Here is a 57671-nt window from a genome sequence, read left to right on the forward strand (position 1 = left end):
TTGCTGCTTGGTGGCGTTGGTCCATTGAGGTTGTACAGATGAACTGTACACGAAGTGGGAACCCGGCTCGTTCGTAGTCGAGTTCGGGGGCGTACGTTTTGATGACACCTGCATTTTCAAGAGCAGTGATCCGATTGCGGACCGTACTCTGTGAGACCTCAACTGTGGCACTGATCTGCTCGTGAGTGGTTTTCCGTGCATCTTGCTGTAATGCATAGAGGATCTCTCGATCGACGTCGTCTAACGTGACAGTGCCATCCTGTTCTTTGACCATACGGTCGACTGCACGGCTCAGGTAAAGTATGTTAGCGTTTTCCAGTCTTCCAGGCGCGAGAAATGAACGAGAAAACACGCGGATCGAGATCGTGAGTGAGTAGCCACTCCCGTCGAATCTCGGCGGTCACACATCACCAAGAGAGGGAAACAGGGAAAGAGAGGTTAGGTGTCCTTGCCGCTGTCTGTCGCGACTTCAGCGTTGATGAGCGCAGCCATCTCAGCAGCTGTGTCTGACGTGATCTTCTCCTGTTCGTCGCTGCCATCGTGCTCTTGGTCCCGGATCTAATCGTCCTGCTGGGCATGGTCGGAATCAGTCGATCGAGAAGCGTCTGTATCCGTGTCTGCTGGGTGGAATTCCCTGAGTTGCCAAGGGAATCCATAGTCTGAGAGCATGCTGTACTGTTTGTCTGAGTTCATGGTATCTGATCACTGTTGACTAGATTCACTCCCCATACCCCATATATACCGGCGTGCAATCACGCCTAATCGCCGGCGCCCGAGTACATGGGTGTCTGCGATTCTACTTCAGGACCTGCTGTATTTGATAGTCGTTCGTGCGTGCATTCGAGTATGATCGCTCGGAGACAATCGGATGGCCTGTCGCAACGTGATGGTCGATAGCTGCATGCCCTGAGTCAGTCTCCAGTAGTTCATCCGTCTGTGCTGTCCAATCGCACATTAGACAGTAATAGCGCATTTGCCTAGTCTACCAGCGCTCTCTAATCGACAAAAATGGTGACGGTGCTACGGCAAGCAGGTTATCTAACCATGTGCCGCCGCTTTACGATCGTGCTGGCGAAAGCTATGACGTCGGGGTCTCCCTGTACGGCAACCCTAGCGAAACCGTCAGTAGCTGATCAACGTCACTGAAGCGCAGTACGTCGAACAGTAACCGCTACCGGAACCGCCGGCCTGTCCGGAACGAGGCGGTGCTCACTCGCGTCCGCTCGCTGCGCGCCTGTCAGAAGATCATGGCTAGACGCGCCGCAGGTGCAACTAGGGTTAAATTCAATAGTATTTACTATCTGTTTGAATGTAAAACTGGTTGACCAAGCAGGTAATTGGTATGGGATAGGGTACATAGGGTAGATGGTCCGTCACACTGTGCGCTCATGGCGTGACGGGTTCCAAATTGGGGGAGGGCGATTGCGACTCAGACTGCCTCTGACATCACCCTGGGTCGCCTCTTGGATGAGCTCATCCTCCCTCTGCTGACAATCGCTTACTTATGAGAGGGATATCCGGGTCTCTGACACAGCCACCGGAGCGACACCGTCGCTCCACACGCCGCTCTCATCATTTCGTTGTCCCCGTAACTACGACCGCTCAGAGCCCTCGACGCTACATCTCCGGTGTCTCCGTTGTGGAAAACTGGACCGTATTCGAGACGAGTGTCACGATCGCCCGCCGAAGTCGCTCAGTGATCGCTTGATCCGATACCCCGAGTTCCTCCGCTAACTCGAGCGTCGTACACTGGCGTGGGATCTCGTAGTAGCCCCGCTCGATCGCCAGTAAGAGCGTCTCACGCTGGATCGGCGTCAGGCCGAACCACGGGCCACTGTCCGGGCGCGTTGGATTGTAGATGCGCGCGACGTTCAATGAAATCTGCGCTTGGTTACAGTAGCGCTGGAAATCCGACAGCGACTCGTGAGAGGGAAATCGGAGTTCGAACTCCCACTCGCGTGGGGTACCTGTCGCACTCAGGACTTGCGCTCCCTGTTGTTGGATCGCTTGAAAGAGCTGGTCCGTCTCACCGTTCCATTCCAGCGCGTACAACGTCTTGTTCTCGAGGGTGTCGATTTCCGAGATTTCGTTGACAACATCTTGATCGGTGAGATTGGCCGTGAACGTATCGCGGTGAGAGTTATGCACCCAGAAAAAGGGGATCGCAGTCTCGCCCATCGGGACCATACTCTCAAGCTCGATGGCGATCCCGGAGACGACGTCGAGAAACTGCCCTAACCCAAAGTCTTCCCCTGGCACTGAGAGTTCGGCAATGACACTCATGTAACGTCCTTGAGAACCGTATGTGGAGAACGCCTAAAAGTAGGCGACTTGGTATACCACCCTAGCATACTAGCACTTTATATGAGACATGGTATACCAAGTTAATGTAGGTTATTAGACCATAGTCATATAGGGACCGGGCTCGGAGGGAGTACACGGACCGGATGAGAAGGTCACACTGGTATCGAGAGGAGACACGCCCACGACACGGATAGGGCTCAATCAGCCTGGCCACTCAAACAGCCCACCCAGACCAGACCGCATCATGGACGATTTTGAAACAGTAGCTGAAACGGTCACCACAGAGGAAGCGTTCACTACCGCACTGCAGAAGCTCGTACAAGCAGCCCACGCAAACGGGGTCGACGTCGAGGGAGGGTGGGAGTGTCGGACCACGACGGACGATCCGGACTGGGAGATCATGATTCTCGAAGTGACGAAAAAAGACACCCAGAGGCTGGACGCTGCTGACGGGGTGGATAATGCATGAGTGTGATTGCTGAAATCCAGATCGAGGGCAATTTCGTCCTCAGTGAATTGCTCGCGGAGCTGCCCGACGTTCCGATCCAACTCGAACGAGTGATCCCGGCTGGGGAGCGAACGGTGCCCCTGATCTGGATCCATACGGACGAGCCCGAACCAGTCGAACAGCACCTTCGTGAACATCGGTTGATCGAGTCGATCACCCAACTGGATGTGTTTGAGGATCGAGCATTGTATCGCATCGAGTGGACTGAAGAGCCCGATAGTATCTTCAATGAGATCCAGTCAAAGCGAGCAGATCTCCTTGATGCAGTTGGGATGGGTGAGTCCTGGACATTTGAATTACGCTTTCCGACACACGACGCGCTCTCAGGGTTTCACGATCATTGTGAAGAGGCAGGCCTCCCGCTGTCAGTCAATCGTATTTATCGGCCGAGCAGTGCTGAGTCACCCACTCGCTATGGATTGACGGATATTCAGTACGATACACTCCTTTCAGCGCTTGAGCAGGGTTACTTTACGGTGCCGCGGGAGATAACGTCGAAGGAGTTAGGGGCGCAACTCGGGGTATCGGATCAGGCGATCACTGAACGAATTCGACGCGGGACCACAAATATACTAACGCATATCCTTGTGTCACCAGAGAACTGAACGAGTAGGTACGTCACCCGCGCGTTTTTGAGGTGACTGCGGCCCTAATGTCGCCGTGGTGTAACAAGTCAGGTATGGTATATCAAGGTGAGCTAATAAGTAGAACGGACTCTAGATAGGGACTGGATACGCCGAAAAGAGTGCGTATCTACAGAGAAAAGGAAGCCTCTGACACAATGACCCAGTATTCACCAGCCAAACGACGGCAGACACCGAGGGGTACCGATGAGTAGTAAATCGAACCAGTTGTCCCCTCCCCCTGAACAGGATGTCTTTGGTGGGACAACCGCTCATACGGCTGTCTTCAAGACACTATCATTCCAATCGTGCCGCTATCTCATCTACTATTTCTTAGTGGCATCTGACTCCAGTGTCCCGATCGAGGACGTAGTCACAGGAATTCAAACGCTTGCAGCCCACGAAAGTAAGCAACCGTCAGTGGTCGACGATGAGTGTCTCAAATCGCTCCTTATTGAGCGAGCGATCCCGCAGCTCGAGCAGCTTGATGTGGTCGAATACGATTCCCGAAATGGGAGTGTTCGATATCACCGACGGCCCTTCATCGAAGAGTACGCCGAACATGCGGCCTATCAAGAATTATCGTCGGATTTCGTTCAGGAGTCACTGTAGCAGCGTCCACAGTACTTCTGAGTGAACTTGGGGCTGCTTTCCCATTGAATCAGTGGCTACAGGTCTCACTGGTGGGAGACAGATCGCTTATTGTGTGGCGAGAAACAGAGCCTTGTGCACCAGTAGCCTGCGTAAGAGCGGGCGGCCATTGCACAAGGCTTGCTTATCAAAATTGTTGAGTAAGACAAATGCAGGAGATTACTCGACGAGATCAACGGGATCGAACGACGAGAGGACAGCGACCGGCCGCCTATCTACTATGAAGTGGTGCGGTCTATCGCGCTGGCGGTGCTATGCTGAGCGGGGCTGTGTTATCTTATTCTGCCAGAGCACCGCAGATACAGAAGTAATTTCGATGAACTGCAGACAGTCCGGCGATGTGGCTCTTGATTTATAGCATCTGAAAACGGGCGAAGTGTCAGTGCTGCCGCTCAAGAATGTGGAATGATCCCCGAGTGGGGTCTTCCCTAGTAGGGCCAAAGGCGCCCAATCCCACGTCGTCATTAGGAAAGAGGGCGTCGGTTAGTCTACTCGCTGAGTTTGGTATCGACGTCAATCGCCGAGCCGATATGCGGTAGCGTGAGGATGTGTCGCCGCTCTCCACTCCAATGACCTCACTGGTTCCGACACCCTACCGGTCCTAGGTTTATTTCAGAATAATACCTTGTTCAACGGTCTCTTCTAAGATGATTTGGCGGTGTTACAACAGATAGAAACGCACTGGGACCGACTACTCTGTATGAATGGATATCGTACCGATGCTCTTGCTGATCTAGGCTATGGCATATTGTTTGTTGTTGCGATCGGTCTCATGGTCATCCTGGGAATTCAAACAGGGATCACGTTCGGATTAGGTGTGTTCCTTGCGTATACGATCCACGTCGGATGGAAGATGAGCAGGCTCGATCCGCAGTGGATGACTGATGAAGTCGTCGAGGCCGTCGAAGAAACAGTGACTGAAAAAGTTACACAGGAAGTCACCGAATCGGTCGAAAAGCAGGTTGGAGAGACGGTTGCCGAATCAGTAAACAAAGAAATGAGTGAGACGGTCGCTAAGTCCATTGAGAATGAAGTCAGTAGAACAGTCGATAAAACGGTCGCAGAGACCGTCGAGGAGACGGTTTCCAACGAGGTTACCCAAGTCGCCGAAAAGGTCGACGAGGTAAACGAGCGTGTCGAGCGCCGGCCGCGAAAGGACGAGGTCGAGGAGTCCATCGACAAGACGAAAGAGGAACTCGAAGAGGCGATTGGCGAGACCAAAGAGAAGATTGAGGCGGATGACGATAAAACGGAGCCCGATTTTAAGTTGCCAGCTGACAGCGAGAAGTAGTCAGGTTCAGCACCGTGCGTCAGCGGATGACCATAACGGGTACCGGGGCGCGCTGGAATACCTGTTGAGCGACGTTTCCGACGAACAAACGATCAACAAGTGAGCCGCTGTGGCTTCCAATGACGACCGTGTCGAACGCCTCTGACTCCTTGATGATCGTCCGTGCTGGGTGGCCGACTGCCACTCTCGTGTTGATCTCCATGTCGTGCTCCTCTGCGATCTTTCGGGCGATATCGAACACCTCGTTGGCCTGTTCCTCAGCAGCTGTTTGAAAGTCGTCCTCAAGCGCAAGGCCAGTTATCTCTCCCATCATCGGTGTCGTTTTCCCGACGACGTGAAGAACCGTTATTTCCGCATCTCCGAAGGCTTCAAAAGCGTACTCTAATGCCTTTTGTGCCATCTCCGAGTCGTTCATTGGAACAAGTATACGGTTGATCATATCCAATTGTTAGTTCGAGTCGGTAAATAGGTAGTCGTGCTCATCAGTATCGATTGGCTTGTTCAACACCATCTAATAACTTATACAAATATTATATATCAACTGTAAATCACTCACTGATAGGATCGGAATGCTCTTCCCTTTCACATGTGAAGTATCACTTATATGGATCTTACTGTAGTACTGTTGGTCGGTATTGTCGCCTCAATCTTCGTGGGATTCAACATCGGTGGGTCATCCACCGGTATCGCTTGGGGGCCTGCGGTCGGTGCCGGTATTGTTTCGAAGACACTCGCAGCATTTCTTATGACTTTCTTCGTCTTTTTGGGAGGGTGGACGGTTGGGCGGAACGTCATGGATACGTTGGCCGGCGATATCATTGCGATCCCGATCACGTTGGAAGCTGGCGTGGGTGTTCTCTTCTTCATCGGAACCGGTATCTTCATCGCCAACGTGTTCAGTGTCCCAGTGCCAACATCGATGACAACAGTCGGATCGATCGCTGGCCTCGGACTAGCGACCGGGACGCTCAACTTCGATACGATCGGGCGGATTATGGCGTGGTGGATTGTCACACCGGTTATCGGCTTTTGGATCGGCGCAATTCTCGGTCGGTATTTCTACCCGGCGCTCAACGACCGCTTCGAGATCGTCTCGAGCGATGGCGCGCTGATTACAGTCGATAAAAGCGGGACTATCCCGTCACCAGTACTCGGTCCGAACACGACGCAACAGGAGTTGGTCGGTACGATCTTGGTTCTTATTATTGGCTGTTACATGGCGTTCAGTGCTGGTGCCAGTAATGTTCCGAACGCGGTCGCTCCCTTAGTGAGTAGTGGCGCGCTCGAAGTGAACACAGCAATCCTCATTGCGACTGTGGCAATCGGGATCGGTGGATTTACGATTGCACGTCGGACGATGGAGTCGGTCGGGACCGAACTAACTGATATACCACTGCTTGCGGCACTTCTCGTTATGACGACCGCTGCGACGATTACGACAGTTCTCTCGTATGCCGGGATTCCGATCAGTCTCGTGATGGCGATGGTGATGACGATTGTCGGTCTTGGCTGGGGGCGGGCAACCCGTCCGATTTCGGCACGTGATGTTGTCAGCGGCAAGACGGATGCAGAGATCCAGACGGGGGCGTTGACGGCTGACCCAGATGTTCCTGCTCCGGCTATCGGGGATCCAGAACCCCAGCAAGTGCTTGAAGTAGGAGACCTGTTCAATCCCCGAGCAATCGCAAAGTACATCTCGATGTGGATTATCGGTCCCACGGTCTCGCTAGCGCTTTCGTACGGGTTTTTCGTTATTGTACCTGTTCCGATAACCTGATGTTACTGAACTTATTTTCTAAGTCGGTTACAAATCTCTGACAATAGAATGTACGAACACTTTGCAAATCACTATGAGACCCCTCTATGATTGTGGGACCGACTATCAGGTGTATATGTCGTCTGCCGAGAATGTTTCGTTTGCCGGAGTTTCCGAAACACTCGATATCACCGTGCTAAACGCGGTTCCGCCGGGTAGAGATGGAAGTCGGGCAGCGCGAGGTTCGGTATTGTTCAAGACCTGCTTGCCTCACTCTCCTTCTAAGTATATCGCTATCATATAATACAGAATGAGTAGAGCCCAGCAACTCCACGAACTGCTTGCCGATGGCAGCGAGATCAACATCGTCTGTCACAATAACCCCGATCCGGATTGTCTTGCTAGTGCGCTCGCATTGGGTCGAATTGCGGCCGAAGCTGGTATTGACGCACATCACATCCTCTACAGTGGCGATATCTCGCATCAGCAAAACCGGGCATTCGTCAATCTGCTCGATATCGACCTCAACCGGTTTGAACCTGCGGCCGTCCAGGATCGACCTGCAGATTCATTGCTTGCATTCGTCGATCATGCCGTTCCAGGCGCGAACAACTATATTCCGCAGGGGACTCCCGTGGACATCGTAATCGACCATCATCCTGCCGAGGATATTGACGCCCAGTTCGTCGACCATCGGGGCCGCTGCGACCATTCTCACGGAGTACGTCCGTGCCCTTGACATCGAGCCTGATACCGCACTTGCGACTGCTCTCCTGTTTGCCATTCGTCGCGAGACTCTCAACTTCCTTCGTGGAGCGACCCGTGAAGAGTACGATGCAGCGAGATATCTTCATGAGTACGTGGACCGGATCTACTTCGACAGCTGTCAACCCCGTCGGTTACTGGCGCAACTCTCGATGCTATCGCGACTGCGATCAGTAATCGAATGATACGATCGTCGGTGCTTATCACGCATGTCGGCCGGACAACTGAGCGAGATGCACTCCCGCAGGCCGCCGATTACCTCGCAACGCTGGAAGGTGTCGAGACGGTCATTGTCTTCGGGATCGTCCACGATCCCATTCACCTCAGTGCACGATCGCCAGACCCGCGCATTCACGTCGGTGACGTGCTCAGGGAGGTGTTCGAGGACGTCGGAAGTGCCGATGGCCACCACGATTCGGCAGGCGGTGAAATTCCATTGGGTATCTTTGCTGATTACACGGCTGACAGTGAGCAGTTACTTGACATCGTTGAACCGGTTATTACCGAGCGTCTCATCGTAAAACTCGGTCTTGCTGATAGTTCCACGGGTTGACATAGATAAGGCACCACTAGCAGCTCAAGAAGAGCAATCTGAGGCCACATTCTCGATCATCGAGGAGTATTTCGATAAGAGACCCAAGATTCGGCCTGAGTTGCGCTATGGAACTGACGTTATTGAAGAAATTGTCGCAGCAGCCGATGAATTTGACATCTCTGCGATCGGTTTCATCCCCGATCGGGCGGACGAATACGCGAGTTCCTCGGGGGAAACCTAGCGTATCGATTGATCACTGAGGGCCATCACCCTGTCGTGGTATTTCTAACAACTGGGATGATCAAGGAGGATTCTCAGAATCGACGTAGAGTGTATCAAACGATGATCCGGGAGGAAGGACGTTTCTTACTCGACCTCAACGTCCACATCCTCTATAAAAACGAGTTCGTCTGTCTGCTCAAGCCAGTCGATGCCCCACTTGACAGTTGGTGGGACAAGTGTTGTCGTGAAGATTGCAGTAAAGACGAGAATTGAGAAGAGTTCCTGACCGATAATCCCTGCTGACAGGGCAATCGAGACGATGACGATCTCAACGGTCCCGCGTCCATTCATCCCTAACCCGATAACGAGTCCTTCCTTTGAGGAGAGCTTTGTCGGGAGGGTGAATAGCCAGCTTCCGGCGATTTTGCTGACAAAAGCAACCACTACGATGAGCACGAGCAGTCCCAAGCTTTGGGTAAACACCGTAAGTGTGAGCTCAAATGCGACGGTTACGAAGAAGATCGGCGCAAAAAAACCCATCGCTAAATCGTACATGACATTATACATATGGTCGTAGATGTCTGGATCGAGCTGGGCCTGTCGCAGGAACAGACCAGCGATGAATCCGCCGATGATCATGTGGAGATCCGCGAGTGCCGCGAGGAAGGCAAAGATGAGGGCAACAACAAGCGCAACCGTGAATGCGGATGTCTTGTCGACGAACTCGTGGCGTGTCATCCAGCCTTCTAACTGCTCCCAAATATATGGAAGGAGTTTATCGCCGATTACGAGGGCTACCGCAAAGAACAAGAGTGCCTTTCCTGCAACCAATCCAAGACCCAGAGCGGTCACTTCGCCGGTTTCGACGAAGCCCATAATCCCAGTGAATACGACCATCACCCCAACGTCGGACAGCAGTGCTCCGCCGAGGAGAACACCTGCAATTCGCGTATCAAGGATATCAAGATCGACTAAGATTCGTGATTTTGTCGCTAGAGAGGTGGCAGCCATCGCGATCCCGATGAACAGCGCCTGTTCAATAGTCGCACCAAGGACGCCGCCGACTGCATAGCCAAGGCCAAACGGTAGGACAAAACCACCGACTGCGACCATCAGCGCCTGAGGTCCGAGGTCAAAGAGGTCGTGAATGTCGACTTCCATGCCGACATAAATCATCAACAAGAAGACCCCGAGTTCCGCAAAAATATCGAGCGGTTCACTTGGGTGCACGAGACCCAATAACGCTGGTCCGAAGAGAATTCCTGCGAGAATTTCGCCCATTAACGCGGGGTAGCCAACGCGTTCAACCAGGAGGCCGAAGGCCCACGCGAGGGTGAGTACCAATAGCAGATTGAGCAGATCAATACCGGCGGCTTCAACCATAGATAGCTGCTCTTACTCAACCAATCGGTAAGACCGTTGGCAATCCAGGGTGTATCGGATGGTAGTCCCTCAGTATGCCTTCGTCAAGCGTCTTCCCAGCGTCATGGCACCTATACGTGATCAGATTGTCTCCCTTACGTGGCAGAGTTGATTATGTATATTAAGTCCCATCTTCCTTCATTCCCTATTGAAGGAGGGTGCGGATGGTCTTCAGTGATACCGTTCCGACTGGGAACGTCTCGCGGTTGCCAGGCGGCCAAGGTAATCAAGCGAGTCCCCGCCCTTTGATCCATGCCCGCTGATTCTGAGAAAGGAGTATACATTCCCTCTCGATTCTGTATGTACCGTAGAATACAGCCTTTCGCCGATCTCTCCTTGAGGTGCGTTGTTTTTGGTCCCACAGCCAGCACACCAGAACCCTCGCTCGCGAGCAAGTAACGCCGTATTCTCACTCCGCTTCGCTTCGTTCCGAGACCGGGGTTCCTCGCTCGCTCGGGATAGTAGCGCCACCGAAAAACACGAGTTGACTGCCTGCCAGAAAGTGGACTCGCGTATGTCAAACCTTGTGCCGATCGGGTCGCCCAACGCGTCGAAGGACGTCAGGCGGTCAATCGGCAGTGACGTCGCGACATTTGTCAGCACGTAGATGTGTTTCTAATCGTCCTCGCCGGCGAGCACAGAGCGGATTGAGTAGGTCGCCTGTACGATTCGCCGCCGTATTTGTCGTCGAAGAATATCTCCCGGCGACGAGGAGCGGCTCGCTAGCTATGAAATACGTATTGAGTCTGGAGGACGAGGTCACGAGCACCTGGCCGAGATCGCGCGGCTACGGGAGGACACAGTCAGTGAGGAGGCGTTCAAAGACTTTGTTGAGATCGTCGAGACGACGTATTCTGAGGAGGGTGTTACGCTTCGGCCCCCCGTCCATTGTTCGTCGGTCGGTCTAATGAGAGATCAACCGAGATCGAATCGTACCAGACCTCCGGTCGCTTCGATTGGCCGACTGTATCAAGGTCGATCAGTCCGAGCGATTCTAACTCGTTCAGGTTTCGGTGTACCTGTCGAACGTCCCGTCCAACGATGCGGGCTGTTTCCCGAATGCTCTCAGGGCGCTCGCTCGCAATCGCCTGTAGCAGCTCCAAGTTTTTCGGCCGAGTTATTTGATGTAGTTGCGCAGGGTCGTGGAACACGACTTCAAGATGAGGTTCGGGCGTCTTTCCCTGGTCAAGTGCGGCTAGTGCTGCTTCAACCGCTTCGGTATCGCTCTGCTTGAAGCGGACGTGCAGTACGCGCTCGTCTGGCTCTGTCTCATTTCCATTGTCCGTTTTCATGGTCATTCACCTCTTGTTTAAACCGCCGAAAAAGGGGGAGTACGCCCGGGAATTCAATATCTTCAACGTGAGAGTCGCTCGTGTGTTTGTGATGCGGCGCCGCGCCAGGATGGTCCGGAAAGTTATCGTAGCGAAAGATGAGACTGCCGTCGATCGTGCCGTACTGCATCGAGTAGCGAATCCCATCCGGGTAGCGTTCCGACGGAGGAACATCCCACGCGCGGACTTCGGCGTAGGTATCGCCGAAGTTCTGCCGTGTTTCGATGAGTAACGTTGTATCATCATCCTCCGCCATCAAGTGTTGTTATATCCCACAACAGGTTAAGTGTTGGTACCGTCTACAACACCCGAGAAACGTCTGACAGACCTATATTTACCAGACGAACGTTTCAGAGCCTTGTGCAACAAGCGGAATGAGCAAGAAATAGTGTTGAACAAGGTGACGAGGTGAAGATCCTGGTCAAGACAACCGATCTAATCGCACCGTGATGAATGAGTCTCTATTTGCTCATGCAGAGTGGTGTATCGGTGATTTATGAGGAGAGTCTCCTATGAAGCTCATGCAACGTAGGTGCAGCTTTCAATCATCTATTAGACGAAATCAGAATCATCAAGAGCTTCTTCAAGCGTCTCGAATTGATTGACATCGTATTCGAAATAGCTACCACCGTGTGAGCCCTTGTTTTTCTGCTCAACAGTCAGAAATCCTTTGAGTGAGAGTTGGCTGAGATGATTATGGATCGTTCGCGTTGATTTCTTGCTACTCCCGACATCTGCAACGAGAGATTCGTATGTCGCATACACTTCCGATCGTTTGGCTGGTGTCTCACCCTCATCTGCGAGGAGGAGCACAGACTGCAGCGTAAGGCGACTTTGAGTAGGGAGACGGCGGAGTTCGTCAAGCAGACGTCCTTTTTCGATAAGGGTGTTTGCGTCACGGACGTCCTGTTCAGTAACCTGGTCGCGACCCTCCCGCCGAGCAAGATCACCGGCCTTATGCAAAATCCGGAGTGCCTGACGAGCGCTGCCAGAATCCTGCCCGGCAAAGGCGCTAGCCAAGGGAATTACTCCCTCCGCGAGGACGCCCTCGTAGAAGGCTTTCTCAGCACGCTGCTGGAGGATGTTCTGTAATTCTTGTGCGTTGTAAGGTGGGTAGTGAACTTCGTAATCACAGAGGGAGTCTTTGACTTGTGCTGAAAGGTTGTCTCGAAACGTGAAGTCATTCGAGATTCCAACAACGCCAACATTTGTCTCCGTCACGTGACCAAGATCGTTACACCGGGGAAGCTGATAGAGAAGATCATCGTCGGTCCCAATAGAGTCGATCTCGTCGAGGACGAAGATTACGTGAGATGCCTCGACATCGTTGAGATGGGCCCAGAGCTGTTCATAGATGAATCCGGAGTCGTGCCCTCGCGTTGGTAGTTCCTCCTCTTGGTCGCGAAAGCAGTTGACAAGCCGGATCGAGACCTGATAGGAGCTGGTAAGGGATTTACAGGAAATCTGTGGAGTAAGAACCTCGAGATCGCCGTAGTCTTGCTGACGATCGTTGAGATAGTCAATGATGAGATTAGTAGAGAGAGTCTTTCCAACGCCAGTCTGTCCATAGACGAAGATGTTGTACGGCTGCTTGCCGTCAATGACTGGCTGGAATCCGGAGACATATTCTTCGATCTCCTCATCACGCTCGATGATCTCGTCAATGTTTGTTGGTTGATAGCTATCACGTAACACGTCTTGATCTTTGAAGATCGTATCATCCCGTGTGAGTTCAACCATGGGAGCAGGTCACACTCCTATGGTAAATAACTGCCGTTGCATGAGCTTCATGAGCTTCATTTGCGGAGATAGTTTATAAACCACACACACACCGTTTTGCACGAGAGATTGAATAATCGAGGAATGGGGTGTCAGAAATGGGGTGAAGCCCAGCAAGAGAGATTCTACTGCGCAAAGAGCGGAAACCACGTAAATCAAGCACCTAGCGGCAAGCGCGGTCGGATTCTATCCTTCCTTGCTTTAGTCCTCTCTAGTGCGGTTCTTGTACCGCACAAGAGCTTGTAAATTTATGCATTAGTAAATATGTTTTCATGATCTTCAGATAGGGGAGGTGTCCTTGTAGTCCCACTCTCGTGCAAACTGGTGTGTGTGTGGTTTATAAATCATCTACTCTCGTGAAGCTCGTGCAACGTCAGTTCCCGAATTGCCAAACATCTATGACAGACCGACTCGCGTGTTTTACCTATAGACTAGTCAAATGAACATTCTGGTTTTCTATCGAGTGTATTCACCACAATTAGCTGTTTCGCAGTCTCTCTTGATGTTAACCCTCTCCCCGCCGTCACGAGTTTACAACTCGAAAAAGGGGGGAGAGGGTTCGTCAGGTTCAGTACTATTTTATTCGTACTGAACCCGTTCTCACACGGACGAAATGGTTAACTAGCAGTGGTACCAATTCATGCGCGTGAGCCGGAGCCGGGGAGACGATGGGAAGTATATCGAGAAGACGACGATCGACGACGTGATCGCGGTCCTTACCGAGCGTGACGAGCCACTCACCGGGAAAGAGGTGGGTGAAGCACTCGGCATATCGAATCGATCCGCGCTCGATAAGCTCAACTCGCTCGAGGAGAAGGACAACGTCGAACGGAAGAAGGTCGGGGCTGGTGCCGTCGTTTGGTGGCTCTCCGACGAGCAACGTGCCCGTGGCGGCCCCGTCGGCCCACTCTTTGACCTCGTCGGTCTGTTCGGTGACGACGACGAGGCGGCCGCCCGTTCTCGCAAGCGCTCCGAGGAGTGGGGCGAAGAGTTCGATCAACAGATGATGGGCGGAATCGACGAGGCGTAGGCGTTCGATGATCCTCGATTCGACCTTTGTTCATGACGTCCTTCGAAACGATAGTGACGCGATCGAGCAGTTAGTCGAGCTTCGCGATTCTGAGACGCCGGTCGCTCTCTCAACACTTACTGTTTTCGAGGTCGGTGTCGGGCTTCGTGGAGAGAGCGCACAATACCGCGCGGAGTTCGACGAGCGTATCGACGAGCTCGTTGTTCTCCCGGTTACGGAGACGGTCGCTCGACGCGCGATCGCGATCCAGCATGACTTGCTTGATCAGGGTCAACGTATCGGTGCTCGCGACGTTCTGATCGCGGGGATTGCAGTCGGCAGCCCAGATCCACGAGTTCTTACTCGGAACGTCGACGAGTTTGCGCGGGTCGATGGTCTCGATGTCAACGGATACTGAGGATACGTAAAGAGACAGTCGAACTCGCCGGCGAGGTTGAGCGCGTAGTCGCCACTAGTGGCCTACCTTGTGCAACGCCCACTTACAATGAAAGGCGATTGTTACACAAGGCTAAGTTTTCTTGAAGTGTCCCGTACATTTCCTAGAAGACGCTTCTCAGGCCGTGGGGCGCCATTGTAATCCCTGTACAAGGTCAACAGTTGTATGACCGCAATTGTTATATCTGAATGGGATCAAGTTATGAATAATGAATGAGTCTGAACCAAACGGAAATCATGATGAAGAACGCGAAGTCGTGTCCGTCTCAAAACATGGACAGGCAACGATCCCGAAACGATTCCGTGACCAAATGGGGATCGACGCCCCTGGAAAAGTCGCCTTTCGAAAGCGGGCATCAGGAGAGATTGTTATCGAACACGTTCCAAAAGCCGCAGAGATACGTGAAGTTCTCGCCGACGAAGGGAGGCCGTCAGAAGGGATATCAGCAACTCAGACCTTGCGCGAGCTACGCGAGCGCGACAAGCGTGACCTTGACGAATATGCTGACCGATGAGCGACGTAGAACCGGGGGTAGAAGCTGAACCCGAACCTGAACATTCTGCATACGAGACGCCAAGAAGCACTAGTGGGACGGTGGCAGAGTCAATCCCTGATCGTCTCGTCTTCGATACAGAGCCGTTGGTTGCCCATGCTACCAGTGAAGAGGGAAAATCTGTCGTTGATTCCTATTTAGACGCTGTTCGAGATGGAGATACGGTTGGATTCATCAATCAGGTCAATCTCACTGAGACGCGGTACGTAATTGGGCGGGTTTCCGGACGAGAGACAGCGGATCAGTATCTCAACTGGTTGTTCGACATCGGAATCCGGCCGGTCGGGAGTAATGATATCTGGATCGAGGCTTCGGACTTCATCCTTGATCATAACCCTGCTCTCGGAGATTCCTTTGCACTTGCGACTGCTGATCATATTGATGCAAGCCTGCTGATCGGTGGTGACGATGATTTCGATTCTATTACAGAGATCTCCCTGATCCGGTTCCGTGATGGATCAGGGTGAACTTCTCTCTTTGTCATTTTTACTATCGTCATCATCCGTCGTGGTCTGCTCCGATTCATCTTCTGACACCGCCATGAACCTGAGCACTGCTTGGCCGCTAAGCGGTTCTTCGCTCGCATCCCGAACTCAGTAGCAGTTTACTACTTAGATCTAGTCTTTGTATCTGATATCCGTATCTAGTATCTGAATACAATATTCAAATCTAAAAATCGTCGGCTTCCGTCAGATACTGTGTTCTCCCAGCTTTCCCGCGTTCGAGTATCGAGTCGTCTATCTCCGAGATAGCATATCGGAGTAACAATCGGAGGACGTCGGCCCGCGATCTGCCATTACAGACATGCGTATAGTGGCGAGAATAGTCATATATCACTCACATCAATTTCGATACTTGTATATATCAACAGCTTGTATGACACTCTGTCACTCATGACATATCATCGGAGGAAGGATGAACACGAGCAACTGGGGAGGAAGAAATATACTGCTGATGGTACGGACAACGGCCATAGCATGTCACAAGTATATTCGCTTACTCACATCGCGAGTAGGTGCTCTGCCCTCGTGGATGGGGCCATTCTCACAAGCAGTGACCTCAATGTCGATGGAGAGTTGGCCAGTTCTGGCATCAGATGGAACCGAGCCACGCTGACAGACCTCTTCACAGCTAAGCTCAACCACTGTCGGAGCCAATATGATCGCGACACCACGAATAACGTGCATCAGCAATTTATGGCATGCTTGGAGGATAGCTTGTTATTGCTCCGGTCGTCCACAGACTTTCCGGTATAGTGCTTTGGAACAACGTCTGTGTGGGGGTAGTGTGACATCGTTCTCTGCTTATAATCTCTATGCAGCACCTCAGATAGGTTGATCAGTCACCTCCTCACCTTCCGAAGACTCTAGATCGCTGTTCAATTGAAGAAGATGTAGCACGCAGAGATAACCAATGGATGACCACACTCACGAATCAAACGAGGATCACTCCGATGACGATACCGGGATCGGTGACGAGTCATCAAAACAGAACCAGCGACGTACAGAACCGCAGACCGAGCAATCACTTCTTGAAGACGAGGCCGATTCTGAACAAGCTCGCGAGGAAATACACGCCAAACAAGAACGGGAGTATCACGGCGAACACGAAGGAGAACACGATGGGCACGGCGGGATGCACGAGGGCCACGAGCAGATGTTCCGCCGGCGATTTTTCATCTCGACACTCCTCTCGATTCCCGTTCTTCTCTATAGCGAGATGCTCCAGGAGTGGCTTGGTTTCTCGGTCCCGGTGTTCCCGGGGAGTGAATGGATCAACCCAGTCTTCGCGGTGATCGTCTTCGCGTACGGTGGCGTCCCATTCTTGCAGATGGCCGTTCCAGAACTCAAGGACCGCTCGCCAGGGATGATGACGCTCATTTCGATGGCGATCACTGTTGCATTCGTCTACAGTTTGGCGAGTGTCGTCTTTCCAACAACCTCGGCGTTCTTCTGGGAGCTCGTAACGCTCATCGATATCATGCTGCTGGGTCACTGGATTGAGATGCGCAGTGTTCGTCGGGCCTCGAGTGCACTTGACGAACTGGCGAAGCTCATGCCCGATACAGCTGAGCGCATCACGGATGAGGGCGAGACTGAAGAGATCCCTGTGAGCGAACTGTCGGAAGGGGATCTCGTTCTCGTCCGTCCGGGTGCAAGCGTCCCCGCTGATGGCGTCGTCGAATCGGGCGATTCCGATGTAAATGAATCGATGATTACGGGTGAATCCAAACCCGTTTCCAAAAAGCCCGGTGACGAGGTGATCGGAGGCACAATCAACGGTGACGGCAGCCTTCGGGTCCAAATCAGCGCAACGGGCGAGGAGACAACGCTCGCGGGCATCATGCGTCTCGTCGAGGAAGCCCAGGGAAGTAAATCGAAGACACAGGTGCTCGCTGACCGGGCCGCCGGGTGGCTGTTCTATGTCGCTCTCGGCGCAGCGGTCGTGACCGCTATCGCGTGGACTGTCGCAGTCTCGTTCAACGCGACGGTCATTGAGCGAGTCGTAACGGTGCTGGTGATTGCCTGTCCACACGCACTCGGGCTTGCAATTCCACTGGTCGTCGCGATCAACACGTCCCTCGCCGCACGCAACGGGATGCTTATCAGGGATCGCATCGCCATGGAACAAGCACGGGAACTCGATACGATTATCTTCGATAAGACAGGGACGCTCACGAAAGGCGAGCAAGGCGTCGTCGACGTCATAACTGTCGAAGACATCGACGAGGATGAAGTAGTGTCACTCGCCGCAGCCGTTGAGGGTGACTCGGAACACATGATCGCCCAGGCGATGCGCGAGACTGCAGCTGACCGGGAGCTCCAGTCACCGAATGCCCAGAATTTCGAGGCGCTCAAGGGTCGTGGAGTACGTGCGACTGTCGACGGAGAAACGATTCATGTCGGTGGACCGAATCTTCTTACGCATCTCGATACGGACGTTCCTTCTGAGCTAACAGCGTTCGCAGAACGGGCTGGAGAAAACGCACAGACAGTTATCTACTTACTGCGTGACGAGAGACCAATCGCTGCGTTCGCGCTTGCCGACGTCGTTCGCGATGAGAGCTACCACGTCGTCAATGCGCTCCACGAACTTGATATCGAGGTCGCGATGCTGACCGGCGACAGCGAAGATGTCGCCCATGCGGTTGCCGCCGATCTCGGTATTGATACGGTCTTCGCCGAGGTGCTGCCCGAGGATAAAGACAAGAAGGTGACCGAACTCCAGAATCAGGGAAAGCTGGTGGCGATGGTTGGCGACGGCGTCAACGATGCACCTGCACTGACGCGAGCCGACATTGGGATCGCGATTGGAAGCGGGACGGACGTTGCGGTCCAGTCGGCGGACATCATCCTCGTCCAGAACAATCCGATGGACGTCGTTCGTCTCGTGAAGTTGAGCAAGGCGAGTTATCGCAAAATGAAGGAGAATCTCGTCTGGGCGGCCGGCTACAACGTGTTCGCGATCCCGCTTGCAGCGGGTGTGCTTGCCCCGATTGGCATCCTTCTCTCACCTGCAGTTGGTGCCTTGCTCATGTCGCTCTCGACGGTGATCGTCGCGATCAATGCACAATTTCTCCGCCGTGTCGATCTCACGGTTCCGAATTTGCCGGGAGTGTCTGCACCGGAGGAGGCGAAACCGGCGCACTGACGCGCTCTTCGTTACTTCTGTATCGTATTATGCGGGCACCCTCGATTCAATATGATAGCAAGTGTGCCAGTGAACCAACCAGATTCTAGGAGTGTCAACGACAAAGTCGAACGTCACTTCGTATCTGTGTCCGCAAACGACGACAGTGTCCTTGAGATCGATTCTAAGGGTGTTTTACAGATAGCGTCAAGATACTCGTCAGATACTCTCAGCGATCGATCTCAATATCGAAGGATGAGGTGATCAGGTTTCCGTCTGGTTTCGCTTGCAGGAATAGACGGTACCGTCCTGGTGTCGGAAATTGGGCACCGAACTCAACACGGCCACTTTCTGGATCGGTCTCTTCAGGATGGATATGGAGATACGCGAGATCACCGTCTCGAAGTGCAACAAGATGGCCGAATGCCCCAAGATAGCTCCCAGAAAAACGTCTCGCCGATACCAAGGAAGAAAGCAGCAATGCTGTAGACAAAGGCCACAGTGATTGCAAGCGAAACCAGCATCATTATCCCTGGTTCCCGATTGCGCGCTTCGGTCGTGGCCATCCTTAGGAACGGTACACCACCGTACACCAAGACGACAATACCGAAGACCGGAGCAATGAATTCACTACCAGGCATCGTCGGGGCAGTAAAACCGAGAAGGTCCTGAATAAATGGACTGTAAATTAGTACTGGAATTGCGAGGACAAAGCAGATCACAAACCGACGTTTGAACATCTCCTCGTGATCGCTGTGATCGACATGTGCTGTGTGATCTGCTTCTTGCCGACCGTGATCGTATGTGGCAGCAGGCGTATCGGCAGGCCCGTCGTTTCCCTTGTGTTTATTGTAATTCTCAGAACTACTTCCAGTGTCCTCTAACCCACATAGGCGACAGCAGAAACAGTGCTTGTCCGTCGGCCTTTCCCTTTTTCTCTGTAGGTTGATGATGGCTGTGTGGCCGATGATTCTCTGGCATTCTATCTACTCGGTTTTTCGTCTGGTGAGACGTTCGCGCCGTTGGTCGAATTCTTCATCTGAAAGATCACCACGAGCGTATGCAATTCGGAGTTCTTCAAGAGCAGCATCAGGTGCTTGCTCCGTGGTTCGAACAACTGCCTTGTATGTCAAATAGCCACCACCGAGAATGAGAACAAGAAATCCGAGCCACATCAGAACTCCAATCCATCCCATCCCACCAGTATCAGTCCAGAGACCCATGTGCCCCCAGCCAGCCATCCCCATCAGCGGGATGAACAGCATCATCATTACAAGCGGTACTAGTAATACCGCAACAATGATAATCAATAGCGTTCGGAACAGTGTATCAGTGGTTCCCATGTATACGAGTCAATTGATTAACTAAAAACGTTTACCCTCGATAGACCGCACTGTAGAAGGCGTATTGATGGCTCAGGCATGCATTAGCAGGGGTCTCTTGATTCGATCAGCAACCCCATTCAGTGAGCCAGCTCTTCATCATTGTGATCTCGGCTTCTTGGACTTCGATGACATCCTCAGCAACTTCGAGTACACGGTCTGCCTGGCCGTCTGCTAGAGCGTCTTCTGCCATGATAATCGCACTTTCATGGTGATGAATCATGTGTTCGACGAACAGACAGTCGAACGCTTGACCCTCAAGACAGCGAAGCTCCTGCATTTCATCCGGAGTCATCATTCCATCCATATCGTGATGATCCATTTCATGGTCATGGGAATCAGCATCCGCCTCCTCGAGCCACTCGTGCATCATCTCGATTTCTCTCTCTTGGACATCGATGATTTCGGGACCAAGATCGCATAGCTCCTGACGACTCGTACGACCAGAAATGAGCTCAGCCATTTCAATCGCTTGCTCGTGGTGGGGGATCATCATCTGCATGAATTCTACGTCGGCGTGATTGAACTCGCCGTTGTACTCCGTGTCATGTCCGTGATGATCCTCTTCGTCATGATCGTGATCACCAGAATGGTCGTGGTCGTCGTGATCATGCCTACCGTCCTCGTTGTTATCATGGCCGTGTTCATGCTCATCGCTATCATCTGCAGCGCTATATCCCGCAAAACCGATAGCGCTGGTCGCACCGATCAAGTACAGAAATCGACGTCGATTTGTGGACTGTGTCATTATTACTCACTCTTATAAGTCGAGAGTAGTGCTCGTGTGAAATTGCGCCCTCTCTCGACAGATAATCCTTGATTCGCAGGTATATTACTATAACGAATAAAACATTTACGGTTAAATAATGATGTGGAATTGTCGGCCAATACAGTGTCCTCACGTATTAGTGAGATTGTAGAGATTACGGGTATGGCAGCCGTTAATCGCAAAATTAGCCAGGGATGCTACGGTGTGGGCTCTGCGCCAGTATGGTTATGTGATGATAACTCCAGAGGGGAATCATGGTCGCCGCTGCGGTTCAATCGTTGAGTATCCCGTTTGCAGCTGTCGCTGGAAGTGGTGCAAGTCTCTCTGCGTTCTTATTTTGGCGTGTCTTTCGCTACTCACCACTCGGGCGCGCTATTGCAGCCGTTGCAGTCATTATGGGAATTGTCACGGCCTACCACGCAGCGTTGCTCGTGGCTCCGGAAGCGACATCCCTCACGGCTGTTAGTGCAGTCAAATACGTTGCATTGGCCGGTGTTCTTGCCTTACTTGGTAAGATTCAGCTTCAATCGACTGTTCCGCTTCGAGAATATGATTATTACCTGCTAGTCGCCGTCCTCGGACCCGGTATTTTTGTTGCCGGTGGAATTATCGCCGAGGTTGTTGCACCGGCAGTCGTTCACTGGATCCATGGAAGTGGAGCAGCTTTGGTAATACTCAGTTTGTATCGACTTCCAGCTGCAACCGCGCGCTCCTCGGGCTGGATTGATATTTTAGTGCGACATCCACAACGAGTTCGGGCACAGGAAGACTGGATGAGTCCTGTGGATGATCGGATTCTTGAGGTTTGTTCTAGGGCCGATCTCGTCCTCACACCCTCTATCATCGCGTATAATATTGAGTATAGTCGTGAAGAGATCAATCGTCGATTGAGTGAGCTAGAGCGCCATGATTTTGTTGAGCGGGTTGATCGTGGCAAATACCGGATTACCAATAAAGGGTACCAGTATCTCACTCATCCACTATAAGCAGGCCAAATAGTAACTTCGTATGGCCTGTAGAGTAGTTCATGGTATCTGACTCGGATGAAGTGCGCGTATGGCTTGTTGAGCGTGGATACAACAATCGAAATCTCATCATTCTCAAGTACGCAACGCCCAGCGGCGATCAAGTCTTCCGGAGGGAGGTAGCGTCGCAAGCTCTAGGTACGGTAACTGCTGCAAAGGACGTCTCTTTTGACAATCTTGGACTCGTCGACGAACCCGATGTGCAGGAGCGATACGCTGCCGAAGTCGCACGAATGAAAGAAAAGCACGAGCCAGAGGATCCGGTATAGTCTCGACTAGCAAAAATCAGAGTCGTATCTTTGCTAGTTCCAGAAGAGGCCTCGCAAATCATAACCAATAGTTGGTAATTGGTTTACCGACAGGTCTCGCCGCTGATCGCGAACCATAGAGTGCAGTTGACTGCGCTGTTCAGGTGCTCCCGTAGGTGACGATCATATCTTGACAATTGATTCCACTATGGATTGCGTTGGTCACGGTTCGAACCTCTCCTGAAGAAGTAGATGTAGCGTCTGAACCTGGGATTTGAGGTCTGGCATGTGGTTGGATGAGTGGAGGGCTCAATGGTGATGATATTCACTTATGATTAATCAAAAATGGATTGCGCTATTGCCGTATCAGCTGTATTCCGCAGATACGGCGCTGGTATCCCGAGAATATCATTCTATAAAATTTATATTGATACATAGAAGCATCTACTAGCCGTTGTGTTAGGAATTGGCCAGATGTTGATCGAAGAATTCGGTCAGCTTGTCCACGGCTGGGGCGATGTACTCGTCCCTGTCGTAGAGGTCGACGTGCGTCGCGCCTTCGATCGTGAAGAGCTCGGCGTTCTGACCCGCCTGCTCGATCGCGTCCTCGCTGTAGGGTAGCGAGGATGCCTCGGTGCCAGCGACTATTAGCAGGGGCCGCGGAGCGATCTTGTCGACGTCGGCGTACGGGTCGAATTGGTCGAGCAGATCGGCGCTGCGAGCCACCCACTCGTTAGTCGCACGGGGGTGTCGGCCACGGGGCGTTTTGTAGTAATCGACGAGCTCGCGGATGGTCGCAGGAGTCGAGTCGTCGACCTCGTCCTGATCTAGCAGCGCACTGATCAGTTCGGACGGGAAGCCAACGGCCTCCTGAGTACACAACTCTCCTACCTGCTCGACCATCTCCTGGAATGCCTCGGGGTCGGGACTTCGGAACCAGTCTGGCACGTCCGCTGCGCTGACGGTTGCCACAGCCTTCATTCGATGGTCGGCCTGTGCGGCGAACGGGACATAGCCGCCCGATCCGCAGATGCCGAGCACGCCGATCCGCTCGGGATCGAACTCCTCGCGGGTCGTCAGATTCGTTCTCCGTTCGCCCTCGCTCCCACTAGTTAGTATCACAGAGACACTGCAAGCTGATGAAGTAGAATGCGTTCACGCACTCTGTCTTCACTCGGACGTTCGGACGTTTACTGTGCCGATACGGTTCCCCCGCCCTGCCAAACGCGGAGAGCTACCCGGTGCATCGGCGTGAACTACCCCGGGGGACAAGCCCCGAGGCACTCTCGCTGTGTTTTCGGTAGAATCCTATCGACCGATGTCAACGGAACTTCGCTCGCATCCTCCAGCGAATTGAGTTAATCCCGGATGACTTCGGCACGACTCCGATTCGAATCCTCGGCAATTCGGTCCAATTCCTTGTTGAGCCGCACGGTGATCTGTTTCATGTCGTACGCCTTCAGATAGAATTACGTCAGACACTCATCGGGTGGGAAAGGTGTGTCAAAACCTTGGGCAACCGATCGCCTTTCACAAGGCCACGATGTTGCCCAAGGTTGAGAAATGAGGGTCACGATCGTGGATTGAAGGTGAGTGAGCATGGCTCCCCATACTCGCCATGCCACTGATGTGGAATGCTTGAGAAACCTCGGTCAGCCAGCGATTCATCGCATATGGGGGGCCGACATCTACCGATTTGACCACCGTGATCAAAAATCTAAATCTATCGGAGATCGGTGAACAATCCGTCCGCGTCGTCGGCGCGGGTCGCCTCCTGTCCTCGTGGCGCGCTATTCCTCAAGCATCTTAATCTGGCCGTGAATCCAGTCCTTACCTTGTCGGCAGATTACGGCCTCACCAGGGTCAAGTTCCGGAGGTCGCCCTTCGCAAACTGATATTCTTCTTTTTCCTCACTCTCACTCGGCGTACGGTCGGATTCCGAGTTTCGAGTATATTGCTCGAAGGACGTCCCGACGGCCTCACGGAGATAATTCACGCTCTCCAAGTCGGCCGTCCAAAGCCGGATCACCGTGACCATTGCTGATCACGATGAAGACGGTAGGAGTATCGGGGCTATATTTAATAGAAATATAGATCAGATGGTATTTTAATAATAGTATAAATCTAACATGTCTATCCATAACGGAGTGGCAAGCACCCAGCATGGGAGACGGGAAGTCCAATGAAGCACTCCGAATCGACCGATGCGAGAGAACAGACACGTGATCAAATAGTCGAATCATCCCGCAGAAGATTATTGCAAGGCCTGGGTCTACTCGGCTCCGCTGCGCTCTTTAGTACCCCCGGCATGGCCGAAACGAGTTGCCCCTCAACTCAACAACCGATTACGGCAACACAAAGTTCACCAGATCTCGAGCGGTTCGTCGATGAACTACCTCGCCCGAACGTGCTCGAGCCTACTGGGCGAAAAAAGGGCAAGCCACTCTATGAAGTTGAGATGCGCGAAGTAGAGCAACAACTCCACCGTGATCTCCCGGAAACGACGGTGTGGGGCTATGAAGGACAGTATCCCGGCCCGACAATCGAAGCCAAACGTGGCGAAGATGTCTACGTGACGTGGAAGAATAAGCTTCCAACTGAGCACTTGCTTCCTGTTGATACGACGATCCATGGTGCTGAGCCAGATACTCCGGAAGTACGGACAACTACTCACCTCCACGGGGCGAACGTCGAACCCGAAAGCGACGGCCACCCCGAAGCATGGTTCACACGCGACTTCGAAGAGCGAGGTCCCTTCTTCGAGAAGAAAACGTACTGGTACGCCAATGAGCAACCAGCAACCGCTCTCTGGTATCACGACCATGCACTCGGAATTACCCGGTTGAACGTCTATGCAGGCCTCGCTGGCTTCTACTTCCTCCGTGGTAAGCACGAACGAAAGTTTGACCTTCCAAAGGACGACTACGAGATCCCACTTCTGTTCCAAGATCGGACCTTCAATGAGGATGGATCGCTCTTCTATCCCGAGGGTCCGGATGGTGCTGCGAATGACCTTCCCTCCCCGAGTATTGTCCCTGAGTTCTTTGGGGATACGTCAGTCGTCAACGGTAAAGCCTGGCCAAGGTTGACAGTTGAGCCACGAAAGTACCGGTTCCGCATGCTTAACGGCGCGAACAGCCGGTTCTACAACATTGAACTCTTCCAGTACGATGAGGAAACGGATGAGATCACAGGCGATGGACCGCCGATTATCCAGATCGGGAGTGATGGCGGATTCCTCGAGCAGCCTGTTACGATCGAGGACCGGCTGCTACTTGGACCGGCTATGCGTGCTGATACGATCGTTGACTTCTCTGACTATGAAGGCCAGACGCTGTTAGTGCACAACAACGCTCCGACACCGTTCACAGGCGCGTTCGATACGGAAGACGCACAACCACTACCGGAGGTCATGCTCATTGAAGTCACGGAACAGAAGAAAGATGATCATGATCGGCACCAGATACCCACTGAGCTGAAACAAGTGCCGGACTTGGAACAGTGCAAAATCAATCAAGAGCGAGATCTCACTCTTGCTGAAGGTCAAGACGAGTTTGGCCGTCTGAAGCTCTTGCTCGGAACCCAAGAGTCCCCGAATGGACTAGACTGGGATGCGCCGATTACAGAGAACCCAACGGTTGGAGATACGGAGATCTGGAATTTGGTTAATCTCACAGTGGACACTCATCCGATCCACCTTCACTTAGTCCAGTTCCAAGTCCTCGGCCGTCGTCCGTTTGATGTTGACGCCTATCTCCAGGATGCAACAGCAGACGGCAACGAAGTGCAGGCAATCGAGAACTACTATACCGGCGAATCTCAGCCACCGGAAGAGAACGAAGAGGGCTGGAAAGACACGGTTTCGGCAAATCCGGGCGAGGTGACCAGAGTGATCGCTCACTTCGGCGAGTTTGACGGACTGTTCAAGGACTTTACTGGCGAGTATCCGTGGCACTGCCACATCCTCGAACACGAAGATCACGAGATGATGCGTCCATACGAAGTGCTGCCGCGCGACGGTAACGACGAAAAGAAGCACGAAGACGAACACCACACTACAAAGAAAAACGATACTGGAGGGAAGGACGAAGACTAAACGTAGCCAGTCGAAAACAGCGCGAAAAGTAGTATCGCGCCAGACATACTGATTCACACGAACGCGAGTGGAATCATAATTATAACCCCGATTATAATGCCGGTCGCGAGTTCTCTCTTTCCACCACCGGGGAGTTCCGTACCGGTATCCAGTGCCTCGGGAATGAATTCGGTTAATACAAGATAGATCATTGCGCCAGCAGCGAACCCGAAGCCGAAGGGGAGAAACTCCCGAGCCACACGGACGAATGTGAAGGCGATAACAGCACCAATCGGCTGTGGGAGACTCGAAAAGACTGCCCACCACACCATCTTCCAGTTGGGGACGCCCATTGCCTTCAAGGGGATCGAGATAGCGGTCCCTTCTGGAATGTTGTGAATTGAGATCGCGATCGTCATGAAGATTCCCAGCAACGGAATAACCACACCGAAAATCTGTGTACCTCCCTCAAGGCCGATATCAGCGAATGAGACACCGATGGCGATTCCTTCGGGAAAGCTATGAACAGTCAGAATGCCAAGAATGAGTACAAGCTTCTTGAAGTCGGCCTCCTCGTACTCGTGTGGGTCAATATCGGAATCTAGTAACACATGGTGGGCAACAACGACTAGGAGGACACCGGCGCCCATCCCTGTAAGGAGTTCTAATGGTGTGCCCTCCGCAAGCCCCTCCTCAACGAGACCGAATACCGACGCAGAAAGCATGATACCCGACGCGAGACCCCAGAGAATAACATTCCTCCTGTCACTGATTGAGTCAAAGAAGAAAAACGGCAGTGCACCAACTCCGGTCGCAAGGGCCGTGATGAATCCAGCGACGAACACGAATGCGAGATTTTCAAGAAAGGCCATTGTCTACTGCTTCAAATAAGTGTTGTATCCTACTAGTAAACCACCCTGCCCTACTCGCTCTTTCGGGCGGGGCGTTTCCCGTGGTGGCGATTTCGACCTGTGGCCGTGCATGGATGTGGCGCAGTGCATGACGACGGTTCGCGGGCGAGGTGGTACTCCGGTCGGCCTTCAAAAGCCGATCGGGATGGACGCGCCCAAACCAGGGAGTGGTCGTCTCACCCGACGGTAATTTCGTTCCAGATAGACATGTTATAATGTCCCGACTAGGCGCTGAGTGAAGATAGCACTTTGCTCGATGAAAGACTCAAACCTTTCTGTACAAGACCGATCGTTGCACAAAGCAAAAAAAGAGGCCCTATCCTCGAGCAGCTGTATCTGACCGTGAACCCATCCACTACCCTGCCGGCAGATTACGGTCTCGCCGGGGTCGAAGTTCCGGAGGTCGCCTTTCGCGAACTGATACTCCTCTTTCTCCTCACTCTCACTGAGTGTATGGTCGTCGCCTGAATTCTGGGTGTACTGTTCGAAAGACGTCCCGACAGTCTCGCGGAGGAAGTCCACACTTTCCTCGTCGGCTGTTCGGAGGCCGATCACCGTAACCATACCCGACAGCAGCGCGTGGGCACGTTCCTTCCCGTATGTGTCTTCGAGTTGCGCCACCGACTGAAGCGAGAGAATCGCCTGGCAGTTAACGCCGCGGCCGACGTTGATCAGCTCGCCGAGACGTTTGATCGTCGTGTCCAGATGCTCGATCTCGTCGAGGAGATAGTACGCCGATCGGTCGGGGTCGTCCATGCCGTGCATGATGGCCTGGTCGATTAGATAGCGGAACACGGGCGCGATCGTGCCAGACTGTCGTATCGGATAGTCGAGCACGAGGACCCGACCGTCGGGGTTCTGCATGTACTCGCGGATAGAGAACTCGCCGCTCTCCGCGAAGTCACCGACGAATAGGTCTGTGACCTGCTGTTGAGCCGTCGCGAATACGGAGCCTGCCTGGCGCTCCGTCTCAGGGTTGATAATCCGGCCGTTCCTACAGCGGCTACCGGCAGGAGGGGTTCGACGACCATTATCGTCCCCTCCCGCTTGCGCGGCGACGTTCATCCTCTAGCTCTTGCTCTTGGTTCTTGCGTTCGTTCTCGCGCTCTTGTTCTTGCCGACGGTTCCGATACCGGGAGCGTTCAACCATCCGCTCGTTGGCGTGCTCTCGCGTCTCCTCGATGTCGCCCTTATCCATGTAGAGGTCCGTCTTCTCGCCCGTCATGGCGACGTGGGCGTGCGGGTGTTCGGTATCCCGATGGACGGAGTAGGCATACGTGGCTGTTGGTCGCCCCTTCGTGAACTGTTCCATCGTCTTCCTCGTTTCCCGCCCGAGTTCGTCGTTACTCAGGTCGTTCCCGTTCTCTGGGCTGATTATCATGTGTCTCTCGAATTGGTGGCGTTCGCTCTTTTCGACGAACTGTTCTTTTCTCTCGTCGGACATGGGTCGGTCAGCCCTGTCGCAGACCGGCGTATCCCCCTCCCTGCCGATGTAATTCACGAGATCACCCGACCCCGTGTCCCGGTAATCGGTGTCGAGATAGGTGGTCATCTGTCTAGCAACTCATCCACGCTCGACGCTTTCCCGTCCGAGCCGTTCGATTCCGAGTTGTCCTGGTCTTGGTCGCCGTCCTCCTGGTCGTCGGTATCGTCGATGATGTCGTGGTCCTCCAGCGGGTAGCGAAGCCGTCGAGCGCCCGTTTCGAGAACGTCTTTCCGGCGGGCGTCCGGGTAGTTCTGCTTCAGCAGTTCGAAGTTCGCGACCGAGTAGGCGCCGGCCCGTGCGTTCATGTCCTTTGTAGCCTGGGCGATCTCGGTGAGGTCTTCTTTTGCCTCTGCGATGAGGGCCTCGATCCGCTCCTCGGCGGAGAGATCCGTGGCTGCCTTCTCGACGCCTCGGCGTTTCCGTTCGGCTTGGGCGAGTTTGTAGACGTAACTCGAGAGTGTTTCGCCTTCCTCGTTGGCCTCGCTTTGGAGGTGGTTCTTTTCGCTTTCTGATACATACACTGAGATTACTGTATCGCGGGTCATGTGTTGGTTAGTTCTTTGAGGGGTGGGTATGCGGACTGCCTGCGTCGATGTTTTGCCGGTAAGTGGAGCAGTAGGTTAACTAGAAAGCTCCGGGCCTGTCGACCTCAGGCAGTGGGCATACCTGGCCAGTCGAAGAACGTGGGCATATCAATCGTGTCTGTATATCTGATACTTTTGATTCATCTCGCCTTGTGCAACACACTTCTCTTCTCACAAGGACGGTTGTTGCACAAGGGAGAAGCCACAGAAGGACCTGAATGCCTTGGTTTCATGTCAAACTTCGGCGACCTTACTGATACATAGAACGTGCGAATCTAATGTACTCACTTCCATCATCTAATATAGATGTGGTAGAGCCACTGCTGAATATACAGCGCGAGTGTGGCACGAGTTGAAAGTCAATTTGCGAGGATAGTGTTCGCTTAGTACAGGAGAGGTGATACCCGCTATACAGGAATCCACCCGATATTCGGGCGGCGTTTTATTGAATATACGCGTGGTACGGAGAGTATGTCTCCAGTGTGTAGCCGATCGAGTGCTCCGACCTTCGCTAGATCCGGTCTCGAAACCCTGGTCACTACAGCCAACAAAAAAGGAGGCAACTCACTTCCGATTCGATTTCAGACCGATTCTCCTACCTGCTTGGAGGTATAGTACATGACCGAAAACCCAACGGACGAATCCTCGGGACTCCGCCGAAACATCGGCTCTCGAGCGGAGCAACTCGATGAAGAACGGTCTGCGTTTGAACGGGTTAGACTCTCACGTGCCACGCTAAAACGCCTGGCGTTGGTTGGCGCGTTGTACGTCGGTATTCTCGTGGCAATCTACGTAACCGTCGCCCAAACCGCTGGGAGGGCTGAGTTACAGATAATCCCGACCGTGATCGTCATCGCGTTCGTCTTCGAGGGGCTCGATTCGTCGGCTGGAATGGGATTTGGGACGGCGCTAGCCCCGCTCTTATTCATTCTTGGCTACGAACCGCTTCAAGTCGTTCCAATTCTCTTACTCTCAGAGATGCTGACGGGGCTTGTTGCCGGATTCGTCCACCACGAATTCGATAATGTACACTTCGAATTGGATCCAAGCAATGACGCAACCAAGTTAGTTGCGCTGTTTGCGACCATCAGCTCGGTCGCCGTATTCGCCTCGATCGTCCTCGTCTACGCAGCAGTCGAACTCGATACGGGCCTCATTAAAACGTACGTGGGGAGTGTCGTTGTCCTCATGGGTGCGAGTGGGCTCATTCGTGCGAAAATCGGGACGAGTTTTACATATCGTCCAAAGTTGTTGGTCGGCTTTGCCGTCCTGGCAGGAGTGAATAAGGGTATCGGCGGCGGAGGATACGGACCCGTGATTACTCTCGGACAACTCTTTTCAGGAGTGTACGAAAAGAGTGCGACGGCTATCACAACCCTCTCTGAAGGAATCGTCTCGTTGGTTGGTGTCATCACCTTTTTTCTGATTACGATTCACGGGGTATCGATCGATCCACTGCTTCTTCCGTCGATATTCATCGGGGGCTTCTTTGCAGCAGTCCTCGCCCCATTTCTAGTGCGAGTCGTCCCGAATGTAGTGTGGAAATACGTAATTCCTGGGTACGCGTTCCTCATTGGTATCTCAGCAATTGCTCTCGGTTTGGATGTCTAATCAGGTAGTGAGCCACAATCTGTGTGTCTGGGTCGTCAGTTACGTCCCACACAGGCCGCAATTTAGCCTCACTTAAAAAACACTTGATGGTTACTGCAAGGAGAGCAGCGACTCGTATATCCGTACTGGACCTGTACGTGTCTTGGAGATGTCGTCAAGGAGTATAGGCGGACCAATCGGGAGCATCACATCTACAGAGATTCCTACATGCCAGCCGGAAGACACTCCAGCAACTGTTCTCGACCGACTTGTCGGTCGGACGTGGGAAAGCGCGGATACGATCTACGTCCTCGAGGAGGGGAAGCTCGTTGGTCGTCTCGATATTACTGCCCTCCTCCAATCAACGGACGACGTTCCTCTCTCACAGTTGATGGAGACACCAAGTGCGCAGCTACAGCCCGGTACTGATCGAGAACACGCTATATTTCTCGCGATAAAGGAGGATAGAGATGAGATCCCGGTTGTTGACAGCGACAAGCGGCTCATCGGTGCCGTGACCTCCCAAGCCATCATCGATACGATGCACAGGGCACACTTTGAGGATATACTCCTCCGTGCAGGAGTGCAAAAGACTGGGCGTCAGATCCTAGACGAGCCGTCCGCTCGTGTTCGCATCGCTGTCCGGAGCCGGGCTCCGTGGCTTTTGTTCGGTCTGGTAGCCGGGTTGCTTCTTAGCGTTATCTCGAGCCAGTTCGAGGCAACCATGCAAGAGACGATCGCCCTTGCATTCTTCCCGCCCGTCATCGCGTACATTGCCGATTCAGTAGGAACGCAGTCAGAAGCCATCGCAATCAGGGCGTTTGCGATTGCTGACGTTGATTATGGTAGCTACATCCAACAAGAACTCCTCGTTGGGATTATCCTCGGCACAATGATCGGGATTCTCGGCGGAGTTGGAGCGACGGTTATCGCTGCCTCGTCACAGATAGGGTTTGTCGTCGGACTGTCGCTGTTCGTTTCGAGTACCGTTGCAACCGTTCTCGCCTCCCTCATCCCGATTGGATTCATTCTGCTGGACGTGGACCCGGCACTCGGCAGTGGTCCGCTTGCCACTGCGCTTCAGGACGCCTTCAGCATCGCAATCTACTTTCTTTTTGCACTTACCCTGCTTTGATCCGTGATTTTTGAAATCGGGCCGCGAGTTGATTTGGCCAAACTAATATAACTGTGAAAGGGCGACGCTCGTATAAGCAGTTCACGAATGAGAGTGAGCTTTAGAGCGTCTGAGAAGGTTGATGATTTCCTTGAAGAAGAAGCAGAGCGACGTCTGATGACAAAATCGGGCGTTGCGCAGATGTTTGTTGCTGAGCGATACCATCAGCTGCAGGAGGATCAGGAGGAGCAAGAAGTGTCCACAGTTGACAAAACTGATGCCGAGGAAGAAGACTCGCCGGCTAGTGACCTCAATTACAGGAAATGACCATACAATACGGATCTTATCGCCAGGCGGGCGAAGGCGCGCGCTAGCGGAATGAATTATACTGTGATCTGGCGATCTTTCTTGTATAGAGGCTCTCCCGTACAGATTGGCCAGAGCCCTCTCGCTTTACGTGATCTTCTGGATAGTTAGAATCGGTAGATCCATGACCGGCACAACCGCGCTCTATGCCTGCGTCTCGACAGACGTTCAAAGCCTCACTTTCCTACGAGAGAGTGTTACGCTTCGGGGACAGCGGCGACCCTATGATATCCACTGATGATTATTTGAGTAATCAGTAGTGACTGCCCAATCCGAAGCTGGAACCACTCATCGACTCCAGCGGCGTCTTGCGGCTCCAATCATGGCAAGGTGTTCGTAGTCGATTCACCTGTTGGTTTGGCGTCGAAAACCCCTCCGAGTCGGAGAGGTTCTCATGAACGAGAAAGTTGGGTGGGTATGCGTGCAGCCAGGGGCTAGGCAGGCTGCAGTAACTCATAGAGTATTAATTGTATTAGTTAATAGGTGTTTATCGACAAGGATTGGTTAACCTTGTGCAACATCTGTCAAGTGAGGACGGGTGATATTGCACAAGGTATCTGAACAGCTCTTTCTCCACTTTCTCTGGCAAGACGACTAGCCCAGCCCACACCGCAGGGTTCCTGTGAATTCAACACTCAGTAGCGACAACCCAATTGAGTGCTAGATTTAATAACTAGTAGTGTGCATCTAACGGTCGGGTACACGCCCAAAGGAGAGTGCAGGACTGAGGCCATAGTTAACTCCTGCACTCCACCGCAGGCGCTCAGGCGTATGCCCTTCTCCAGAACACAACCAGAGAGTCACTTCGATCCCTCTTTTTGCGAATCGAGAGACTGGTCATCCACGCCTGGCACATATCATTAGCAGCCGAAGGATCATATATCTTATCATTATATTGAAATTAATATGATATGAAGAAATGATAGAGTGATTGGAGCGATAATAAAATTACTGTGAAAACCATAACGAACGTTCTAGCCTCCTGATAACTAATATATATGTATTACTACTAGTTCACGGGAGGGTCACCCTCCTACTCCCGGCCGTGGCCTCAGGGCCGGGAGGCTGCGTCATCTTCAGATTGTCAGTAGATGTCGAGACGGTGGTACTATCGGTGAGACACGGTCCAACGTGCACTCGTCACTAAAGTCCAATATTCGAAATTTATAATCAAAAATATTAAGTATGTTGACATAATAGTAATTGGTGGCGGTCGCCTCCCCTGTACGCCGCCACCGAGGGTACCTACCCCTCCGATCATTATTGGACCTCCCACGCCGGGAGGTTTTTGCTAGCACGTCAGATCTCACATCAGTGTCGCCATTAGTACCGCCTTCACTCTCGGCAAAGGTGACTGCTAGAGCTTCGATTAATAGTCACATCAAGGATCGGCTGACGAAGATCATATTCGGGGTACCTGTTCGGCAGGTACTGCCGACCTTGTGCAACATCGGTCATCTTGAAGCGAGATTGTTGCACAAGGTTTGCTTATCGACGGAATTGAGTGAGAGACGAAGACAGGCGATTCACTCAGCCAATTCACCCCCCGTCGATTCGGTCTTTGTGTCGTCTCCTCCTTCATCCTCGTCTGTGGACTCTTCAGCTGTCGATTCGCCGGTGGAGAGGGCGATATACTGCTCTTCCCACGCTTGACGAGCCTTGATCTCACGCTGGCCCCGGGCCATCAGTGCATAGTAGTTCGACCGACGATCGACCTCACCTTTCTCAATTAGTCCCTTGTTCCCGAGTGTATCGAGGTTCGGGTAGAGTCGACCGTGATGAACCTCAGTCTCGTAGTAGTCTTCGAGTTCGGCTTTGATTGCGAGGCCATTGAGCTGGTCTCCGCCAGCGATTACATACAGGATATCACGTTGGAAGCCAGTCAAATCGTCCATGATCTCGCTATCAACACCCAGACATACTAGTATTCAGACCATAGCAATCGACAGGGCCGTGGTAGGATGCTGGAACAACCGACATAGCCCACCGGTGGACTGACTACTACCAGAGTCAACCCGAGCCGTGTACTCTCTCCTCTCTCCCGCTTTCCAGACCGTCTCGTAGTGGTGGCGAACCATGCTGTCTCTGGCGAACCCGACCCAGCATGAAAGAAGGATGACGACGGCTCCGCTGACTAGGTGATCACTCGATAAGATCGAGCGACGAGAGGAGAGAGGAATGGGAACGACTCCTAAACGACGTGCGAGTTAGAGTCCGATAACTGCCCATCCCGACAGTATACTATCAAGAGTGTGATCGAAGGTCAGCGGTAGAGTTGATATTCGATCCCAGGTTCACACAGGTCCTCGTTCGTCTGAGGCCAGTGTCGGGCAGATCTTCTCAATTCCCCTAAATATGCCAACGTATTTGTCACTGTTGTACATACCCTCAGTTACGGCGCCAGAGCCAAGAGGGAGAAAGCGGGGGCTGCACTCGTGGTCAACTGCACTCACCCTACTGACGCCGTGAAGGTGCCTCTGACATTTACCTTCGCTCCGTAATCCAGTAGGGTGACTTGTTGTAGCAGAGTCTATAATATAGGCTTTTTGTTGGGTTGCGTTTACATTCGGCTCTGCCGTAGAAGTCCATAACTAGATTTCTGACCGTTCACCACCCGCAAAGGCGAATTACGTACAGACCCTACATGAAATATCACCTATATTACTAATATAATTGACAGTCTACGGGATAATGCGGTCACTGCGACTCATGGTCAGTTGCGGTTGATCCCACCCTACAGTACCTCTCCACCCCGAGAGGTTTTAAAGGAGAAACTCTAGAGATCGGTTCAGGTGAACCGCTGTAACAAGTGAAAACGCAAGCAAGCGGCAGGTCTAATACACTACTCTTTTCTTGAATTGGAGGGGTTTCATAAGATAGATACCGTATAATTAAAAACCAATAACGGTATAGCACTCAATGGCGGGTGACCGCCACAACGGAAACCACTCCGTTGGTCATGTTGAACCTCTCCGATTCGGAGAGGTTTTATAATTGTCAGGAGTGGAATCGCTAGATAGCGGTGAGGTCGGCAATCCGAGGTCCGGTGTATCGTCAATCTACTTTTGATTAAATACTCTACAAGCTGGCACACTCGTCGCAAAGACGGGTGGGTGACTAGTCGGGATATCAGAGGCACCCGATGTTCCCATGCTAACAATCCCCACCCGCTAGTTGAATGTAGATATTCCTCATCAATATATTTTCCCCTCACACAGAACACATAATAATTCCTTCAACTGTCCCGTGATTAGTTCTGAAATCAGAAGTGGACTAACACCGGGCGCTTAGCAGTTACTCGCTCTGTCGCTCCTCAACAGGAATATCCGCGTCGGCGGGTTCGGTTCCCGTTTCATCGGATAGAGTTTCCGTGTCGGTGGCTTCGAGCTCTTTGATTCTCTCGCAAATGTGAATCTGGCAGATCTCGAGTCCAGGAGCGGCTGAGTTGCTCGCCCTCCGTGTCTGATGGGTGGAACCCCCTGATTTGCCAAGGAAATCCATACTCTGAGAACATGCTGTACTATTTGTCTATTGTCGAGTGCCAGTCCGCTCTGCCGAATTTTTTTGATTGACACTCAACAATGGGTGGCGGGTGGAGATGATTAGGATAGGGGACCAAGGTGCCTCTGACAGCTCCTATAAGGCCGGTCATCCATCCGCATTTTGTAACGAATGGACTGATCGACTCTACTAAAGTCCCGCAGACAGAAAAGTGTTGGCTAGATAATCACAATATTCAACCACTACTGGTTAGATACACACTTCGTACCCCGTATGCCGCCGTGCGATCTCCTAGCCACTGACGATCGAATATATGGGCATCTGCAATTCTACTTCAAGACCTGCTGTATTTGATAGTCATTCGTGGGTGTATCATCTGTAATAGCCCTAAGAGAAGGAATTATCGCTTCTGAGCATCGACAGAGCAAAGAAACTAACGAGTTTTTAGAAGAAAGACTCACTCAGGGATCTCGCGAAGAATTGTTGTTCCGTACTGGTGCAATTGATTCGGGGCTAAAAGGCGAAATGAAACAAGCACGAGAATTTCGCAATGAGATTATCCATAATTCATCCAAACGAAAGGTGATTGAAGATACAGAGAATATAGAGGATCAGGTAAATAGAGGCCATCGCATTGTAGATAAGCTATGGGAACAAATAACAGAGCAGTAAGAAGAGAATCGCTAAATAAGGATATAATATATCTATAATATTTGAAGTTAACCTACTGCTATTTCACCGACTACTCTAATCTACGACCAAAACCAGCTCGTTGCACAAGGAATGAGCTTGATTACCGCATACCAGTTGACACTATCTTCCGCACATTGACTTACAGCGTACGACCACGATCCGAAGGTATCCCTTTTGACGACTGGTGGCCCAAGAACATCTGAACCAAGTCCCGAATAAAATCGCCGTATCCGAGCTCAGAGAACAGTGACCGATTCGAATCATAGCGAAGAAGCTCAGTTATAATTCCCTCCTGTTCCGGTGGGTCCCACGAATGCAGTTGATCAGCCGGGAGTTCCTCTCGATACTCCTCCTCCAAAAACGTCGCGACAGTTCGGGATGCAATCTGACGAAGGTAGCTGAAATCGGTGTAACGGGCTCCATCCGCCTTCATCGTAGCGAGAACCAGGTCCTTCGTATCGAACCGTGTTGCATCGAGTATCTGTGCGATTACCCATGGCCGGGCACACTCATTCCCGTAGACGAGAGATTGGTTCGAAGGATCCGACACGAGGGTCTTGTTTAGAATGACACGCGGCGTTCCGTTCTGAAAGCCGATGATGAATGGATAGCCACGTAGATAGACGTCCTCGCGTTCTCGGTACATCTGGATCGGGAGAGCGCCGATCCACTGCTCATCAGTTGCAATGCCGCTCCATGCTTCCTGTGTGGTCAGAGACGTCGAGACCTTACCTCGAGCGTCAGCCAATCGTCGCGAGGCTTGTACTACCGCCTAGGGAATAGTCTCGGGGAGGGGCCGATCACTGATATACTCATCAAACGCCTTTCGTTGGTGAAACTTTGCTTTGTGTAGCTGCACGGCCAGAATCGTTTGCACGTCATGGCTATCGATCTCATCAGCAGTCTTGATTTGGTTCCGGTACTGTTCTCGGAGTGGTTTATCTCCCATAGTCCGTACTTCTATTTGGAGTAGAACCGGATAGCGATTGCCGGAATCAACAACTCGACGCCGTCTGTTGATTTACAACTCTCATTTAAATTCAATTTATATAAGGTCGTCAACGAGTCAGAGGGCAGCCAGGTAGTTCTGTAATCCAGCTCTTTTACCCTTCATCCTAACCAGAAGAGTCCCCAAGTAATTTTGACAGAAAACTCGTCTCCGGAGGTAGAATGGAGCTCCCGTATAAAATAAAAGAAGGAGTCAAGGAGAACTCCTTTCTCCTGAAACTCGGTCTGGTGGTCTTTAGTGCTGTCTTCATCATCAGTGGATCGTCAATTTTCACTACTCAATCGGTGGTAGGTGGAGTATTGATTTTCATGGGAATTATCCTTGACCTGGGGGTATTAGGGATCTACAAATTGGAGATTGAAACCATCCAAAACGAAATTGAAGCTACACAGTCCGAGATCAGCCGAACTGAAAATGAGGTAGAAAGGACAAAAGGAGAAGTGGATACTACGAAAAACGAAATATCCAGTATACGGGATGAAGTCAACAATGCAAAAGAGGAGATATCGGAGACTAAAGATGAAATAGAGGATATGCAGGATTCTCTCTACGAAAAATTCGGGAGATATAGGGGCCGAGATAGCTTGGAAAGGAGGACAAACGAATTAGAGGAACGTATAGAAGACTTAGAAGAGCATGTTGAGGAATTACAGGATGTTACGTACTCACGGAGTAGTGGATATAAGGGTAGTGACAGTGTTGAGGATCGAACTGATGAACTTGAAGAACGGGCTAACGAGCTTGAAGATGCTATCGAAGATTTGAAAGATGAGTTGAATGACTGGGAGAAAGATCTCGGCGGTAAAGGACGTCGGTTCTAGCATCTGTGAAATCGCTAGTCAGCACCTTCTTATCTCCGAAGCACGTACGTGGTAGCATAATGGAGTTTGACGAGTTCAAGGACGCCCTCGAAGAGAACACAGAGGAACGTTCGGAACTCAGTAAGGGCGCCTATGAAACCGGACGTCGATTGGCCCACCTCCCCGACTAACGAGCTGCCCGAAGACGATCAGCAAACGCCCGTTTTCCGTCATCCGTTCGCTCACGTAGCTGCGGTGCTCCCACTTGCTCAAGCACTGTCGAGACGATGAATTCCCGCGTGAGATCGAGATGGCGATCGGCATAATAGTCCCACGGATCAGACCGCTCTAAGTCAACACTCGAGAGCTCTATGCGAATCCCTTCTTTCCGTTCAGCAACTTCATACCCGTACTGACGTGCCCAATACAACAGTTGGAGATTATTACGGAGCGTAAGAAGCCGCTTTGAGTCATAGATATACCCCTTGATCCAGTCATACCATTGGCCTGCTTCGCCAGTCGCTGGGAGGGTAGCACTGGGATCATATGACGCAAGATACCGGTCAAGGAGGCTAAGCCCCGTTCGATGATTCGTATTGGGCATCGGATGTGTGAGAATGAACTGAGAGAGAAGTTCGGCTCCAACCTCGGGTACTGACTGGCGCCATTCAACGCTATTGAGGATTGCAGGAATCGCCTCCAGATCCATTTTCTTATATGTAGAGAAGGTGCCATCGGCGTCTTCTGTCTCCGAGATGATTCCATCGAATGCATCGATCACGACGAAGAGAATCTGTTTGTCAGTATCCGAAAAGTTCGCATTAAGCCAGTCAAGAACCTCTGCAGTCGTCTCGAACGACTGGTAGGCGGCGTCAAATCGAGTTTTCGTATAGAGGAGATAGAGCTGATCGCCGTCGATTATGTCTTCGCGGACCGCGACTTCGATATCTGGATTCTCTGTTAGAGTCTGCGCTTTCCGGATTCGGTCTGTCCACTCATCAGTAATAAATTTGAGACTGAAACGGCTATCAGCAGGATGGTGGAGCTGTACGACTGGCGGTGCATCAGCCATGGACACGCGGTTGTTCAGCGGCGAGCATCGTTAATTGTTGGGTACGCAATGCGGACGGAGAAACCGATACATCGAGTGGATGTCCGAGGTTCCTGTAGCGTTCGTCCAGCGAATAAGCGAAGCAGCCTTCCTCGTCGACGATCCGAAGCTCTAGCTGGAAACCCTCACGTCAATTCCTGGGATCGGGCCTGCGACTGCCACAGTCGTTCTCGCCTTTCATGATCCGACGAACTACGCAGTCGGTGATCGATACATGGTTGCAGCCCTCTCTGGTGAGGATCGAGCACTACGGTTCTCTGACTACCCGTGACTCCTCACTGAGTTCCGTGACCGAAACCCAGGTGGGTTCGATCTCCGGACTGTCAAGACGGCATGCTATCAGCAGTATCGAGAGAGACACGATGTCGGCCGGTGGTGAGGAGCCTATCCGTTGAATAAAACCGCCAGAGGGTAGTCGCTCCGCAAAGAGAGTCTGCCTTGTGCAACACCTCGCATCCAAGGACGTGTTGTTGCACAAGGCTGACCAAGCCAAGAGATGGTAATTCGTGCACACAGTCGCAGATGGTACAATCAGTAGCTCTGTTGAAATCCGCAGAATGTGATGAGAACGAGGTGCTGCATACAGAGGTTCTATGCAGCAAGCGAACCGTGTTCGGCGTCCCCGCGTGACACTTACCGATATGTGACATTCCGCAGCTCCTGGTCCGGCGGTCGATCCGGAGTTCTACCCCGTGTTTAAGTCGCAAGGCGACCGTTTTCTGTATAATCGATCAGCTATGCCCATAACACCGTACGATCAGGAACGGATTAGCAAGCTTACCGATCCGAGTGCCTTCCGCTATTGCTCCGGCGAAGAGCTTCGGAGATTCCTCGCTCCCAGGCCCGATTGGCGGGTTGCCGATTTTGGCAGCGGCGCTGGCCTCTTCACGACCGAGCTGGCCCCGGTCGCCGATACCGTCTTCGCTGTCGACGTTCGACGAGATCTCCACACAGTCTATCGCGAACACGAGATTCCAGCGAACGTCACGCCTGTCACCGCTGACTTTGCGAATCTCCCCTTTCCCGATAACCACCTTGACGGCGGCGTGTCGATTCGCACATATCATCACGGATTCGAGTCAGCCCTCGACGAGATTGCGCGCGTCGTTCGGCCAGGTGGTCGCCTCGTGATCGTCGACTGGTCGGCTACCGGGGCCGGCGAACGCGACGGTCGTGACGAAGAGGAGTACTTGAACCTCGCGACCGTCCAATTGCACCTCCTGGAGGCCGGCTTTCACATCGTTGAGGCCCAGGAACGCCGAGAGACGTTCGTGGTGATCGGGACGCTACGGTAGATTCCTGGCACAACTGATCCGATGCCTCCATTCCACGCCGTGTCCGATAGTTCACCGCCGATAGCGGAAGACACCCGGCGCACGAGGAATTTGCTCCTAGATACGCGCTCTGTATTCAGTACAACTCCTGAAACCTATCATCTATTGAAAGATTCCAATAAGGCCAAATCGTTATATGACCCTGACCAACCCAACTCGCTCACCGAAAGAACGGCCAGCTCACAAAATATCATCCGTAGTCTCGGCGGTCCGGAACGACTCTAAATCCGTATACCGGAGTCCATATGGAACACGCGTTGCCAGTGGAATCGGGATAGCTCATACAACGACTCAGGTTCAAACACAATGACACGCTTGTTCTGATCGAACGTGACTTGATCACCGGTATATGATTCAAGCGGGCGTGACAACGCCGCGTCGCTGGCCGGCACGATCTCTTTGACACCTGCAACAGACATCACGGCCCCACCAGCACCGGTAATATACGGTCCAGCATACTCCGGATTCTGCCCAACAGGAACGAACCTCCAGGCAGTGTTCTCCTCACAAAATGGAATGCCATCCTCGCGGGACGGGAAGAGTGCAATCAGTAAGTCAGCAGCCCCAGCACGCTCGCACCGAGAGATTTCGCCGACCACAGCGTTGCGCCAACGTCTGGTGTTCACCCGTCTGGGTCTTGCTCTCGGCGGTGGCCGTCTTCTGACTGTGGCTCACAGAACTCGAACACGTCTTGAACGAAGCCAACAAGCGATCCACCGGTGATCGTATCGAGTGTCAAAAAAAGAGTGAAAGTTTCCTCGTGCTAAAGGCTGGAGCCTCCTGAATCTCAAGATTCACCAGATCAAATCCGTAGAACACAGAGAACGGCAGTTCATGCCCTGGATCATCATATGTGTACAGATACAGTCATATCGCGTGTGGTTGGATCGGCAAGATATTTCTATGTGTCCGTAGTCCGCTAATGTTGTATGGAAACGATTAGCAGGGACGACGCGACGTTATACGAATTCGGTCGGGATATGGATCCTATTCTGACCGTCGAAGAAGGCGAATCATTCAAAGTGGAAACCTGGGATGCATTCGAAGGAGCGTTATTCGAGCACGGACTCGGAGAATTCACTACTGAGGATATTCCAGCGCTCACTGCCCCACCGCCAGCATTTGACGGGAATCCTGTTGCCGGTCCTGTCTATATTGAAGGAGCACAACCCGGAGACACACTCGCGATTCATATCGACGAGATTAGCCCTGAACGAGGATTTACTACTACTCTCGAAGAGTTTGGCTGCTTGGTCGGGAAGAGTGGATGGGAAGACTGCCAAGTGAATCATGCTCATGAGGTTGAACTTGAACCGGGGTCAGACGGATCAATGACAAACGGAACAGCCCGACTTGAGATCAACGATCATGAATGGACGTGGGAGCTAAACCCCCATATTGGCACAATAGCCACTGCACCGGGCAGAACGGTACAGGAGACGGTAACGACACAGGGACCGTGGGGCGGTAACATGGATGTTCGGGATGTCGCTGAAGGCAGTACAGTATTTCTAAATTCGTTCAACGAGGGAGGTCTGCTATTCGTCGGTGACGTCCATGCTTCTCAGAGCGATTCCGAGTATACCGGAATCGCAGTTGAATCAATCGCCGAAATCGTTCTGCGAGTCGAAATTGTAGACGAGCAAGTACCAGGTGTCTTCCGAGTCGAAAACGATGATAGCATTATCCACGTTGATTCAGCGAAAAACGCAGGGTCGCCAGAAGACGCAGTCAATAACTGCTTCATTGCTTTGATGGACGAACTCGTTGAACAGCATGGATTGAGCCAGCGAGAAGCCTATGTACAGATGAGTGTCAATCCGGCAGTGACTGTCCGGGTGTATCAATTCGTCCACCCTGGATTCTTCACAGTCGGTGTTACACTCGAGAAAGCGTTTCTCGATTCCTATCGTTGATTGCGAGCGCTCAGTAGGTGTCAAACATCTCCTGCAAATCGTCCTTGTCGGTCGATGTTAGAACGCCAAGCGCGAGCAACAACGTGCTTTCTGCGGTTGGAGAGCGTCCCCTCCGATAGAGGGGATCGTCGACGACCTGCTGATCATCTATGACGTCAATGTCGACTCCGTTACCCAATGCGATCTTCGAGCGAGACTCCATTGACGAGGCTGTGTTTCTCGAGGAGCTTCGGCGGACTATCAGCGATGATAGACTACTCATGGAGTACCGCTAGGTAAGGGTGGTCAATCGGACTCGTATCGTCCTGACCGGGAAATCAAGGCTTTCTAGTTCTCGATCGAGATCTCGTCTTGCGAGAGGCGGGTGTAGCCGGCTACCGATTTACTTACGATTCGTACCTCGAAAGATGACCCACTCGAGACGTTCCAGTGGCGAACAGTTAACCTCGTATCTCCCGTCTGATCGGCTATGATGGAGAATGCAGCCCCAGTACAAGTCTGGTTGGTTGAACGGATGTTTGCTGAAGACAAGTCGAACCTCATTGTCCTGGTGTATGCGACAACTGACGGTCAACGGTACACGATGAAGGAGCACGCTATTACGGGCAACGCCGAAACGCGTCGTACAACCGCCGCGGTTGAGGTTGACCCAGACGATCTTGACCCAGTCGGCGATGAAACGTTGCAAAATCAGTACGCTACTGAGGCGACGCGGATGGCGAACGTACACGATCCAGACGATCCGATTTAGGCGCTTCGTCACTAGTGAAAATATGATGTACAGAGGATGTTCCCTCGAAGTCGCTCTTGAATGCTCTCCATAGTACTGCTTTCCCAATGATCACTATTCGGTGAGAGACGATAGACTCAAGCTAGTTATCGATAAGCACCGCCACCACGGGAGACGACCCCACTGGAGACGCGCTTCTCACGAACGGAAGGGACGCACGGACAAAATCCGAGAGGCAGTATACGACAGTGGACGACCCGCAAGCGAAGTACTTCCAGTCAGAACACCAGCCCATGCTACAGATTCGTGTACTGAGTATCGGTGGGCCGATCTGCCACTTCTCTTAGGGCGGTTTCTGTGTCGAACAGAACTCGACGACAACTCTATCACAGAGACCTACTAACCCAGCTCACTCCACGGAACAAGCTCTACTACCGATTCCCGACGAAATCAGAGAGAGCCACTAATCACAATATCGAGGAGAAAGAAGACAATCGAAATGTCCGACGCTACAGACGAGATGATCGGCCGGGTCGTTCGCACGGTCGAATATAACACCGGCAACGGCGCATCCGAGGCGATCAGCGCCGCCCAGATTCGCACCCATCTCTGTGCGAACAGTATCTATCCCGTCGAGGCAGTCAACCGAGCAATCGCCACAGCACTCGAACGCGGTGATCTCGTCGAGAAGAACGGTAAATACGCCTCCGCGAGTCCGGACACCTACCGCAAGTACCTATAGAGGCATACGATCTAATTGGCGTCCTTCGAAAGCACGAGCAACCGCATCCAACCCTAGTCAACTGCCTTGTACAACAATCACCGTTTATTGGCTGCCGATGTTGCACAAGGTATGACGCGGCCAATCGCTGTAAGCCAATTGTGTTTCTCAAAGGCCAAACACGGACCTCTACGCTACCTTTATATCACGCCATATCATAGCACGATTGCTGGCAGAGTATTTGCCATCGCTTGAAATGGTTATCGGCCTTCTGGCCGATTCGTCGTTCGAAAAACGTGCTTGAGATCTCATCAGCGGAGTCTACGATTCACCGACTGAACAGGTACGACGATCCGTTAGCCCGGCCAAGAGTTTATACCAGAAGGCGGGCCCACAGAGCGTGATGACCCTGAAACTCGGTGATCGTGTCCGCATCGACATCCCCGACGAACTCGACGCGGTCTCGGGCGAGCTCGACCGACTCCCCGAGCCCGCCGTATTGGTCTCGCTGCCACACATTGACAGCAACGAGAACGAGGAGTGGGACTTCTTCGACGAAGAGGACGAGGATCCGGCGTATTCGGACGAGGTCGGCGCGCCGACCGACGGTTCGTTCGCCCCGCCAGGTCCCGAGCGCCCCACCGCCATCGCGGCGGTCGTCCCGCTCGAGGAGAACGAGGACGACTTCCACATCTCGCGTCCCGACGACGACCTCCACAACGGAGCGGTCGAGGACGACGATAACAAACACGACGACGATTAACTCTCCTAGAGCAGCGGCGTTCTGAGAGTTGATTGTGTCTCTCCGATACGCGTCCCCTCATATTACGGGAGCGATTTCCGTTACTCAGTATTCCCAACCCAGCCACCAACAGTCATCACGGCGCCCAGCAGCACCCAGTCCTTGATGATGTAGACGCCCTCGAACGACGGCCCGTACGGGAAATACGAGAACGTCTGGGCCGGAAACACCGCAAGCGGCAGCATGACGACCGCCGCATGGGACGCCAGCAGGATCACTGCGAGCCGGAGCGTCCGCCGGGACAACAGCGCGAGACCGACTGCGACCTCCCAGCCGCCCAGCACCAGCCGGAAGACCTCGGTTGGCACGAACGGGAACATCTCGGCGACGAGTCCCGCGGTCGGGCTCGTGCCCGTCATCGTCAGCAGGCCGAACCAGACGTAGACGGCCACCAGCGCGTACCGCAGCATCGTGAGGCTGTGGTCCTTGACGAACGCGAGGAACGTCCGTTCGATCTCCGCGCCGAACTCGGCCATGCTCTGTCGTGTGGTTCGGTTCAGAGTGTCGTCGGATTTCAGGCTCATTGGTCGTCCTCCAGATCGACTTTGGCTAACACGACGAGACCGCTACTCAACAGCACCCAGTTTTTGATGATGTACGCCCCGATCGCCGTTGGGACGAACGGGAACTGCGAGAACGTCATCCCGGGTGCGCTGAACAGCGGGATCATCGTCCCGAGCATCTGGAACACCATCAGGTAGACGGCGAACCTGATCGTTCGTTTGAAGAGGAGGCCGACGCCGACGGCGGCCTCCCACCAGCCGAGAACCGGGAAGAAGATATCGAACGGGAGGAAGAAAATCCCCGTCTCGACGACCGGGTTGGCGGGGCTCACACCGAAGGGCTTGACGATGCCGAACCAGAAGAACACCATCGCGAGTGCGTATCTGAGGAACGTGACACCGTGGGCTGCGAGCCACGACTCCAGTGCTCGATCCATGTCCTGGAGTTTGTTCTGTATTGATGCAGCGAACGGAATCTCGGCGTCCGTCGGTTGATCGCTCTTCACATCTGCGCTCATGGTCAGGTGTAACTCGAGCGACGGAGACTGATAAACGGCCATCTGGATTCTTCCCCTACATACCACCTCAAATGTACCTCATATAGGAAAGAAATCGACCGATGGGAGGCCTCTCTGGGAGCTGATTTCACAACATGTTGTATAGCAAATAGAAGATCTGAATGATCTCGAGGGTGCATTGGAACAAATCGAAGCCCGCGTGTATGTCCTTTCGTTCGAAGAAGATATGGTGTTCACACTCGAGGATAACCGTCTCGAAGAGGAGATGATTCCCGATAGCGAGCTGCGACTGATCCCGACGCCATGGAGACACTTCGGGATGTTTGGGTTCCGTCCAGAAGATAAAGAATTCATTGACACCGCGATCGGTGAGCTCCTCGATGAATCAGTAGCCTAAGTGAGTTCAAAGAACAGCAACCCAATTCAATTTTTCACCGCCTGACCATTCCTCCCGCGCGTAAAGTCGCGGGTTTCCGCGCTGTGGTATCTATGATTTTCCTGCTCAGTAGGTCAAATTTCCATAAATGTATCATAATATACCAGATGAATTGACCCATACTTTTTACTACCCTGTTCTCTCTGTTGAGATATGTCCCAATCAAATAGACATAGAACAACCACGAATCGACGGCGCTTTCTTCAGCTACTTGGCGGGGCGGGCGCTGGGTCGGTATTAGTCGGCCAGGATGCCGCTGCAATCAATACATTGACTGACCCAATCGACGATGGACTCGATACAACGACCGAGAGCCTCCAGGAGACACTCATCGTCTTTGAGAACAACGCTGACATCAAGGTACTCGATACGTTCAATCTCACGGACGGGTACTACGGGTTCGATGTTCTCCCGATCGCGTTTACCCGCTTGACTGGCCCCGAGATTACGACCGTTGCAGAGCTTGACCCAGTCATAAAGATTGCACCGAATCGCGAACTCGAGTATTTTAACGATGAGTCAAGAGCAACCAGTCAAGTAAGCGAAGTACAGGCTGGTGACGGAGTAGACGGATACACCGGCGAAAACGTCCATAGTGTCGTAATCGACTCAGGGATCGACGGTGCTCACCCCGATCTACATGAAAACCTTATTTCAAACTGGCGTTGGGTCGGTGATCCCCTTTCAGATGACGGTGAAAGCACTCTCTGGATTGATGCCGGCGAAGCGAATACCGACGATAATGGACATGGAACACACTGTTCAGGTACCGTCTGTGGCGACGGGGCTAAATCTGACGGTGAGTTCCGAGGAATGGCTCCTGATGCCAGTCTCACGGTCTATGCGGCTGGACTTGGACTGTTTCTTTTGAAGGTCGTCGCAGCCTACGACCATATGATCGCGCGGAAGCATGAGGGCAAAACGACTGTTCAGGTCGTTTCGAATTCCTATGGCGCAAGTGAGTCAGCCGACTTTGATCCGGATGATCCAGGGAACGTCGCCACCTGGTACGCGTACGAAGCAGGAATTCTCCCCGTCTTTTCAGCGGGCAACGACGGTCCGGGGCTAAACACACTCAACTACTTCGTCCGGGCACCACATGTTCTGGGTGTCGCCGCAAACCACACTGATTACAGCGTAGGTGAGTTCTCATCGCGTGGTCGGTCTAAATCATACGATGGGGCGACTAACTACGACCGTGGAGAAGCTTTCGAGAATCTTGCCGCTTACTACAGTGGTGAGGATCCCGAGGGCCCAGTAGGTATCTACCGCAACGGAATCGGTGCAAAGGGCGCTGACGTACTGAGTACACTCAATCCGGCCCATCCATTGCAGGCAACCGGTGATGACACGGAAACGTTCTATGGATTACTCTCTGGGACGAGCATGTCGTGTCCGGCCATCGCAGGCTGTGCGGTACTGTTTATCAATGCATTTCATGAGACACACGGTTCAGATCCCGCTCCCATTGATGTTCTCAACACCCTTGAGAGCGAAGCCGAGCTCGGACTCATCGATGATGTCGATACCCCCGAAGGTGCAGCGGTTTACTCGGCGGAGAACATAGGAACAGGATTCATCAACGCGCTCGAAGCGGTTAAACGAGCAGAAGATAGTCAAATCGCACAGTTCGATGAAGTGCACGTTGCGGAGAGTAAAGGCGAATAACCTTCAAGATCAAGATCGAATTTAACGAACAGTACGAATTCACCAACAAGGGCTACGAGCTCTTGCTTAGCGAAGTTGAATAGTAACTGGCGAAACTCAGACCGGACGATAAGTGGATGACATCCTCCCACGCCTGAAGATGCGAGCCCCCCACGCCCACCAACGGGCGGTTCATTGGGATATGTATGATTTCGAGTCCGACAAACCCGTGGAGGTGCCATGCCGCCGGTACTCCTATCACGCTCGTGACTCGGAGTTACGTGGTTGTTTTCTGTCAGTCCGTGTCCCCGAGGGCTTACGAAGTAACGCTCGCGAGGTACCTCCGTGAACAAAACTGGTGAACACACTGTGACTTATCTATCTACCCCAGAACCGGCCGCTCATCAGTTATGCGCGCGTTTCGTCGCCAATCTATCTATCTTAAATGCGGTCAATTCCCAAGCAGTTATTGAGGACAACAGTCTTCCTCGAAGAGATGTCAGAGGCACAATCGACAGCAGCCGGAGAGGAGCGTACCGCATCCGAGTTGACCGCCTTCCAGCAGAACATTCTCACCGTCCTTGCTGAGGAACCCCAGTACGGGCTGGCGATCAAACGCGAGCTCGAAGACTACTACGACAGCGAGATCAATCACGGCCGGCTCTACCCCAACCTCGATGACCTCGTTCAACAGGGGTTCGTCGCGAAAAGCGAACTCGATAAGCGCACGAACCAGTACAAACTGACCGATGAGGGCTATGCCCTCCTCCTCGGAGAGCTTGACTGGCGCTTCTCGAAGCTCGTCACTAACGACGATCGCGCGAGTGATATCGAAGCGCTCGTTGAGTAGTCTACTTACGAGCAAACTAGATAGGGTAGCACCGCTGTTCGGATAGAGAAGTGTCGTCGCTATTTTCGTTGGCGTGGGTCGATCTGAGTGTTAAATCAGACACTCTCGTGGTGTATACCATGCAATAAGTTGACAAGGCTAGTAGACAATACGAAGATATGTACGATCTCACCGGCTTCCAGCGAGATTTGCTCTACGTCATCGGAGGATTAGACGATCCACATGGCCTCGCACTCAAAGACGAACTCGAGGGATACTACGACACAGAGATTCATCACGGCCGACTGTATCCAAACCTCGACACGCTCGTCAACAAGGGTCTCGTCGAGAAATCACAGATGGATCGCCGGACGAATCTCTACACACTCACGGCGCGTGGCCAGCGAGAGCTCGACGCACGTCGGGAGTGGGAACAACAGTACCTCCGTGATACGCTGAAAGCAGCCTAACCACAGGCTATCAGTTCGAGGGGCGCTACCCGGTCGCAGACTCTCTCTCGTCGGTGACGATCACTGCAAGCTGGTCTACCCGCGTCTGATCGTACGCGGTGAGGTCGTATCGATTCCGATTGCTCCGATGCATGTGGACCCGTAGAATTCCGAGATCGGCAATCGTCCTCAGGAGTTGGCCCAGAGTCTGTGGAGAGAACGGCGGGTCGTCCCACGTTGAATACAGCTGTTTAGCCGAGGCGTAGTTTCGCGTCGACTGTTCGAGTGTCTGTCTGAGGGCTGTTAGATAGCGCTCAAGCAGGCCGTAGCGCCGAAGAGTGGCAACACGAAGCGTCTGCAGTTGCTCAGTGAGGGAAGTGTCTGCAGACTGATCCAGCGACATCGTATAGAATGAAATAGTGGAAGCACACAGCAAAGAATACGCTGTAGCAGACATATTTGCCGAGATAAGTTCCGTGGAACTACGTGTCGTCGCCTACAGAGGGTAACTATCAATGGTTTCGATTCCAGACCGGCTGCAAGCACTGATCACATGTCGGGCGACTGAGACAGAGGGACGACTGCAGATCGAGATTCCCCGTGAGTTGGTCGATCACGCGGCGGTCGATCCAGGAACAGTCTATCAGGTCGCCGTGCTTCCGGCTGCGACCGAGAATGCAACAGACGACGATCGCGACACAGCGTCATCCTTCAACGCGTCAGCGTCTTCGTCGACGCCGGATCAGTCGGAACCGCCGGTCGAAGAAGGCGAGATTCGAACGGTGACGATCGATACGCTCGGTGATCAAGGAGATGGGATTACCCGTGTTGAACGGGGATTCGTCGTGATTGTCGAGGACGCTAAACGTGACGAGGAGGTCACGGTCGAGATCGACACCGTCCAGTCGAACGTCGCGTTTGCGAGCATCATCGAGCGGCGAGAGTAGCGCCACATCGTCGAGTACCTCTCGCTTGGAATGTATCGTCTACGAGAACACGACCGACTAGGAGAGCGCTCAGCGGCGCTCCCAGTCGACACGCACAGTAGCCGCAAGCTCGTCGATCAATGGTTCGGTGAGCGTTACTGGATCGGGGTCATCAGTAGTAGCGTGCTTGGACGAAACATCAAAGACGTCGACGGTAATGAGTTGAGTCTCGGCTAAGCTCCCGTCGTCGACTTCGAGATCGAAGATAGTGTGGCTATAGATCACGATCGTGCGCTCGTCCGAGACCTCCAAATGTTCGATTCCGGCCTGTTCGAACGCTACGAGAAGGTCAACGAGCTCTGTAAATCGATACTGGACTGGTGACCACTCCTCGTCATTCATATCACCGAAAGATCAGCAGCCATTCGTATAGAGTATTGTGGCTGAGAGATCGCCACTGCAGAGAGAATCACGAGTAGGGAAAGGATCCAAGCTAGAGATACTACCGGATGCTTGAGAGTGGATGACCATAACATCGCTCTCGGGGGCCACCAACCTCACTAGATCACGAGATCAAACAGGGACGTGTTCCCCAACCAGATGGGTGACTTCCCTCGGAGTAGGTGTGGAGACCGGACTACTCCACCCGACTGACTGTTTCGCTATTTTGGCGTACCCGATCGAATTCCTCAAGATACGCGACCCTATCTCGGACCACATCAATGTCCATTCCGAGGTCGGCGGCCAGTTCATCGACAGTCATTGGTTCGTCGAGTACCTGGAGGACCTCGAGCCCGCGGTAGTATCGGTTCGTCAGCTCTTGAACGTAGTCCTCGATCGGCGTGGTTACTCCGTACTGCTCCTCAAGCTCAACTAAAGCCTCGTTCGCGAATGTGGTGAACTGATCGCCGCCGAGCCGGTCGATCTGTGTTTCGAGTTCATCTCGGACGACGTCGTAGTCGAGGCCAGCCTGCACGAGCATGTTCATATCCTCGATGTCGTCATCGCGCCCCGCGATCATTTTGAACAGGAAGATATCCACGTTGCTGACCAGCTGGACCGTCAATCGGTCCGTATCGAGAACGGCTCGCTCCGTTCGCGCATTCCCTCGGTCAGCACGAGTTTGTTCGCTACCTGCTGGTTGAAAATGTCGAGGCGACACCCATCGTCGTTCTCAACACAGCTCGTCGCCCCCAGCGCCCGGTAATCGGCGTCCAGTGATTGCACCTCCGTATACTCGAGGTCCATTAGGACGGCCCATAGCTGGCCGTACGCATCCCCGTCGGCGACGACGAGGTCGATATCCTTCGTCGCACCCTTGAGGTCGCGCAGCGACATCGCCCCGTCGCCGATCAAATAGACCGTAAGCGGGTCAGACAGCCCATCCGCGATTCGCTGGAACTCGTTCTCGATGTATTCGCGTCCGAATGTTGGTCTCATTTGGGTAGTCGCACCTCGTAGTCAGCCGCCAGCTCCTGGAACTCGTCCCACTCGGGGAGGCGATCGTCATCGACCGCTCCCTGCGTCTCGAGGTACCGAAGCAGAGCATCGATTTCGTCTTCGAGGCCGTATTTCGCCGCTCGCTCTTGAAGGTCGCTCTCGTCGACCTCGACGTGGCTGAGCAGCAGGAGACAGTACGAGCGGTGGCGAGTGTCGTCGTCGATCAGCAACGTGTGACAGCAGAGCTCCGCCGGCGAGACTGTTTCCACATCCTCAGAGTAGAGGTAGTAGCGGTCGCGGGTCAGCAGAAACAGGAGATCGAACGCCGCGAACCGAGCGAGACCGGTTTCGTGGAACTGGTCCGCCTCGATCTCCGTCTCGGTCTGGGCGAGAAATTCGTCGTGGTCCTCCCAGAGAATCGTCCCGTTCGGAGCGACCGCTTCGAGGCGCTGTCGGTGGAGATGGTGCGCCAGTTCGCGTGCGAACTCGTATAGTCGGTCGAAGTCGCCGTTGAAATCGTAGTATCCGTCGTCTGTGCCGACAAGTCCACGGTCGCGAAGTCGCTTGAAGACTCGGTTAACGGTGTTGCGGTAGTTGTCGCTCCGGTCGGCGACGTCGGCGACGGTTCGTGGCTGGTCGAGGTAATACAGCACTTCGATGGCCTTGCCCGTCAACAGCGTGGGGAAGCCGATGTGGGAGTGCTGGCGGACGAGGTCCTGGTAAACTTCGACGGCCCGAGCATCAGAGGGAACGACCCGCTTCCGACGACCGTCACGTTGCGTATAGACCAAGCCTTTCTCGACCAACTCAGTGATGGCACGCGAGAGATAACTCTCACTGTAGTCGAGCTTTGTCGCGAGCTCGGAGATCGTGTCGCCACGTTCGACAGCAGCGAGGACCTTCAGTTCGATACTTCGCAGCACGGTGTAACATAATAGGAACATGTATATAAATGAGTTTCGAGTAGTGTTACAACCAGTGGGAGGATCTGACAGAACGCTCAGTACTATCTTAACTACCAAAACTATGTTTTTGACGTTCTCTGTTGGTTAAATACTATTTCCATATTTTATATTGTTTCAGAAAATTCATAACGATAGTGGCGTACTAATACGAGAATGGAAGAGTGTCGTGGAAAACGGTTTCTCACGTCAGAAGCGATCAACGGGCATCAATCGATGTGTCCAGAAAATCCCGATCGCGTTGTTCCTGACGAGTGGTATCCATCATCCCATGGACGATGGGGCGATAATACAGACTCCTCAGAGGCCTAATCAGCCTCTCGGAGCTGCTGATGGCGTATCTGAATGCTTATTGAGGACACCGTCCTAAAACGGACCACACAATGCCCTCACTCCAAGAGACGACTGCTGCCGTCGACGTCGAACACATCGGCGGCATCGACTCTACCTCAGTCGAATTTACACCTGGTGTCACCGTCCTCGCCGGCAGAAATGCGACGAATCGAACTTCCTTCCTGCAAGCGCTGATGGCCGCTCTCGGAAGCGACCGAGCATCACTCAAAGGCGATGCCGACCAAGGACATGTGAGCCTTGCCCTCGACGGTGAGACCTACACGCGCGAACTCACACGGTCCACCGACGGCGTCGCATTCACCGGAGATCCCTATCTCGAAGATTCACAGCTGGCTGATCTGTTCGCGTTCCTTTTAGAATCCAATCCGGCTCGACGGGCCGTCGTCCGCAACGAGGACCTTCGAGAACTCATCCTCCGTCCCGTCGATGTCGAGGAGATCGAAGCTCGGATCAGCCAGCTGCAAGCCGAAAAACGCGGCATCGACACCCAACTCTCGGAACTCTCGGAGGCCAGCCGCGAGCGTGATTCCCTCGAAGAAGAACATGCACGCGTTACCAATAAACTCGAGACGGCTACAGAAGAACTCGACGAGGCACGCGACACATTGGAGACAGTCCAGCAGTCTAAGTCCGATGCCGAAAGTACGGGGTCCGAACAGCTCGATTCGCTCCGGGAGACACAATCCCAACTTGAGGACGTCACCTACGATCTCGAAACCGAACAAGAGAGTGTCGCCTCGCTCAAAGCCGAACGGTCTGAACTCGAAGCCGAATTCGAGGACCTCTCGACTATCGACGAGGAGGAACTGGACGACCTGGCGAGTCAAATCGAGCAGATCCGTGGTCGAAAGCGAGAACTCGACGAGATCATCTCTCAACTCCAGACGGTCATCCAGTTCAACGAGCAGATCACGGAGGAAGGCGTCACGGATCTCCTCGACGGAGAGGAATCGTCTGAGATGGAAGCAGACGAGGGTGCGATCACGGATCAACTGCTCGCGGATCAATCAAACGACGTCACGTGCTGGACGTGTGGCTCGCACGTCGATACTGAACAGATCGAATCAACGGTGTCGCGCCTGCAGGACCTTCGCCAAGAGAAAGTCGAACGGCGAAACGAACTCAACAGAGAACTCGAAGAGCTCAAAACCCAACGAAAGGAGTACACCAGTACGAGGGACAAGCGCACGGAACTCAAACGAGCGCTTGACACGACCGAGTCAGAGCTTGCTGATCGGACTGACCGAATCGAAGAACTCGAAGCACAGCGGGAGGAGCTTGTAGAGGAAATCGAGGAGCTCGAATCGGCCGTCGAAACCACCGACGACGACGAAGAATTGTTGGCTGCTCAAAAAGAGGTCACACAGCTCGAACTCAAGCGCGATCGGCTTGCGCGCAAACGGGACGCCCTCGCAGAGGATATCGAGAATCTCGAAGAACAGCTTGCAGAACGGAATCAGCTCGAAGCCCGGCGTGAGGAGATCAATGCGGAGCTCGAAGAGCTCCGGACGCGCATCGAACGGATCGAACGCGAGGCGATCGAGGCGTTCAACGAGCATATGGAAACCGTCGTTGACCTTCTCGATTACGGGAACCTCGCACGAATTTGGCTCGAGTACCGAAATCCCGACACAAAAGGAGACGCAACCTTCGAGCTGCACGTAACGCGCCAAACGGACGATGGGACAACGTACGAGGATTCAGTCGCGCATCTGAGTGAGAGTGAGCGTGAAGTCACGGGATTAGTATTAGCGTTGGCGGGCTATCTCGTCCACGACGTACACGAGGAGATGCCGTTGATCCTGCTTGACTCGTTGGAAGCGATCGATTCCGAGCGTATCGCACAGTTGGTTGAGTATCTCGAAGAATATGCCTCGTATATCGTGGTTGCCCTCCTCCCAGAAGACGCCGATGCACTTGATGACGAGTATCAGCGTATTTCGGAGATCTAACGCGAACTCGCTAGCAAAAGGGGGTCAGTCGGTCAAGAGAGGTAGAGGAGCTACTCACTCGTGGTGGCGTTCCACTCACTGCTGATCACAGTAGCTGTTTCCTCGATCAAACGATCAATAAGTGAAACCGGGTCTGTATCCGCAACGACATCAGGTGAGATATCAAACACCTCAATCGAGACCGTCTGGACATCGTTCAGTCGGGCAGTAGGAGCGGTAACATTGAAAATCGTCCGACTGTAGATAACGATCGTCCGTTCATTCGAGACCTCTAAGTGTTCAATCCCCGAATTCATTGTATCACGGGATATGAGAGCGGTTGGTATAGGACGTTCGGAGCTTCAAGAGCCGATTGGCCAACTCAACGGAGAACTTGTAAAAGTCGTTTCTCAGCACAAGTATTTCGAAGCGTCTGTTACCTTGTGTTAAGAGATTTCGGTGAAAACGCTCGTGAGTTATAGGAGAAGCAAATAGTGGTATTCCACCTTGTGCAACATTGGGAGGGCATGGTATACGATAGTTGCACAAGGCTATGAGGAGAGTGACTTTTAGGACACACCCACCACTCTGCAAGTGTTCTTGACTCCAAGAACGTCTCTCCGGGTTTGCAAACAAGGTGAAGTATATAATAGAGACCACTCTATAGCGAGAACCCCATCTAGACCCTTCTAGAACTGATTATAGGAGGTTAGGATTGCTTCTACCCTAAACTATAAACTATATTCTAGAACTAGTACTAGTAGTAGAGATGAAATCAGTGGTTCCTAGTAAGATTCAGTGACTGCTGGTACCAATTTTCATACTCTTAAACGTAGCTTGTTCCGCTGTTCACTAAGACAGGTACCTTCGATTCATCTGGAACACTTGCAGAGTGGTGGGCGTGGGGTATATAAGTAATTAGAACAGATGTAACACTTGAACGGTGGTACGAAGATTTATGATAGTAGGGGGTGACGGACGATACAACTCAACAATCACTGATGGACCACGACGAGAACCCGTTTCAAAACGAAGACAAGATATTTGCTTGGAAACAACCTCTCAAAAAGGATTCCTATGAGCCTGACCAGATTATGCATCGGGAAGAGGAAATCAAACTCTACACAAACTCGCTCCAAGATATCGTTGAGGGTCACGAACCAAACAACGTCTTCGTATATGGACCCACCGGTGTTGGAAAGACTGCCGTGACGAAATGGATGCGTGAGAAGTTGCAAGTCGAGGCGAAACGACGGTCAGTACCTCTCCACGTAGTAGGACCGATCAATTGCCGTCACTATAAAACAGCCTATCGTCTCGTTACAACCATCGTCAATGAGCTCCGATCAGCTGACGATCAAGTAGCTGAAAGCGGCCATAGTACCGATCGAGTCTTTAATTTCCTGTACGAAGAAATCGAATCGCTTGGAGGCAATGTTCTTCTCATTCTTGACGAGATCGACAACATTCCTCCTGATGCTCGTAACGACTTCCTCTATGATCTACCACGGGCCGAAGCTAACGAAGATACGCCGATTAGCGAGGCAAAAATCGGTCTCATTGGGATTTCTAACAACTTGAAGTTCGTCGACGCGCTTGAGCCAAAAGTCAAATCAACACTCGGCGAACGAGAAATAGAGTTTGGCCCATATAATGCAAGCCAGCTAGGAGACATTCTCTCCTATTATGCCGATCTCGCGTTCAAGGATAGTGTACTTGACACTGATGTAATTCCACTTGCTGCAGCGTTCGCAGCCCAAGAACGTGGTGACGTTCGGCAGGGACTTCGGATCCTGGAGAAGTCCGGGGAGTATGCTCGGATGGAAGGATCATCGGTGGTTAATGAGGATCACGTACGCGAAGCAACGGAAAATATTGAGACTGATGAAATTCTTGACTACTTTGACGATAAACTCTCTATCCAACAAGGGCTGGCGTATATTTCGACGACGCTGATGGTCATTGAACCTCAGAAAGAAGCACGGACAAAGCATGTCTACAATCTCTATACAAAGCTTGCAGCCTCAGTCAATGCAGATCAGGTTTCTGAGCGAAAGTTCTACGAGTTTTTGGACCAACTCTGTATGCTTGGACTTGCGCGATCAACAGAACGCAACCTCGGCCGAAAGGGAGGTCGGACCTATATTTATGAGGTCACAGATGCGCCTGAAGACATCATCAACGCCTGTAAACAAGACTCTCGTCTCGGTGGTGTCTTGCCCAGCAACGTCTATGACATACTTGAACACTATCAGAAGGGCCAGGCCACTTCTTACCAAGCCCCCGATGAGTTAGAAGCCGAACAGCGAGACCTCTTCAAGTTCGCGTGATGTTCCCTATGGCTGGACACTGAGCCTCAATAAACACTTGCAGGGTGGTGTCGATGCTTCTCTCCTCTATCGTTCTCAGCAAACTAATGAACACTTGCAGGGTGGTGTTCATATCACAGGTACGTTCTGCTGAGTTCAGTAGAGAACACTTGCAGGGTGGTGTCTGATACGTGAGACAGAGCACGCCACCTGTTTCATTCTACGAATTTAGTACCTGCTGCTATCTCTTCTCAATGACTTCAGTACTTTTGCGATTATTCAACGGATTACTAGTATTTTCGGAGTGTCTTACGAGAATTATCCCATACTTTGGTAGGCTATCGATAAGAGTAGTTCACGAGGA

At 52.7% G+C, this 57671-nt stretch carries 52 protein-coding genes and 4 pseudogenes; 33 read left to right on the forward strand and 23 right to left on the reverse strand.

What is annotated here, in order from left to right; translation table 11 throughout:
• The coding region (locus HAPAU_RS17900) for an Lrp/AsnC family transcriptional regulator (RefSeq protein ID WP_157078553.1) at positions 1-274 on the reverse strand (274 nt) is incomplete at its 3' end.
• Between the two features lie 1343 nt (positions 275-1617).
• The gene (locus tag HAPAU_RS17905; RefSeq protein WP_066385441.1) at positions 1618-2283 is read right to left on the reverse strand and encodes a helix-turn-helix domain-containing protein; all 666 of its coding nucleotides are present in this window, start codon (positions 2281-2283) and stop codon (positions 1618-1620) included.
• A 265-nt stretch (positions 2284-2548) separates the two neighbouring features.
• Between HAPAU_RS17905 and HAPAU_RS17910 the strand changes: the two genes are divergently transcribed.
• The 4 genes from HAPAU_RS17910 (at position 2549) to HAPAU_RS17920 (ending at position 5377) form a co-directional block, all read left to right on the forward strand.
• Positions 2549-2773, forward strand: a complete 225-nt coding sequence (locus HAPAU_RS17910) for a hypothetical protein (RefSeq protein WP_066385442.1) — start codon at positions 2549-2551, stop codon at positions 2771-2773.
• Positions 2770-3417 (forward strand): helix-turn-helix domain-containing protein, encoded by a 648-nt coding sequence (locus HAPAU_RS17915; protein WP_066385443.1) that lies wholly within the window; start codon positions 2770-2772, stop codon positions 3415-3417. Before HAPAU_RS17910 ends, HAPAU_RS17915 begins: the two co-directional genes overlap by 4 nt.
• Before the next feature lie 225 nt (positions 3418-3642).
• A complete protein-coding gene (locus HAPAU_RS21295) occupies positions 3643-4047 on the forward strand; it encodes a DUF7344 domain-containing protein (RefSeq protein WP_157078554.1) in 405 nt (134 codons plus the stop codon).
• A 739-nt stretch (positions 4048-4786) separates the two neighbouring features.
• The gene (locus HAPAU_RS17920) at positions 4787-5377 is read left to right on the forward strand and encodes a hypothetical protein (protein ID WP_084383887.1); all 591 of its coding nucleotides are present in this window, start codon (positions 4787-4789) and stop codon (positions 5375-5377) included.
• Between the two features lie 19 nt (positions 5378-5396).
• Here the strand turns inward: HAPAU_RS17920 and HAPAU_RS17925 are convergent, their stop codons facing one another.
• Positions 5397-5816, reverse strand: coding sequence for a universal stress protein (locus HAPAU_RS17925; protein WP_066385445.1), 420 nt, complete (start codon positions 5814-5816; stop codon positions 5397-5399).
• Between the two features lie 165 nt (positions 5817-5981).
• On the opposite strand from HAPAU_RS17925, the gene HAPAU_RS17930 reads away from it, so the two are divergent.
• Complete coding sequence (locus HAPAU_RS17930) at positions 5982-7154, forward strand: inorganic phosphate transporter (protein ID WP_066385447.1); 1173 nt, start codon at positions 5982-5984, stop codon at positions 7152-7154.
• Between the two features lie 289 nt (positions 7155-7443).
• Positions 7444-8451, forward strand: a pseudogene (locus tag HAPAU_RS23140) (DHH family phosphoesterase).
• A gap of 348 nt (positions 8452-8799) precedes the next feature.
• Here HAPAU_RS23140 and HAPAU_RS17945 read toward each other — a convergent pair.
• The 4 genes from HAPAU_RS17945 to HAPAU_RS17960 form a co-directional block, all read right to left on the reverse strand.
• Positions 8800-10038 (reverse strand): cation:proton antiporter, encoded by a 1239-nt coding sequence (locus HAPAU_RS17945; RefSeq protein ID WP_066385451.1) that lies wholly within the window; start codon positions 10036-10038, stop codon positions 8800-8802.
• 905 nt (positions 10039-10943) lie between these two features.
• The gene (locus HAPAU_RS17950; RefSeq protein ID WP_066385847.1) at positions 10944-11369 is read right to left on the reverse strand and encodes an HVO_A0114 family putative DNA-binding protein; all 426 of its coding nucleotides are present in this window, start codon (positions 11367-11369) and stop codon (positions 10944-10946) included.
• Entirely contained in the window at positions 11347-11664 is a 318-nt protein-coding gene (locus HAPAU_RS20545; protein WP_084383888.1) for a toxin-antitoxin system TumE family protein, read from the reverse strand. Before HAPAU_RS20545 ends, HAPAU_RS17950 begins: the two co-directional genes overlap by 23 nt.
• 296 nt (positions 11665-11960) lie before the next feature.
• On the reverse strand, positions 11961-13148 hold the full coding sequence (locus HAPAU_RS17960; protein WP_066385453.1) for an AAA family ATPase: 1188 nt from the start codon (positions 13146-13148) through the stop codon (positions 11961-11963).
• Between the two features lie 685 nt (positions 13149-13833).
• On the opposite strand from HAPAU_RS17960, the gene HAPAU_RS22100 reads away from it, so the two are divergent.
• From HAPAU_RS22100 to HAPAU_RS17990, 5 genes are all read left to right on the forward strand, one after another.
• The gene (locus tag HAPAU_RS22100) at positions 13834-14217 is read left to right on the forward strand and encodes a hypothetical protein (RefSeq protein WP_211263633.1); all 384 of its coding nucleotides are present in this window, start codon (positions 13834-13836) and stop codon (positions 14215-14217) included.
• A 7-nt stretch (positions 14218-14224) separates the two neighbouring features.
• Positions 14225-14614, forward strand: a complete 390-nt coding sequence (locus HAPAU_RS17970; protein ID WP_066385454.1) for a PIN domain-containing protein — start codon at positions 14225-14227, stop codon at positions 14612-14614.
• A 247-nt stretch (positions 14615-14861) separates the two neighbouring features.
• Positions 14862-15167, forward strand: a complete 306-nt coding sequence (locus tag HAPAU_RS17975; RefSeq protein WP_066385456.1) for an AbrB/MazE/SpoVT family DNA-binding domain-containing protein — start codon at positions 14862-14864, stop codon at positions 15165-15167.
• A complete protein-coding gene (locus tag HAPAU_RS17980; RefSeq protein WP_084383889.1) occupies positions 15164-15673 on the forward strand; it encodes a PIN domain-containing protein in 510 nt (169 codons plus the stop codon). Before HAPAU_RS17975 ends, HAPAU_RS17980 begins: the two co-directional genes overlap by 4 nt.
• A 946-nt stretch (positions 15674-16619) precedes the next feature.
• Positions 16620-18857 carry a copper-translocating P-type ATPase gene (locus HAPAU_RS17990; protein ID WP_066385460.1) on the forward strand — a complete coding sequence of 746 codons (2238 nt, stop codon included), beginning with the start codon at positions 16620-16622 and terminating at the stop codon, positions 18855-18857.
• 965 nt (positions 18858-19822) lie between these two features.
• Here HAPAU_RS17990 and HAPAU_RS18000 read toward each other — a convergent pair.
• Together HAPAU_RS18000 and HAPAU_RS18005 are read right to left on the reverse strand one after the other, a co-directional pair.
• Complete coding sequence (locus HAPAU_RS18000) at positions 19823-20179, reverse strand: SHOCT domain-containing protein (protein ID WP_066385462.1); 357 nt, start codon at positions 20177-20179, stop codon at positions 19823-19825.
• Between the two features lie 106 nt (positions 20180-20285).
• Complete coding sequence (locus HAPAU_RS18005) at positions 20286-20966, reverse strand: DUF305 domain-containing protein (protein WP_066385463.1); 681 nt, start codon at positions 20964-20966, stop codon at positions 20286-20288.
• Between the two features lie 275 nt (positions 20967-21241).
• On the opposite strand from HAPAU_RS18005, the gene HAPAU_RS22615 reads away from it, so the two are divergent.
• Together HAPAU_RS22615 and HAPAU_RS18010 are read left to right on the forward strand one after the other, a co-directional pair.
• Positions 21242-21973 (forward strand): winged-helix domain-containing protein, encoded by a 732-nt coding sequence (locus HAPAU_RS22615; protein ID WP_245634237.1) that lies wholly within the window; start codon positions 21242-21244, stop codon positions 21971-21973.
• A gap of 41 nt (positions 21974-22014) precedes the next feature.
• Positions 22015-22281: a hypothetical protein gene (locus HAPAU_RS18010; RefSeq protein WP_066385464.1), complete on the forward strand. Its 267-nt coding sequence runs from the start codon at positions 22015-22017 to the stop codon at positions 22279-22281.
• Between the two features lie 438 nt (positions 22282-22719).
• Here the strand turns inward: HAPAU_RS18010 and HAPAU_RS18015 are convergent, their stop codons facing one another.
• Positions 22720-23382 carry an alpha/beta hydrolase gene (locus HAPAU_RS18015; RefSeq protein ID WP_211263634.1) on the reverse strand — a complete coding sequence of 221 codons (663 nt, stop codon included), beginning with the start codon at positions 23380-23382 and terminating at the stop codon, positions 22720-22722.
• A gap of 7 nt (positions 23383-23389) precedes the next feature.
• Between HAPAU_RS18015 and HAPAU_RS23145 the strand changes: the two are divergent.
• Positions 23390-23458: pseudogene (locus tag HAPAU_RS23145) on the forward strand (helix-turn-helix domain-containing protein); the annotation flags it as partial.
• 984 nt (positions 23459-24442) lie between these two features.
• Positions 24443-26356 carry a multicopper oxidase family protein gene (locus HAPAU_RS18025; RefSeq protein ID WP_066385468.1) on the forward strand — a complete coding sequence of 638 codons (1914 nt, stop codon included), beginning with the start codon at positions 24443-24445 and terminating at the stop codon, positions 26354-26356.
• Between the two features lie 53 nt (positions 26357-26409).
• Here the strand turns inward: HAPAU_RS18025 and HAPAU_RS18030 are convergent, their stop codons facing one another.
• From HAPAU_RS18030 to HAPAU_RS18045, 4 genes are all read right to left on the reverse strand, one after another.
• Positions 26410-27207 (reverse strand): ZIP family metal transporter, encoded by a 798-nt coding sequence (locus HAPAU_RS18030; protein ID WP_066385470.1) that lies wholly within the window; start codon positions 27205-27207, stop codon positions 26410-26412.
• Positions 27208-27456: 249 nt separating this feature from the next.
• Positions 27457-28311, reverse strand: coding sequence for a type IV secretory system conjugative DNA transfer family protein (locus HAPAU_RS20560; RefSeq protein WP_245634238.1), 855 nt, complete (start codon positions 28309-28311; stop codon positions 27457-27459).
• Complete coding sequence (locus HAPAU_RS18040) at positions 28277-28798, reverse strand: relaxase/mobilization nuclease domain-containing protein (protein WP_066385471.1); 522 nt, start codon at positions 28796-28798, stop codon at positions 28277-28279. Before HAPAU_RS18040 ends, HAPAU_RS20560 begins: the two co-directional genes overlap by 35 nt.
• Positions 28795-29277 (reverse strand): hypothetical protein, encoded by a 483-nt coding sequence (locus tag HAPAU_RS18045; protein ID WP_066385472.1) that lies wholly within the window; start codon positions 29275-29277, stop codon positions 28795-28797. The genes HAPAU_RS18040 and HAPAU_RS18045 overlap by 4 nt, the downstream gene beginning before the upstream one ends.
• Before the next feature lie 657 nt (positions 29278-29934).
• Between HAPAU_RS18045 and HAPAU_RS18050 the strand changes: the two genes are divergently transcribed.
• The 3 genes from HAPAU_RS18050 (at position 29935) to HAPAU_RS18060 (ending at position 32347) form a co-directional block, all read left to right on the forward strand.
• Complete coding sequence (locus HAPAU_RS18050; RefSeq protein ID WP_066385473.1) at positions 29935-30927, forward strand: TSUP family transporter; 993 nt, start codon at positions 29935-29937, stop codon at positions 30925-30927.
• Positions 30928-31075: 148 nt separating this feature from the next.
• A complete protein-coding gene (locus HAPAU_RS18055) occupies positions 31076-32041 on the forward strand; it encodes a magnesium transporter (RefSeq protein WP_066385474.1) in 966 nt (321 codons plus the stop codon).
• Positions 32042-32197: 156 nt separating this feature from the next.
• Positions 32198-32347, forward strand: a complete 150-nt coding sequence (locus tag HAPAU_RS18060) for a hypothetical protein (RefSeq protein ID WP_157078557.1) — start codon at positions 32198-32200, stop codon at positions 32345-32347.
• 1667 nt (positions 32348-34014) lie between these two features.
• Here HAPAU_RS18060 and HAPAU_RS18065 read toward each other — a convergent pair.
• Positions 34015-34281, reverse strand: a pseudogene (locus HAPAU_RS18065) (helix-turn-helix transcriptional regulator); the annotation flags it as partial.
• A 1969-nt stretch (positions 34282-36250) separates the two neighbouring features.
• On the opposite strand from HAPAU_RS18065, the gene HAPAU_RS21310 reads away from it, so the two are divergent.
• Positions 36251-36559, forward strand: a complete 309-nt coding sequence (locus HAPAU_RS21310; protein ID WP_157078558.1) for a hypothetical protein — start codon at positions 36251-36253, stop codon at positions 36557-36559.
• A gap of 160 nt (positions 36560-36719) precedes the next feature.
• On the opposite strand, the gene HAPAU_RS18075 is transcribed toward HAPAU_RS21310, so the two are convergent.
• Positions 36720-37328 carry a hypothetical protein gene (locus tag HAPAU_RS18075; protein WP_157078559.1) on the reverse strand — a complete coding sequence of 203 codons (609 nt, stop codon included), beginning with the start codon at positions 37326-37328 and terminating at the stop codon, positions 36720-36722.
• Positions 37329-37750: 422 nt separating this feature from the next.
• Here HAPAU_RS18075 and HAPAU_RS18080 point away from each other — a divergent pair, with 422 nt between their 5' ends.
• Entirely contained in the window at positions 37751-38410 is a 660-nt protein-coding gene (locus HAPAU_RS18080) for a coiled-coil domain-containing protein (RefSeq protein WP_066385484.1), read from the forward strand.
• 166 nt (positions 38411-38576) lie between these two features.
• On the opposite strand, the gene HAPAU_RS18085 is transcribed toward HAPAU_RS18080, so the two are convergent.
• Positions 38577-39461 (reverse strand): hypothetical protein, encoded by an 885-nt coding sequence (locus HAPAU_RS18085; RefSeq protein WP_066385485.1) that lies wholly within the window; start codon positions 39459-39461, stop codon positions 38577-38579.
• A 181-nt stretch (positions 39462-39642) separates the two neighbouring features.
• Between HAPAU_RS18085 and HAPAU_RS22620 the strand changes: the two genes are divergently transcribed.
• The 6 genes from HAPAU_RS22620 (at position 39643) to HAPAU_RS18120 (ending at position 44964) form a co-directional block, all read left to right on the forward strand.
• On the forward strand, positions 39643-39771 hold the full coding sequence (locus HAPAU_RS22620; protein WP_245634275.1) for a hypothetical protein: 129 nt from the start codon (positions 39643-39645) through the stop codon (positions 39769-39771).
• A gap of 466 nt (positions 39772-40237) precedes the next feature.
• Positions 40238-40795 (forward strand): class I SAM-dependent methyltransferase, encoded by a 558-nt coding sequence (locus tag HAPAU_RS18090; RefSeq protein ID WP_066385486.1) that lies wholly within the window; start codon positions 40238-40240, stop codon positions 40793-40795.
• Between the two features lie 968 nt (positions 40796-41763).
• Positions 41764-42750 (forward strand): acetamidase/formamidase family protein, encoded by a 987-nt coding sequence (locus tag HAPAU_RS18100; RefSeq protein ID WP_066385487.1) that lies wholly within the window; start codon positions 41764-41766, stop codon positions 42748-42750.
• 469 nt (positions 42751-43219) lie between these two features.
• On the forward strand, positions 43220-43501 hold the full coding sequence (locus HAPAU_RS18110; protein WP_066385490.1) for a hypothetical protein: 282 nt from the start codon (positions 43220-43222) through the stop codon (positions 43499-43501).
• 478 nt (positions 43502-43979) lie between these two features.
• On the forward strand, positions 43980-44222 hold the full coding sequence (locus HAPAU_RS18115; RefSeq protein WP_066385493.1) for a hypothetical protein: 243 nt from the start codon (positions 43980-43982) through the stop codon (positions 44220-44222).
• Positions 44223-44604: 382 nt separating this feature from the next.
• Positions 44605-44964: a hypothetical protein gene (locus HAPAU_RS18120; RefSeq protein ID WP_245634239.1), complete on the forward strand. Its 360-nt coding sequence runs from the start codon at positions 44605-44607 to the stop codon at positions 44962-44964.
• Positions 44965-45044: 80 nt separating this feature from the next.
• Here the strand turns inward: HAPAU_RS18120 and HAPAU_RS18125 are convergent, their stop codons facing one another.
• Together HAPAU_RS18125 and HAPAU_RS18130 are read right to left on the reverse strand one after the other, a co-directional pair.
• Entirely contained in the window at positions 45045-45527 is a 483-nt protein-coding gene (locus HAPAU_RS18125; protein WP_066385494.1) for a hypothetical protein, read from the reverse strand.
• Positions 45524-46024: a hypothetical protein gene (locus tag HAPAU_RS18130; protein ID WP_066385495.1), complete on the reverse strand. Its 501-nt coding sequence runs from the start codon at positions 46022-46024 to the stop codon at positions 45524-45526. The genes HAPAU_RS18125 and HAPAU_RS18130 overlap by 4 nt, the downstream gene beginning before the upstream one ends.
• Before the next feature lie 178 nt (positions 46025-46202).
• Here HAPAU_RS18130 and HAPAU_RS21315 point away from each other — a divergent pair, with 178 nt between their 5' ends.
• The 4 genes from HAPAU_RS21315 to HAPAU_RS18145 all read left to right on the forward strand — a co-directional run bounded on the left by HAPAU_RS21315 (position 46203) and on the right by HAPAU_RS18145 (position 49406).
• A complete protein-coding gene (locus HAPAU_RS21315) occupies positions 46203-46421 on the forward strand; it encodes a hypothetical protein (protein ID WP_157078560.1) in 219 nt (72 codons plus the stop codon).
• A gap of 192 nt (positions 46422-46613) precedes the next feature.
• A complete protein-coding gene (locus HAPAU_RS18135) occupies positions 46614-48128 on the forward strand; it encodes a S8 family peptidase (protein ID WP_066385496.1) in 1515 nt (504 codons plus the stop codon).
• A 475-nt stretch (positions 48129-48603) separates the two neighbouring features.
• Positions 48604-48957, forward strand: coding sequence for a PadR family transcriptional regulator (locus HAPAU_RS18140; RefSeq protein ID WP_066385497.1), 354 nt, complete (start codon positions 48604-48606; stop codon positions 48955-48957).
• A 158-nt stretch (positions 48958-49115) separates the two neighbouring features.
• Positions 49116-49406, forward strand: coding sequence for a PadR family transcriptional regulator (locus HAPAU_RS18145; RefSeq protein WP_066385498.1), 291 nt, complete (start codon positions 49116-49118; stop codon positions 49404-49406).
• 25 nt (positions 49407-49431) lie between these two features.
• Here HAPAU_RS18145 and HAPAU_RS18150 read toward each other — a convergent pair whose 3' ends face one another.
• Positions 49432-49788, reverse strand: a complete 357-nt coding sequence (locus HAPAU_RS18150) for a hypothetical protein (RefSeq protein WP_066385851.1) — start codon at positions 49786-49788, stop codon at positions 49432-49434.
• Between the two features lie 112 nt (positions 49789-49900).
• Between HAPAU_RS18150 and HAPAU_RS18155 the strand changes: the two genes are divergently transcribed.
• A complete protein-coding gene (locus HAPAU_RS18155; RefSeq protein WP_066385499.1) occupies positions 49901-50332 on the forward strand; it encodes a TRAM domain-containing protein in 432 nt (143 codons plus the stop codon).
• A 69-nt stretch (positions 50333-50401) separates the two neighbouring features.
• Here the strand turns inward: HAPAU_RS18155 and HAPAU_RS18160 are convergent, their stop codons facing one another.
• From HAPAU_RS18160 to HAPAU_RS18170, 3 genes and pseudogenes are all read right to left on the reverse strand, one after another.
• On the reverse strand, positions 50402-50713 hold the full coding sequence (locus tag HAPAU_RS18160) for a hypothetical protein (protein WP_066385500.1): 312 nt from the start codon (positions 50711-50713) through the stop codon (positions 50402-50404).
• A 235-nt stretch (positions 50714-50948) separates the two neighbouring features.
• Positions 50949-51751: pseudogene (locus tag HAPAU_RS23150) on the reverse strand (DUF6036 family nucleotidyltransferase).
• The gene (locus HAPAU_RS18170) at positions 51748-52674 is read right to left on the reverse strand and encodes a MarR family transcriptional regulator (protein WP_066385853.1); all 927 of its coding nucleotides are present in this window, start codon (positions 52672-52674) and stop codon (positions 51748-51750) included. The pseudogene HAPAU_RS23150 and the gene HAPAU_RS18170 overlap by 4 nt, the downstream one beginning before the upstream one ends.
• Before the next feature lie 422 nt (positions 52675-53096).
• Between HAPAU_RS18170 and HAPAU_RS18175 the strand changes: the two genes are divergently transcribed.
• On the forward strand, positions 53097-55019 hold the full coding sequence (locus tag HAPAU_RS18175) for an archaea-specific SMC-related protein (protein WP_066385501.1): 1923 nt from the start codon (positions 53097-53099) through the stop codon (positions 55017-55019).
• 980 nt (positions 55020-55999) lie between these two features.
• Positions 56000-57328: a Cdc6/Cdc18 family protein gene (locus tag HAPAU_RS18185; protein ID WP_245634242.1), complete on the forward strand. Its 1329-nt coding sequence runs from the start codon at positions 56000-56002 to the stop codon at positions 57326-57328.
• Positions 57329-57671 lie beyond the last annotated feature (343 nt).

It is taken from the genome of Halalkalicoccus paucihalophilus (assembly GCF_001593955.1).
Lineage (GTDB): Archaea > Halobacteriota > Halobacteria > Halobacteriales > Halalkalicoccaceae > Halalkalicoccus > Halalkalicoccus paucihalophilus.

Bases quoted from the DNA above. Each gene is read 5' to 3' on its own strand.
- HAPAU_RS17905 (WP_066385441.1), bottom strand. From the start codon at position 2,283: ATGAGTGTCATTGCCGAACTCTCAGTGCCAGGGGAAGACTTTGGGTTA.
- HAPAU_RS17910 (WP_066385442.1), top strand. From the start codon at position 2,549: ATGGACGATTTTGAAACAGTAGCTGAAACGGTCACCACAGAGGAAGCG.
- HAPAU_RS17915 (WP_066385443.1), top strand. From the start codon at position 2,770: ATGAGTGTGATTGCTGAAATCCAGATCGAGGGCAATTTCGTCCTCAGT.
- HAPAU_RS21295 (WP_157078554.1), top strand. From the start codon at position 3,643: ATGAGTAGTAAATCGAACCAGTTGTCCCCTCCCCCTGAACAGGATGTC.
- HAPAU_RS17920 (WP_084383887.1), top strand. From the start codon at position 4,787: ATGAATGGATATCGTACCGATGCTCTTGCTGATCTAGGCTATGGCATA.
- HAPAU_RS17925 (WP_066385445.1), bottom strand. From the start codon at position 5,816: ATGATCAACCGTATACTTGTTCCAATGAACGACTCGGAGATGGCACAA.
- HAPAU_RS17930 (WP_066385447.1), top strand. From the start codon at position 5,982: ATGGATCTTACTGTAGTACTGTTGGTCGGTATTGTCGCCTCAATCTTC.
- HAPAU_RS17945 (WP_066385451.1), bottom strand. From the start codon at position 10,038: ATGGTTGAAGCCGCCGGTATTGATCTGCTCAATCTGCTATTGGTACTC.
- HAPAU_RS17950 (WP_066385847.1), bottom strand. From the start codon at position 11,369: ATGAAAACGGACAATGGAAATGAGACAGAGCCAGACGAGCGCGTACTG.
- HAPAU_RS20545 (WP_084383888.1), bottom strand. From the start codon at position 11,664: ATGGCGGAGGATGATGATACAACGTTACTCATCGAAACACGGCAGAAC.
- HAPAU_RS17960 (WP_066385453.1), bottom strand. From the start codon at position 13,148: ATGGTTGAACTCACACGGGATGATACGATCTTCAAAGATCAAGACGTG.
- HAPAU_RS17970 (WP_066385454.1), top strand. From the start codon at position 14,225: ATGATCCTCGATTCGACCTTTGTTCATGACGTCCTTCGAAACGATAGT.
- HAPAU_RS17975 (WP_066385456.1), top strand. From the start codon at position 14,862: ATGAATGAGTCTGAACCAAACGGAAATCATGATGAAGAACGCGAAGTC.
- HAPAU_RS17980 (WP_084383889.1), top strand. From the start codon at position 15,164: ATGAGCGACGTAGAACCGGGGGTAGAAGCTGAACCCGAACCTGAACAT.
- HAPAU_RS17990 (WP_066385460.1), top strand. From the start codon at position 16,620: ATGGATGACCACACTCACGAATCAAACGAGGATCACTCCGATGACGAT.
- HAPAU_RS18000 (WP_066385462.1), bottom strand. From the start codon at position 20,179: ATGGGAACCACTGATACACTGTTCCGAACGCTATTGATTATCATTGTT.
- HAPAU_RS18005 (WP_066385463.1), bottom strand. From the start codon at position 20,966: ATGACACAGTCCACAAATCGACGTCGATTTCTGTACTTGATCGGTGCG.
- HAPAU_RS22615 (WP_245634237.1), top strand. From the start codon at position 21,242: ATGGTCGCCGCTGCGGTTCAATCGTTGAGTATCCCGTTTGCAGCTGTC.
- HAPAU_RS18010 (WP_066385464.1), top strand. From the start codon at position 22,015: ATGGTATCTGACTCGGATGAAGTGCGCGTATGGCTTGTTGAGCGTGGA.
- HAPAU_RS18025 (WP_066385468.1), top strand. From the start codon at position 24,443: ATGAAGCACTCCGAATCGACCGATGCGAGAGAACAGACACGTGATCAA.
- HAPAU_RS18030 (WP_066385470.1), bottom strand. From the start codon at position 27,207: ATGGCCTTTCTTGAAAATCTCGCATTCGTGTTCGTCGCTGGATTCATC.
- HAPAU_RS20560 (WP_245634238.1), bottom strand. From the start codon at position 28,311: ATGAACGTCGCCGCGCAAGCGGGAGGGGACGATAATGGTCGTCGAACC.
- HAPAU_RS18040 (WP_066385471.1), bottom strand. From the start codon at position 28,798: ATGACCACCTATCTCGACACCGATTACCGGGACACGGGGTCGGGTGAT.
- HAPAU_RS18045 (WP_066385472.1), bottom strand. From the start codon at position 29,277: ATGACCCGCGATACAGTAATCTCAGTGTATGTATCAGAAAGCGAAAAG.
- HAPAU_RS18050 (WP_066385473.1), top strand. From the start codon at position 29,935: ATGACCGAAAACCCAACGGACGAATCCTCGGGACTCCGCCGAAACATC.
- HAPAU_RS18055 (WP_066385474.1), top strand. From the start codon at position 31,076: ATGTCGTCAAGGAGTATAGGCGGACCAATCGGGAGCATCACATCTACA.
- HAPAU_RS18060 (WP_157078557.1), top strand. From the start codon at position 32,198: ATGACAAAATCGGGCGTTGCGCAGATGTTTGTTGCTGAGCGATACCAT.
- HAPAU_RS18080 (WP_066385484.1), top strand. From the start codon at position 37,751: ATGGAGCTCCCGTATAAAATAAAAGAAGGAGTCAAGGAGAACTCCTTT.
- HAPAU_RS18085 (WP_066385485.1), bottom strand. From the start codon at position 39,461: ATGGCTGATGCACCGCCAGTCGTACAGCTCCACCATCCTGCTGATAGC.
- HAPAU_RS18090 (WP_066385486.1), top strand. From the start codon at position 40,238: ATGCCCATAACACCGTACGATCAGGAACGGATTAGCAAGCTTACCGAT.
- HAPAU_RS18100 (WP_066385487.1), top strand. From the start codon at position 41,764: ATGGAAACGATTAGCAGGGACGACGCGACGTTATACGAATTCGGTCGG.
- HAPAU_RS18110 (WP_066385490.1), top strand. From the start codon at position 43,220: ATGATGGAGAATGCAGCCCCAGTACAAGTCTGGTTGGTTGAACGGATG.
- HAPAU_RS18115 (WP_066385493.1), top strand. From the start codon at position 43,980: ATGTCCGACGCTACAGACGAGATGATCGGCCGGGTCGTTCGCACGGTC.
- HAPAU_RS18120 (WP_245634239.1), top strand. From the start codon at position 44,605: ATGACCCTGAAACTCGGTGATCGTGTCCGCATCGACATCCCCGACGAA.
- HAPAU_RS18125 (WP_066385494.1), bottom strand. From the start codon at position 45,527: ATGAGCCTGAAATCCGACGACACTCTGAACCGAACCACACGACAGAGC.
- HAPAU_RS18130 (WP_066385495.1), bottom strand. From the start codon at position 46,024: ATGAGCGCAGATGTGAAGAGCGATCAACCGACGGACGCCGAGATTCCG.
- HAPAU_RS18135 (WP_066385496.1), top strand. From the start codon at position 46,614: ATGTCCCAATCAAATAGACATAGAACAACCACGAATCGACGGCGCTTT.
- HAPAU_RS18140 (WP_066385497.1), top strand. From the start codon at position 48,604: ATGTCAGAGGCACAATCGACAGCAGCCGGAGAGGAGCGTACCGCATCC.
- HAPAU_RS18145 (WP_066385498.1), top strand. From the start codon at position 49,116: ATGTACGATCTCACCGGCTTCCAGCGAGATTTGCTCTACGTCATCGGA.
- HAPAU_RS18150 (WP_066385851.1), bottom strand. From the start codon at position 49,788: ATGTCGCTGGATCAGTCTGCAGACACTTCCCTCACTGAGCAACTGCAG.
- HAPAU_RS18155 (WP_066385499.1), top strand. From the start codon at position 49,901: ATGGTTTCGATTCCAGACCGGCTGCAAGCACTGATCACATGTCGGGCG.
- HAPAU_RS18160 (WP_066385500.1), bottom strand. From the start codon at position 50,713: ATGAATGACGAGGAGTGGTCACCAGTCCAGTATCGATTTACAGAGCTC.
- HAPAU_RS18175 (WP_066385501.1), top strand. From the start codon at position 53,097: ATGCCCTCACTCCAAGAGACGACTGCTGCCGTCGACGTCGAACACATC.
- HAPAU_RS18185 (WP_245634242.1), top strand. From the start codon at position 56,000: ATGGACCACGACGAGAACCCGTTTCAAAACGAAGACAAGATATTTGCT.